The organism is Rhodococcus sp. 27YEA6 (assembly GCF_044908235.1).
GTDB classification, from domain to species: Bacteria; Actinomycetota; Actinomycetes; order Mycobacteriales; family Mycobacteriaceae; genus Rhodococcus_F; species Rhodococcus_F qingshengii.
Genome location: NZ_JBIYCY010000001.1, coordinates 568938 through 626608, shown reverse-complemented (window position 1 = coordinate 626608; position 57671 = coordinate 568938). Strand labels below are relative to the sequence as shown.

Annotated in this window: 50 protein-coding genes (2 of these 50 cut by a window edge); 26 read left to right on the top strand and 24 right to left on the bottom strand. The window is 61.4% G+C overall.

What is annotated here, in order from left to right; all coding sequences use genetic code 11:
- Positions 1 to 138, top strand: partial view of a 5-methyltetrahydropteroyltriglutamate--homocysteine S-methyltransferase gene (metE, locus tag ABH939_RS03100; RefSeq protein ID WP_404649308.1) — the end only. It extends 2127 nt beyond the left edge of the window; 138 of the gene's 2265 nt are visible here — the last part of the coding sequence; the start codon falls outside the window, past its left edge; the stop codon is at positions 136 to 138.
- 58 nt (positions 139 to 196) lie between these two features.
- Here the strand turns inward: metE and ABH939_RS03095 are convergent, their stop codons facing one another.
- Positions 197 to 1795 (bottom strand): ABC transporter substrate-binding protein, encoded by a 1599-nt coding sequence (locus tag ABH939_RS03095; RefSeq protein ID WP_007733602.1) that lies wholly within the window; start codon positions 1793 to 1795, stop codon positions 197 to 199.
- A 174-nt stretch (positions 1796 to 1969) separates the two neighbouring features.
- Positions 1970 to 2584 (bottom strand): TetR/AcrR family transcriptional regulator, encoded by a 615-nt coding sequence (locus ABH939_RS03090; protein ID WP_116057956.1) that lies wholly within the window; start codon positions 2582 to 2584, stop codon positions 1970 to 1972.
- Positions 2585 to 2688: 104 nt separating this feature from the next.
- Here ABH939_RS03090 and ABH939_RS03085 point away from each other — a divergent pair, with 104 nt between their 5' ends.
- The 5 genes from ABH939_RS03085 to ABH939_RS03065 all read left to right on the top strand — a co-directional run bounded on the left by ABH939_RS03085 (position 2689) and on the right by ABH939_RS03065 (position 8671).
- Entirely contained in the window at positions 2689 to 3240 is a 552-nt protein-coding gene (locus tag ABH939_RS03085; protein WP_003939926.1) for a MarR family winged helix-turn-helix transcriptional regulator, read from the top strand.
- A gap of 109 nt (positions 3241 to 3349) precedes the next feature.
- Entirely contained in the window at positions 3350 to 4549 is a 1200-nt protein-coding gene (locus ABH939_RS03080) for a homogentisate 1,2-dioxygenase (protein ID WP_404649307.1), read from the top strand.
- Entirely contained in the window at positions 4546 to 5415 is an 870-nt protein-coding gene (locus ABH939_RS03075) for a hypothetical protein (RefSeq protein WP_404649306.1), read from the top strand. The genes ABH939_RS03080 and ABH939_RS03075 overlap by 4 nt, the downstream gene beginning before the upstream one ends.
- A complete protein-coding gene (gene fahA / locus ABH939_RS03070) occupies positions 5412 to 6602 on the top strand; it encodes a fumarylacetoacetase (protein WP_054188907.1) in 1191 nt (396 codons plus the stop codon). Before ABH939_RS03075 ends, fahA begins: the two co-directional genes overlap by 4 nt.
- A gap of 203 nt (positions 6603 to 6805) precedes the next feature.
- Complete coding sequence (locus tag ABH939_RS03065; RefSeq protein ID WP_404649304.1) at positions 6806 to 8671, top strand: FAD/NAD(P)-binding protein; 1866 nt, start codon at positions 6806 to 6808, stop codon at positions 8669 to 8671.
- Between the two features lie 52 nt (positions 8672 to 8723).
- Here the strand turns inward: ABH939_RS03065 and ABH939_RS03060 are convergent, their stop codons facing one another.
- The 4 genes from ABH939_RS03060 to ABH939_RS03045 form a co-directional block, all read right to left on the bottom strand.
- Complete coding sequence (locus ABH939_RS03060) at positions 8724 to 11147, bottom strand: ATP-dependent Clp protease ATP-binding subunit (protein WP_007733608.1); 2424 nt, start codon at positions 11145 to 11147, stop codon at positions 8724 to 8726.
- Between the two features lie 114 nt (positions 11148 to 11261).
- A complete protein-coding gene (locus ABH939_RS03055; protein ID WP_037128543.1) occupies positions 11262 to 11777 on the bottom strand; it encodes a hypothetical protein in 516 nt (171 codons plus the stop codon).
- Positions 11778 to 11789: 12 nt separating this feature from the next.
- Positions 11790 to 12989 (bottom strand): MFS transporter, encoded by a 1200-nt coding sequence (locus tag ABH939_RS03050; RefSeq protein WP_064687621.1) that lies wholly within the window; start codon positions 12987 to 12989, stop codon positions 11790 to 11792.
- A complete protein-coding gene (locus tag ABH939_RS03045; protein ID WP_047271021.1) occupies positions 12986 to 13888 on the bottom strand; it encodes an NAD(P)-dependent oxidoreductase in 903 nt (300 codons plus the stop codon). Before ABH939_RS03045 ends, ABH939_RS03050 begins: the two co-directional genes overlap by 4 nt.
- 108 nt (positions 13889 to 13996) lie before the next feature.
- Between ABH939_RS03045 and ABH939_RS03040 the strand changes: the two genes are divergently transcribed.
- The gene (locus tag ABH939_RS03040; RefSeq protein ID WP_054825525.1) at positions 13997 to 14575 is read left to right on the top strand and encodes a CGNR zinc finger domain-containing protein; all 579 of its coding nucleotides are present in this window, start codon (positions 13997 to 13999) and stop codon (positions 14573 to 14575) included.
- Here ABH939_RS03040 and ABH939_RS03035 read toward each other — a convergent pair.
- On the bottom strand, positions 14572 to 15201 hold the full coding sequence (locus ABH939_RS03035) for a TMEM175 family protein (protein ID WP_007733613.1): 630 nt from the start codon (positions 15199 to 15201) through the stop codon (positions 14572 to 14574). The two genes, ABH939_RS03040 and ABH939_RS03035, sit on opposite strands and share 4 nt — an antisense overlap.
- Positions 15202 to 15417: 216 nt before the next feature.
- On the opposite strand from ABH939_RS03035, the gene ABH939_RS03030 reads away from it, so the two are divergent.
- The 3 genes from ABH939_RS03030 to ABH939_RS03020 all read left to right on the top strand — a co-directional run bounded on the left by ABH939_RS03030 (position 15418) and on the right by ABH939_RS03020 (position 19105).
- Positions 15418 to 16668, top strand: a complete 1251-nt coding sequence (locus ABH939_RS03030; protein WP_064687623.1) for an MFS transporter — start codon at positions 15418 to 15420, stop codon at positions 16666 to 16668.
- Positions 16669 to 16684: 16 nt separating this feature from the next.
- Positions 16685 to 18352: an amidohydrolase gene (locus tag ABH939_RS03025; RefSeq protein ID WP_404649302.1), complete on the top strand. Its 1668-nt coding sequence runs from the start codon at positions 16685 to 16687 to the stop codon at positions 18350 to 18352.
- A gap of 93 nt (positions 18353 to 18445) precedes the next feature.
- The gene (locus ABH939_RS03020) at positions 18446 to 19105 is read left to right on the top strand and encodes an LppP/LprE family lipoprotein (protein ID WP_003940243.1); all 660 of its coding nucleotides are present in this window, start codon (positions 18446 to 18448) and stop codon (positions 19103 to 19105) included.
- Positions 19106 to 19199: 94 nt separating this feature from the next.
- Here the strand turns inward: ABH939_RS03020 and ABH939_RS03015 are convergent, their stop codons facing one another.
- The gene (locus ABH939_RS03015; RefSeq protein ID WP_042921773.1) at positions 19200 to 22655 is read right to left on the bottom strand and encodes an indolepyruvate ferredoxin oxidoreductase family protein; all 3456 of its coding nucleotides are present in this window, start codon (positions 22653 to 22655) and stop codon (positions 19200 to 19202) included.
- Between the two features lie 321 nt (positions 22656 to 22976).
- On the opposite strand from ABH939_RS03015, the gene ABH939_RS03010 reads away from it, so the two are divergent.
- Positions 22977 to 23732, top strand: a complete 756-nt coding sequence (locus ABH939_RS03010) for a MerR family transcriptional regulator (protein WP_003940632.1) — start codon at positions 22977 to 22979, stop codon at positions 23730 to 23732.
- A gap of 6 nt (positions 23733 to 23738) precedes the next feature.
- Here ABH939_RS03010 and ABH939_RS03005 read toward each other — a convergent pair whose 3' ends face one another.
- Positions 23739 to 26258: a response regulator transcription factor gene (locus tag ABH939_RS03005; protein ID WP_404649301.1), complete on the bottom strand. Its 2520-nt coding sequence runs from the start codon at positions 26256 to 26258 to the stop codon at positions 23739 to 23741.
- Between the two features lie 364 nt (positions 26259 to 26622).
- Between ABH939_RS03005 and ABH939_RS03000 the strand changes: the two genes are divergently transcribed.
- Both ABH939_RS03000 and ABH939_RS02995 read left to right on the top strand, forming a co-directional pair.
- Positions 26623 to 27624 (top strand): helix-turn-helix domain-containing protein, encoded by a 1002-nt coding sequence (locus ABH939_RS03000; RefSeq protein WP_228402298.1) that lies wholly within the window; start codon positions 26623 to 26625, stop codon positions 27622 to 27624.
- Between the two features lie 50 nt (positions 27625 to 27674).
- Complete coding sequence (locus ABH939_RS02995; protein ID WP_064687627.1) at positions 27675 to 27932, top strand: hypothetical protein; 258 nt, start codon at positions 27675 to 27677, stop codon at positions 27930 to 27932.
- A 324-nt stretch (positions 27933 to 28256) separates the two neighbouring features.
- Here the strand turns inward: ABH939_RS02995 and ABH939_RS02990 are convergent, their stop codons facing one another.
- Both ABH939_RS02990 and sthA read right to left on the bottom strand, forming a co-directional pair.
- Positions 28257 to 29159: a hypothetical protein gene (locus tag ABH939_RS02990; RefSeq protein ID WP_003940348.1), complete on the bottom strand. Its 903-nt coding sequence runs from the start codon at positions 29157 to 29159 to the stop codon at positions 28257 to 28259.
- 151 nt (positions 29160 to 29310) lie between these two features.
- Positions 29311 to 30723, bottom strand: coding sequence for a Si-specific NAD(P)(+) transhydrogenase (gene sthA / locus ABH939_RS02985; RefSeq protein WP_277377516.1), 1413 nt, complete (start codon positions 30721 to 30723; stop codon positions 29311 to 29313).
- 470 nt (positions 30724 to 31193) lie between these two features.
- Here sthA and ABH939_RS02980 point away from each other — a divergent pair, with 470 nt between their 5' ends.
- The 6 genes from ABH939_RS02980 (at position 31194) to ABH939_RS02955 (ending at position 37440) form a co-directional block, all read left to right on the top strand.
- Entirely contained in the window at positions 31194 to 32690 is a 1497-nt protein-coding gene (locus ABH939_RS02980; RefSeq protein ID WP_064073509.1) for a condensation domain-containing protein, read from the top strand.
- On the top strand, positions 32623 to 34089 hold the full coding sequence (locus tag ABH939_RS02975) for a condensation domain-containing protein (RefSeq protein ID WP_042922229.1): 1467 nt from the start codon (positions 32623 to 32625) through the stop codon (positions 34087 to 34089). The genes ABH939_RS02980 and ABH939_RS02975 overlap by 68 nt, the downstream gene beginning before the upstream one ends.
- The gene (locus ABH939_RS02970) at positions 34089 to 35471 is read left to right on the top strand and encodes a condensation domain-containing protein (protein WP_003940563.1); all 1383 of its coding nucleotides are present in this window, start codon (positions 34089 to 34091) and stop codon (positions 35469 to 35471) included. Before ABH939_RS02975 ends, ABH939_RS02970 begins: the two co-directional genes overlap by 1 nt.
- Positions 35472 to 35549: 78 nt before the next feature.
- Positions 35550 to 36011, top strand: a complete 462-nt coding sequence (locus ABH939_RS02965; protein ID WP_042451335.1) for a MarR family winged helix-turn-helix transcriptional regulator — start codon at positions 35550 to 35552, stop codon at positions 36009 to 36011.
- Positions 36008 to 36436, top strand: coding sequence for an organic hydroperoxide resistance protein (locus tag ABH939_RS02960; protein WP_003939720.1), 429 nt, complete (start codon positions 36008 to 36010; stop codon positions 36434 to 36436). Before ABH939_RS02965 ends, ABH939_RS02960 begins: the two co-directional genes overlap by 4 nt.
- Entirely contained in the window at positions 36433 to 37440 is a 1008-nt protein-coding gene (locus tag ABH939_RS02955) for an NADP-dependent oxidoreductase (RefSeq protein WP_019745038.1), read from the top strand. The genes ABH939_RS02960 and ABH939_RS02955 overlap by 4 nt, the downstream gene beginning before the upstream one ends.
- A gap of 78 nt (positions 37441 to 37518) precedes the next feature.
- On the opposite strand, the gene ABH939_RS02950 is transcribed toward ABH939_RS02955, so the two are convergent.
- From ABH939_RS02950 to ABH939_RS02940, 3 genes are all read right to left on the bottom strand, one after another.
- Complete coding sequence (locus tag ABH939_RS02950; protein ID WP_042922232.1) at positions 37519 to 38394, bottom strand: oxidoreductase; 876 nt, start codon at positions 38392 to 38394, stop codon at positions 37519 to 37521.
- Positions 38395 to 38444: 50 nt separating this feature from the next.
- A complete protein-coding gene (gene yidC, locus ABH939_RS02945) occupies positions 38445 to 39398 on the bottom strand; it encodes a membrane protein insertase YidC (protein ID WP_003939695.1) in 954 nt (317 codons plus the stop codon).
- 112 nt (positions 39399 to 39510) lie between these two features.
- Positions 39511 to 39816, bottom strand: coding sequence for a DUF6412 domain-containing protein (locus ABH939_RS02940; RefSeq protein WP_029256089.1), 306 nt, complete (start codon positions 39814 to 39816; stop codon positions 39511 to 39513).
- 281 nt (positions 39817 to 40097) lie between these two features.
- Here ABH939_RS02940 and ABH939_RS02935 point away from each other — a divergent pair, with 281 nt between their 5' ends.
- Together ABH939_RS02935 and ABH939_RS02930 are read left to right on the top strand one after the other, a co-directional pair.
- The gene (locus tag ABH939_RS02935; RefSeq protein WP_404649300.1) at positions 40098 to 40745 is read left to right on the top strand and encodes a C40 family peptidase; all 648 of its coding nucleotides are present in this window, start codon (positions 40098 to 40100) and stop codon (positions 40743 to 40745) included.
- 190 nt (positions 40746 to 40935) lie between these two features.
- Positions 40936 to 41172, top strand: coding sequence for a hypothetical protein (locus tag ABH939_RS02930; RefSeq protein ID WP_054780999.1), 237 nt, complete (start codon positions 40936 to 40938; stop codon positions 41170 to 41172).
- Here ABH939_RS02930 and ABH939_RS02925 read toward each other — a convergent pair.
- On the bottom strand, positions 41147 to 43504 hold the full coding sequence (locus ABH939_RS02925; protein ID WP_058226164.1) for a LuxR C-terminal-related transcriptional regulator: 2358 nt from the start codon (positions 43502 to 43504) through the stop codon (positions 41147 to 41149). The two genes, ABH939_RS02930 and ABH939_RS02925, sit on opposite strands and share 26 nt — an antisense overlap.
- 196 nt (positions 43505 to 43700) lie before the next feature.
- On the opposite strand from ABH939_RS02925, the gene ABH939_RS02920 reads away from it, so the two are divergent.
- From ABH939_RS02920 to ABH939_RS02910, 3 genes are all read left to right on the top strand, one after another.
- On the top strand, positions 43701 to 44426 hold the full coding sequence (locus ABH939_RS02920; protein ID WP_042451513.1) for a GntR family transcriptional regulator: 726 nt from the start codon (positions 43701 to 43703) through the stop codon (positions 44424 to 44426).
- A gap of 108 nt (positions 44427 to 44534) precedes the next feature.
- Positions 44535 to 46109 (top strand): NCS1 family nucleobase:cation symporter-1, encoded by a 1575-nt coding sequence (locus tag ABH939_RS02915; RefSeq protein WP_058226165.1) that lies wholly within the window; start codon positions 44535 to 44537, stop codon positions 46107 to 46109.
- Positions 46110 to 46114: 5 nt separating this feature from the next.
- A complete protein-coding gene (locus tag ABH939_RS02910) occupies positions 46115 to 46843 on the top strand; it encodes an aspartate/glutamate racemase family protein (RefSeq protein WP_083056816.1) in 729 nt (242 codons plus the stop codon).
- Here ABH939_RS02910 and ABH939_RS02905 read toward each other — a convergent pair.
- Positions 46810 to 47985 (bottom strand): MFS transporter, encoded by a 1176-nt coding sequence (locus tag ABH939_RS02905; RefSeq protein WP_003939751.1) that lies wholly within the window; start codon positions 47983 to 47985, stop codon positions 46810 to 46812. The two genes, ABH939_RS02910 and ABH939_RS02905, sit on opposite strands and share 34 nt — an antisense overlap.
- A 98-nt stretch (positions 47986 to 48083) precedes the next feature.
- Positions 48084 to 48395: a helix-turn-helix transcriptional regulator gene (locus ABH939_RS02900; protein WP_007733929.1), complete on the bottom strand. Its 312-nt coding sequence runs from the start codon at positions 48393 to 48395 to the stop codon at positions 48084 to 48086.
- A gap of 338 nt (positions 48396 to 48733) precedes the next feature.
- Here ABH939_RS02900 and ABH939_RS02895 point away from each other — a divergent pair, with 338 nt between their 5' ends.
- Positions 48734 to 49984 (top strand): MCE family protein, encoded by a 1251-nt coding sequence (locus ABH939_RS02895; RefSeq protein ID WP_404649299.1) that lies wholly within the window; start codon positions 48734 to 48736, stop codon positions 49982 to 49984.
- Positions 49985 to 50066: 82 nt separating this feature from the next.
- Complete coding sequence (locus ABH939_RS02890) at positions 50067 to 50822, top strand: class I SAM-dependent methyltransferase (RefSeq protein ID WP_030535277.1); 756 nt, start codon at positions 50067 to 50069, stop codon at positions 50820 to 50822.
- A gap of 43 nt (positions 50823 to 50865) precedes the next feature.
- On the opposite strand, the gene ABH939_RS02885 is transcribed toward ABH939_RS02890, so the two are convergent.
- The 7 genes from ABH939_RS02885 to ABH939_RS02855 form a co-directional block, all read right to left on the bottom strand.
- The gene (locus ABH939_RS02885; protein WP_030535276.1) at positions 50866 to 51618 is read right to left on the bottom strand and encodes a MerR family transcriptional regulator; all 753 of its coding nucleotides are present in this window, start codon (positions 51616 to 51618) and stop codon (positions 50866 to 50868) included.
- A 75-nt stretch (positions 51619 to 51693) separates the two neighbouring features.
- Positions 51694 to 53181, bottom strand: coding sequence for an NAD(P)/FAD-dependent oxidoreductase (locus ABH939_RS02880; RefSeq protein ID WP_007733920.1), 1488 nt, complete (start codon positions 53179 to 53181; stop codon positions 51694 to 51696).
- Entirely contained in the window at positions 53178 to 54098 is a 921-nt protein-coding gene (locus ABH939_RS02875; protein WP_003939862.1) for a hypothetical protein, read from the bottom strand. Before ABH939_RS02875 ends, ABH939_RS02880 begins: the two co-directional genes overlap by 4 nt.
- A 1-nt stretch (position 54099) precedes the next feature.
- Positions 54100 to 55011: an SDR family NAD(P)-dependent oxidoreductase gene (locus ABH939_RS02870; RefSeq protein ID WP_230359009.1), complete on the bottom strand. Its 912-nt coding sequence runs from the start codon at positions 55009 to 55011 to the stop codon at positions 54100 to 54102.
- A gap of 169 nt (positions 55012 to 55180) precedes the next feature.
- A complete protein-coding gene (gene puuE, locus ABH939_RS02865) occupies positions 55181 to 56110 on the bottom strand; it encodes an allantoinase PuuE (RefSeq protein WP_003940421.1) in 930 nt (309 codons plus the stop codon).
- A gap of 16 nt (positions 56111 to 56126) precedes the next feature.
- Positions 56127 to 57113, bottom strand: coding sequence for an allantoicase (gene alc, locus ABH939_RS02860; RefSeq protein WP_404649298.1), 987 nt, complete (start codon positions 57111 to 57113; stop codon positions 56127 to 56129).
- Between the two features lie 3 nt (positions 57114 to 57116).
- Positions 57117 to 57671, bottom strand: the final stretch of a protein-coding gene (locus ABH939_RS02855) for a DUF6986 family protein (RefSeq protein WP_030535270.1). Its footprint extends 690 nt past the window's final position; only the last 555 of its 1245 coding nucleotides appear in the window; its start codon lies off the right edge, out of view — the gene reads right to left on this strand; its stop codon occupies positions 57117 to 57119.

The window sequence follows — 57671 nt, the reverse complement described above, 5'->3', positions numbered from 1 at the left end:
GAGGCACTCAAAGCTGTTCCTGTCGAGCGGTTGTGGGTCAACCCGGACTGCGGTTTGAAGACCCGCGGTTCCGTCGAGGTCGAGGCGTCACTGCGTAACCTCGTCGAAGCCGCGAAGTTGGTACGAGCGGAGCTATAGGGGCAAAGCCCCTGTGCGCCTTTTTGGTAGTGGGCACTACCAAAAAGGCGCACGGGGGTCAGCTCAACCACGTATTGCCGAAGAGCAGAATCCCGTCCGCACTCGGGGTCACTCCGTGGACGTTCTCGCGCCACGGGATGAAGACCTTGCCGGAGTTGACCACGGCCATCGGCGCCGTCTCGTTGACCACGGTCTGAATATCGTCGATGACGGCTCGCCGCTCATCCTCGCCCGACGCCGTTTGCAGCTTGCCGAGCAACTCGTCCATCCGAGCGTTCTTGTAACCGAGAATGTTCGACGGCGATTCGCTGAACAGGTTGCCGTACATACGCACGAACGGTGACTCTTCCAGCACGTTGAACGCGAAGTAGGACACGTCGTAGTCATGCTTTGCGTACAGCATGGAAATCAGATCGTTGATGCTGGTTGCGTAGGTGATGTCGACCGTGAAACCCACTGCCTGCAAGAGCGACTGAAACGTCAGTGCGCTCCGCTGCGTCGCCGGATCGTTCATCCCGACGTACGTCAGTTTTCCGTCGTAACCGTCGGCCTTCGCCTCGGCGAGATACTTCTTGGCCGCCTCGGGGTCGAAGCCGTTCCCGGCCACCGATCCGTGCCACTGCGACCACGACGCGAACATGTCGGTGCCGGGTTCGCCGAAGCCGCCCTGAACTCGCTCGTTGAACGTATTCGGGTCCACCGCAGCGACAATCGCCTTACGCACGCGCTCGTCCTTCGCTGCCCGATCGTCGCGCTGATTGATTGCCAGAACTCCGGCCATGCTGGCCGAGTACACAAATCCGGGATCACCGGCTTCGAAAGCCTCGTGAATGAAGTCGGGAGACTTCAGATAGGCAACCTGGATTCCGTCGGTGTGCAATCCTTCCAGTTTGCTCTTCTCGTTGACGATTGCGGGAAAGCGCAACTTCTCGAGGTACGGCGCCCCGTCCCAGTACGTCGGACGGGCAGCGAGCACCAATTCGTCCTGGGAGGCGAACTTCTCGACGGTGAACGGGCCTGCCCCGATCGGGGTGAACGTGCCGGTAGCCATCGACGAGGGCGCGACGATCATGCCGGGACCGGTGGTGAACATGATCGGGAACTCGTCCCACGGCTGCGCCAATGTAAAGACGACCGTACTCGGATCCGGTGAATTCGTCTCGCGCACAGCGGTCTTCCACACCAGCGCGTGAGTTCCCTTCTTCTGCAGATAGTGATCGATGCTCCACAGGACTGCCGCACTGTCCATCGGAGTGCCGTCGCTGAAGGTGACGCCGTCGCGCAATTTCAGTGTCCACACCGTGTTGTCGCCGTTGGCCGACAACGACTGCGCCAAGTGGGGGACGTATTCGCCCGCCGCCGTATCGAAGCGCATGAGAAGGTCGTAGATGGCTGCCATTTCGCTACCACCGGTAGCGCCGCCGTCCTGACGGTCAGCCGGATCGAGGCTACTGATCCCGTTGTAGGTGGCAAACGACACGGTGCCACCCGAGCGCGGCTCTCCCCCGTTGTTCTGGTCACCGACAACTCCGACCGTCACGTCCGATGCATCCGTGGTCGTACCTTGGCTACTACCGGCGCACCCCGTCACCACCAGCGTCGCCGACGCCAGGACAACCATCCAGATTCGAGCGCGGACTCGGTACGAGCGCTTCATTGCGACTCACTTTCACAGTTCACGGATACGTCGATCCCTGGATCGGACACCCCGACATATTTGTAAGTGAATTCTAGGTAAGGTCTCGTCCTGCGTCTTCGTTTTCACAAAGCCGAAGCGATAATTCGCGTTCATGACAGCAGAAACAAGAACTGAATTCTAGGTTGCAACCGTTCAGCGAATTACCAGTCCGATGACGTCTTCGACGTTCCGCTGGGCCTCTGCGAATCCGATCCGGCCACTGGTCCACAGCGCAAGGGCCGTCAGCATCGTGCCGCCTATTGCCACGGCCGCAACCCTCGCCGTCTCGGCCGGGACGCCGTCCATCAACTCGAACAGCATTCTCCGATGTGCCGCTGCGCGCAGATCCAACGACTCGATCACGAACTGATCCGAGGACGAATGGAGTTCGATCTCCAACCGAGCGAAGTAGGGCCTACGCTCGAATGCCTTCATCTCGCGGCGATGAAGTGCCAGAACCCGCTCGTACGCGTTGTTCTCACCACCGTCTGCCCGCAACTTCTCAGGACGACGGACCGATTCGAGACCGCTCCACGCCGTCATCGCCGCAGCCAGAAGTTGCTGTTTGGTCGGAAAGTAGCGATACAGCGTTCCGAGTGCGACGCCTGAACGCTCCGAGACGTCTTTCATCTGGATTCGATCCGACGGCATCTCGGCCAGCATCTCGACCACCGCCGCGGTCAGTCGTCCTCTCCGCTCGAGTTGCCCCACCGACATGAGGTCGACGTCCAAGGGAAACTCGTCGCTGCGCGCAGTCACGCGCGTCACGATAGTTCAGAATCCTGACCGCAGTGCCGGGTTGCGAAGTTTCATCGTAACCCCGATATCTAATACACGGATTAATCAACTGCAGATCGCGCTAGGGTTAGTCCATGACTGACCGGACAACCGATGACCAGCCAACCGTCGGCGTGCTGAACTTCTGGTCGTTCATCGAACTGGCCAACAAGCGACTGGCCACCGAACACGGCTTTCGCGACCAGCTGGCCACCGAGGTACTACTGACACTCAATCGGGCTTCCAACGTGGTCACCTACGATCTCGAGTCGTCGATCCACCGCCCTCGCGGCTGGTCATGGTCCTCCTTCAGGCTGTTGTTCGTCACCTGGCTGGCCGGTCCGATCGAGCCGAAGGCTGCCGCCGAGCTCACCGGCATGAGTAGGGCAGCGGTCTCCAATCTGTCCAAGTCGCTGCTGGCAGACGGATTGATCGATCGGCGGCCCACCGAGAACGACGGCCGTTCCGTCCAGCTGTACCTGACCGACAAGGGCCGAGAAGCCATGGTCGAAGCCTTTCGCGAGCAGAACGAACGCGAACACGCCTGGGTAAGCGTCCTGAGCGAGGCCGAACAGCGAATTCTTGTCATGCTCCTGGACAAACTGATCACCAACCGCAGCCAGTTCGACGTACGCGGACGTAACTGACATAGACCCGAACCCCCTTGGAGGGTTGCGCTCATCACATCATTTTAGTTAATATGTTTACTATCTGGTGGAGGTGAGCCAGGCAGAACAGCACAGAAGGAGCCCCGTCATGGCGTTCTATCGACAACTCGGCAACATCCCACCGAAGCGTCACACCCAACACCGTGACGAGTCCGGCAACCTCTACTACGAAGAACTGATGGGAGAGGAAGGTTTCTCCTCGGATTCTTCGTTGCTGTACCACCGCGAGATCCCGTCGGCCATCGTCGACGCAACGGTCTGGGAACTGCGCGATCAGAGCACAACCCCCAACCATCCCCTCAAACCGCGCCATCTGAAACTCCACACGCTGTTTCCCGAAAGCACCTGGAACGAGACCGACGTGGTAACCGGCCGTCGTCTCATCCTCGGAAATGCCGACGTGCGATTGTCCTACGTCGTTGCGGCAGCGCCATCTCCCCTGTATCGCAACGCAATCGGCGACGAGATGGTCTACATCGAATCTGGCGAGGCGACCGTCGACACCGTCTTCGGTGCACTCGAGGCCAGTGAAGGTGACTACGTCCTGATCCCGATGTCCACAACGCATCGATGGATCCCCAAGGGTGACAAGCCACTTCGTGCCTACGCCATCGAGGCGAACAGTCACATCGTCCCGCCCAAGCGCTATCTTTCCCGCTTCGGCCAGCTGCTCGAGAACGCACCGTTCTGTGAACGAGACCTGCACGGACCGATCGCGCCCATGATCGCCGAAGGAACCGACGTCGAGGTACTGGTCAAGCACCGAACGTCGGCGGGCATCGTCGGCACCCGAATGGTTTATCCCACGCACCCTTTCGATGTCGTCGGCTGGGACGGCTGCCTGTACCCGTACACCTTCAACATCTCCGACTACGAGCCGATCACGGGCCGTGTTCACCAACCGCCGCCGGCACACCAGGCGTTCGAGGGGAACAACTTCGTGATCTGCAACTTCGTTCCGCGCAAGGTCGACTACCACCCCCTGTCGATCCCGGTGCCGTACTACCACTCGAACGTCGACTCGGACGAGATCATGTTCTACTGCGGCGGTGACTACGAGGCGCGCAAGGGTTCCGGCATCGGTCAGGGTTCGATATCTATTCATCCCGGCGGCCACGCCCACGGACCACAACCCGGCGCCTACGAGCGGAGCATCGGCGCCGAGTTCTTCGACGAGCTCGCCGTGATGGTCGATACGTTCCGGCCCCTCGAATTGGGTGAGGGAGCCCTTGCCTGCGAGGACGAAGCGTACGCCTGGAGCTGGGCAGGGCGGGGGCCTAGGCAATGACGATCATCTCCCCACTCCTGCGCGGCCTGTGCGACGACGCAGCACTCTTCCCACCCGGCAATGCTCCTCTTGCCGAGGCAGTTCCGGCCCACGCCGCCTACCTGCAGGCGGATTACGACGCACTGGTCGGGCCTTTCGTTTTTCCCGCGCCGCGACTGAGCGAACTGGCTGCGTACGTTTCAGCGGACAGCCCGGTGACGCTGAGCCTGACCGTGCCGGCCGGCCCATCCGATACGGCGGCTGCACTCTCGAACGCGCTCGCCATCCCTGGTGTTCACGTCGCCGCCGTCGAGGTGGGAATTCCTGACGGGTTGGACGCCGATGCGGCCTTCGAGGAACTCTCTCGTGTCCATGCCGCTCATCCCGACGTCGACATTTTTGTCGAGGTGCCTCGAGGTGATCGGCGCGCGGGCTATCTCACAGCTCTCGAAACTGCCGGGCATTCCGCAAAGTTTCGCACCGGCGGGATTGTCGCCGAGGCGTACCCGAACGAGGAAGAGCTCGCCGATGCGGTGATATCCGTTGTCCGAGCGAATATCCCGTTCAAGGCGACTGCGGGACTGCACCACGGTGTGCGCAACACCGATCCGGAAACAGGCTTCGAGCAACACGGCTTCCTCAACATCATGGTGGCCGTCGACGCGGCGAGGCGGGGCGCCGATCGTTCGGAAATTGTTGCTGCACTGTCTCAGCGCGATGGAAAATCGATCGCGCAAGCCCTGGCCGACCTCACCGAGGACGAGGCCGGCGAGGTGCGTCGCCGATTCCTCGCGTTCGGTACCTGCAGCATCTCGGACCCTCTGACCGAGCTGGAAGGCCTCGGGTTGATCGTCCGCTCCGACAAAACCGAAGGAACTCTCGTATGACTGTCACGACCATCGACATTCCCGCCGACTCACTGTTCGGTCTCGACAATCTGCCGTACGGGGTCTTCTCCCCCGCGGGAGGGTTACCGCGTGTCGGTGTGCGCGTCGCCGAATCGGTGGTCGATCTCGCAGCGACACTAGGTGATTCCGTCTTCTCCGAACCGACTCTGAACGCGTTCATGGCTCAGGGACGAGATCAGTGGGTATCGGTGCGAAACCGGATCACGGAGCTCGTGACTAGCGAAATAGACTCGAATGCAGTGTTTTCCGTTGATTCGGTGACAATGCATTTGCCGATCGCAGTGGCCGATTACGTCGACTTCTACGCCTCGGAGAATCACGCAACCAACCTCGGGCGGTTGTTCCGCCCGGACGCAGCCCCCTTGATGCCGAACTGGAAGCATCTTCCCGTCGGATACCACGGGCGCTCGAGCACCGTCGTCGTCTCCGGCACCGACATCGTTCGTCCCTGCGGACAGCGGAAGGCACCCGATCAGGAAAGCCCGGACTTCGGACCGTCCCGGCGCCTCGACATCGAAGCCGAGATGGGATTCATCGTCGGAACTCCCTCGAAGATGGGCGATTCCATCACCCCGGACGAATTTGCCGAGCACGTCTTCGGCGCCGTCGTCGTGAACGACTGGTCTGCCCGAGACATCCAGGCGTGGGAGTACGTGCCCCTCGGTCCGAACCTGGGGAAGAGTTTCGCGACCTCCATCTCACCGTGGGTCGTACCCTTGCTCGCTCTCGAAGCAGCCCGAATCGACACTCCGGTGCAGGATCCCGAACCGCTTTCCTATCTGCGTGGTGAAGAGAAGTGGGGGCTGGACATCGACCTGGCCGTCGAGTGGAACGGTCACGTCGTCTCCCGGCCGCCCTACGCCCAGATGTACTGGTCGCCTGCGCAGATGCTCGCGCACACCACCATCAACGGCGCAGCAGCGAGCACCGGCGATCTCTTCGCGTCCGGAACCATTTCCGGACCGGACAAAGATCAGCGCGGCGCCTTCATCGAGTTGACGTGGGGCGGCAAGGAACCCGTAGCTGTGGGCTCCGAGACCCGTACCTTTCTCGAAGACGGCGACACCATCGCCATCTCAGCCACCGCTCCCGGCGTCGGCGGATCACGAATCGGCTTCGGGGATGTTCACGCTCGGATCCTGCCTGCAACGCAAACCGAAAGATAGTGATTGACAACTGTTTGATTCACGCTGATCTGATGTCCGGAATTCCTTGCCTCACGATTCTCCGAAGATAAGCTGGACTAACCATCCAGAGCGATCGAGAGTCCTGGCTCCGTGACGTCGCAGCAACCCCCTCTGCTGAGGTGCGGGTGCTTTCTGCCAGGTCCGATGGAGGACTCGTGCCAGGCGATCGACCCCGTACCTCAGTGGCGACAGCAGCTGTCATCGTGATCGTGGGCGGTGGACCCCGCGGGACCGGCGTACTCGAGCGGATCCTCGCTCACGAATCGGTGAACGCCGATCCCACACCGATCGACATTCACGTTGTCGACCCGTATCCGGCAGGCGCCGGCCGTATTTGGCGAGGCAGCCAGGCGCCGCTTCTGTGGATGAATTCGACAACCGCGGACGTCACGATGTTCACCGACGAGACCACCGCCGTGACCGGCCCGGTGCTGCCGGGTCCGACCCTCGCGGAATGGGTCGCCGAGCGCTCGGCCGAGCTTGCCGAATTCCCAGAAATCGCAGCAGAAGTTCCGACGATCACCCCGTCGTCGTTTGCATCGAGGTCACTGCAGAGCCGATACCTGAACTGGGTGTTCGAGACTGCAGTCGACTCCGCGCCAGCGCACGTCGACGTTCGAGTTCATCGACGATCCGTGGTCGACATCGTGAACGTCAGCGAGACACAGACGGTTCATCTGGACGACGGAGCTGTCATCGACGCGACGACCGTCCTTCTCGCACAAGGGCACCCCGATGCGTTGCCTGCCCCACGTGAAACCGCGCTGACCAGCTTCGCGTCCGATCACGGGTTGACGTATGTGGGTCCGGGCTACACTGCCGACCTCGACGCCGATGTCATTCCCGAAGGCGAACCGGTTCTGATCGCCGGACTCGGGCTGGCTTTCATCGACTGGATGGTTCTCCTCGCCGAGAGCCGTGGCGGCATCTTCGAACGCGGTGAAGACGGCATCCTCACTTACGCTCCCTCGGGTCGGGAACCCCTGTTGTATGCCGGATCTCGTCGCGGAGTGCCGTATCACTCCAAGATTTCGTACTCGATCGCTGACGCACGGCCACCGCTACCGCGGTTCTTCACCGCTGATCTCGTTCCCGGCGACGGACCGTTGGATTTCCGAAACGACATCTGGCCCTTGGCGTCGAAAGAACTGGCAGGCGCCCACTATCACGAGCTGTTCGCATCTCACCCGGATCGGACAGTGGGCACCTGGGAGGAGTTCGACGCCGAATTCGCCTCGCTGGCCTGGGGATCGCCTCGATTGCATGAACTGGTCGAGAACGCAGTCCCGAAGCCGGAAGACCGTATCGATCTCGAGCGGCTGAACCGCCCACTCGGCGGTGAGCGCTACGACGGGCTTGCCGAGGTCCAATCCCGGATCACCGAATACATCTCGGCAGATGTCGCGCGGAGGTCGGACCCGTATTTCAGCGCCGACGCGGCTGTCTTCTCAGCGCTGCTGTCGACGTACATGACCGTCGGAGAATTGTTGCGGCGCGGCAGAATCCCGGCCGAATCCGTCGCCAAGGACGTCGAGGGTTGGCTTCATTCGTTCTTCAGCTTCATCGCCAGTGGTCCGCCACCCGAGCGACTGGAACAGTTGATCGCCCTCAACGAGGCGGGCATCGTCCAGTTCCTCGGGCCGGATTCGGTGTTCTCCACCGAGATCGACCCGGCAACGGGGGCTGGGATCTTTGTCGCGCGCAGTGCGTCGCACACCGACATCGTGGCCGCGAACACCCTCGTCGAAGCACGCTTGCCGGTTGCTTCCATCAGCGCGAGCGGTGACTTGCTCCTGCGGACGCTTCACGGTCGGGGCGAGGCAGTCGAACTTCGTGCGACCGTGGACAGTTCGGCGAAGCTCGCCGTCGACGGTACGTCACGAATTCTCGACCGGAACAACACAGCTCATCCTCGCCGCTTCGCGGCCGGGCCGTGGGTTGCAGGCCACAACTGGTCGGCGGCTTTCCCTCGTCCCCGTACCAATGCGGGGTTTTTCCGGCACAACGACGCCCTGGCGGCGGAGATTTTGGGCGCTGCGCGCCTGTGAGCGGTTAGGGAGTCCTGGGACTCCCTAACCGCTCACGGGGGCTGTGCCCCTCCTAGCTGAACACCAACTCACCCTCGTCAACCGCGACGGTGATACTGCCGCCCTCTTCGAGGAGATCGTCGAGCAGCATGTCGGCGATCTTGTCGTCGACCACACGCTGAATCGAACGACGCAACGGGCGAGCCCCGAACTCGGGTTGATGCCCGTGCTCGGCAATCCAGTCCACTGCGTCGGCAGTGAACTCGATCTCGATGCCCTTGGACTGCAGCCGCTTCCGGCTGTCGTCGAGCAGCAGATCAGTAATCCGGTGCAGTTGCTCGGTGTCGAGCTTGCGGAAGATCACGATCTCGTCGATACGGTTGAGGAACTCCGGCCGCATCGATTCGCGCAACCTGGCCATCACGCGGTCGCGCAGTGGCTTCTCCGCCGACTCTGCATCGCCTGTGGTGAAGCCGAGTCCACCGGACTTGCTCGAGATGATGTCCGAGCCGAGGTTGCTGGTCATGATCACGACGGTGTTCTTGAAGTCCACCGTCCGACCCTGACCGTCGGTCAGACGCCCGTCGTCGAGCACCTGGAGCAAGGTGTTGAACACGTCCGGGTGTGCCTTCTCGATCTCGTCGAGCAGGATCACCGAGTACGGGTTACGACGCACCTGTTCCGTGAGCTGTCCGGCCTCGCCGTAGCCGACGTATCCGGGAGGAGCACCGACCAATCGGCTGACCGTGTGCCTCTCACCGAACTCACTCATGTCGAAGCGCAGCATCTTGTTCTCGTCTCCGAAGAGTGTGGCAGCCAGAGCTTTTGCGAGCTCCGTCTTGCCGACGCCAGTGGGTCCGAGGAACAGGAAGCTACCGACGGGACGATCCGGATCGCTCATACCGGTACGGCTACGACGCACGGCACGCGCGATTGCGCGAACGGCGTCATCTTGCCCGATGACACGACCGTGCAGTTCCTCTTCCAGACGGCGCAGGCGATCTTTCTCTGCCTGAGTCATCTGGCTTGCCGGAATACCCGTTGCGCGAGCGACAACTTCGGCGATTTGTTCAGCGGTCACGTCCGGCGTTTCCTCGGAAGGAACCGAGGATCCTGCCTTCTCGAGACGCTTTGCGACGCCGTTGATCTCGTCACGCAGGGTCGACGCCTTCTCATACAACTCGTCGGCGACGGCTTTTTCCTTGTCGCTCTCGAGCTGCTCGAGACGCTGCTGCAGCGCAGCGGTGTCTACCGTGGCCGTCTTCAAGCGAAGCCTGGCGCCGGCCTGGTCGATCAGGTCGATTGCCTTGTCCGGCAAGAACCTGTCGCCGATGTAACGTGCCGACAGCTCCACCGCAGCGGTGATCGCCTCGTCGGTGTAGTGCACCTTGTGGTGATCCTCGTACCGACTGCGCAGTCCGCTCAAGATCGCGATTGCGTCCTCGATCGACGGCTCTCCGACCTGTACGGGCTGGAAGCGCCGCTCGAGCGCGGGATCCTTCTCGATGTTCTTGCGGTATTCGTCGAGCGTGGTGGCGCCGACGATGTGCAGTTCACCGCGAGCGAGCTTGGGCTTGAGGATGTTTCCGGCGTCCATCGCACCGTCTGCGCCGCCCCCGGCACCGGCGATGGTGTGCATCTCGTCGATGAAGACGATCAGCTCGTCCTTGTGTGCGGTGATCTCGTCGATCACCTTGGTCAGCCGTTCCTCGAAGTCACCGCGGTAACGGGTACCCGAGACCATGCTCGAGAGTTCGAGCTGGACGATCTTCTTGCCCACCAACGATTCCGGGACATCCCCGTCGACGATGCGCTGGGCGAGACCTTCGACGATGGCAGTCTTGCCGACGCCGGCCTCACCCACCAGGACCGGGTTGTTCTTGGTGCGGCGGGAGAGGATCTCGATGGTCTGTTCGATCTCGTCGGCGCGGCCGATCACCGGATCGACGCCGCCGTTGCGGGCGCGATCGGTGAGATCGATGCCGTACTTGTCGAGCGTCGGTGTGGTGGACTCGTCTTCGACTGGACCGGCTGCGGGATTCTGAACCGCTGCCTGCAGCTTCTCCGGCGTGATGCCGGCCGAAGCGAGCAGACGACCCGGAACATGATCGGGGTCACCGGCCAGGGCGATGAAGAGATGTTCGGGGTCGATGTACGTCGATCCCAGGGCTCGGGCCAGTTGATGAGCCTCGAGTAGAGCGGTTTTCACGGCACTGCTGAGCGCAGGAGCAGAGTAGGCCCCCTGCTCACGGCCTTGTGGCAGCCGCAGGTCGACGGCGTCGACCACGGATTTCGGGTCGGCTCCGGCGCGCTGCATGAGCGTGCGGACCGGATCCTGCTCCGCCATGACGCGGAGAACGTGCAGTGCATCGAGATCCGAATCACCGCGAGCAGCCGCTACACGTGCAGCGTCAGCCATGAGTTGCTGGGTGGCCCTGCTCATGAGCCGGGAAATATCGATGCGACCGGGACCCTCGGGCCCGAAGAATGCTGGCATTCCGAAGCCTCCTTGCAGAAAGTTGAGCGTTACTGACTCAATTAACGTGCATGGGGCTCGATCAATTCCCGCGGCCTCAGATTTGTTTCAACACCATCCAGTCGCCGATCGTTCTCAACTACCGAAAGATCCGGTAGACCGACCGACCGGGTACGCCTCGACGCGCATGATCACCGATCCCGCGCAGGGACCACTCTTGATGTCGGTACGCCACGAACCTTTCAGACTGCCATCGGGCTGAGGTGTGTAATACGCCTCGGAGTGCGCCGGTGCCCACACCTTGGGCACGCCCTCCCCCTGGTAGCAATCCCACTCCCAGTCATAGGGGTGCACCCAACTGGTTCCGTCCCAGGTGTATCGAGCAGGCTGCGGCAACGTCGGATTGGCGGGAGCCGGACCGCCGACCACTGTGGCGATACAGACTCCGCTCGAGCAATCCGTCTCGAACGTGTATGTATCGGAGAAATCCGGCTCCCACTGGCTGGCGGCCAGACTTGTGCCCGTCTTGGTCGCGGCGAAACGCTTGAGCGAGTAATCACCGGACCAATTCGCATCCGCAGCCCCCGCGGGCATCGCTCCGGCGACAAACCACGTAGCAACGAGAGCAACCACCAACAATGACTTCCGCATGCGTGAAGTGAATCACAAGCTATGTCCGAATTGTCGGATACTGGCCACAAGAACACCGACGACGATCAGCACCAGCGAAACCAACGGCAACGCTCCCACACCCCTGTCCGCCAAGATCAGCCCGCCCACGACGCCGCCCGCTGCGATCGCCGCATTGAAGATCGTCACGAAAACCGATTGCGCCGTGTCCACAGCGTCGCCCGTCGTATCCGCGAGCGCCGTCTGAAGGAGAGTGGGAGCGCCTCCAAATGCCACGCCCCATACCGCAACGCTGAGTGCGATCACTGCGAAGCTGTCACCGCCGACGCCCAACGCCGTCAAAGCTGCGGCAAAGACCACCAAGCTCAGCACGGTGAGACTTCGAAGGGCCCGGTCGACAAACACCCCGACCACACCGATGCCCACGAAGGCGAAAAGTCCGAACACGAACAAGACGATTCCCAACCGATCGCCGAAACCGATGCGATCCAGAAACGCCGCCAGATACGTGTACACGATGTTGTGCGCGAGGATCCACAAGAACGCGACAAACAGAATCGGTCGTACGCCAGGCAGGACCAAGACTTTCCGCACCGGCAGCTGCCGATCCGCTTGTTGCCCGGGAAAGTCCGGCATCACCGTGAGTATCCACGCGACCAGAAGTAGCGCAGCAACCGACATCACGGCGAAGACGACGCGCCAATCGGCCAGGGTCCCGAGCCACGCCCCCATCGGAACGCCGATTGCCAACGCGATCGGCTGTCCGACGGAGGCAACCGCAACGGCCCGCCCCTGCAGGTGAGGGGGCGACATCCTGCGTGCGTACCCGGCAAGCAACCCCCACACCACACCTGCCGCCATACCGGCCAGAAACCGAACACCCAAGGTGAGAACAAGATTCGACGAAAGCGCTGTCACCAGATTGAAGACACCGAACCCCAGAATCGCCGACACCAGGACAGCACGCCGTCGCAATCCTCGGGTCAATGCGATCAGTGGTACCGCCCCGACGACGGAACCCAATGCGTATGCGGTGACCAATTGCCCTGCGCCGGAGACCGATACGGACAACCCTGACCCGATCTGCACCAGTAGTCCGGCCGGCATGGTTTCGGTTGTGATCGCTATGAAGCCTGCCATTGCGAGTGCCGACAACCCGGCCAGCGGTAGTGTCCGGACGGAATCGGTCTCCGCCAGTGCCGAAGTCGCCGTCCCGTCCGAGTTCGAGCTCACCTCGTCGGTGTTTCGGGACTGCCTTCACCCGACTGGCCGGAACGGACCAGTTCTGCAATAGACGCCCAGTCCATCTCGCCCTGACCGTTCGCCAGAGCCTGAGCGAGCACGCCTCGAAGTACGCCACCGAACGGCAAATCCAGATCGACGCTGTCGGCGGCGTCGAGCGCAAGCCTCAAATCCTTGAAGCCCAGAGCTGTGGTGAATCCTGCAGGCTCGTACTGACGCGTCGCGACGAGGTTTCCGTAGCTGGAGTAGACCGGCCCCGGGAAGATCGTCGAGGTCAGCAGTTCTACGAGTTGGCTTCCGTCCACACCTGACCTCTCCCCCAATGCGATTGCCTCGCCCAAGGATTGAATCGCGGCGAGGATGAGGTAATTGCCGATGATCTTGACGATGTTGGCCTGCTCCGGACGCTCACCTTGTGGCCACGTGCGAGCACCGATGACGTCGAGAAAGGGTTGCACTCGCTCGAGGAGGGAACTGTCGCCGGCGGCGATGATGTTCAACTGACCAGCCTGAGCAACAGAAACGCGTCCGAACACCGGCGCCGCGATGTACCCGATACCGTACTCGGCGTGCAGTGCGGCGGCGCGCTTGGCAAGGTCGACGCTGACGGTGGCCATGTTGACGTGCACGGTTCCACTCGGAACGGATGCGAGGACGGCGGGATCCAGAATGGCCGAAGACACGGCCGAATCATCTGCCAACATCGACAGCACAACACCGGACTGGAATGCCTCGGCAACGGTTTTCGCGCCGCTCGCCCCTTCCTCGACCAGTTCGGCTACCGCTTCAGGGCTGCGATTCCACACCGTCACGTCGAAGCCTGCGCCCAGTAGATTTCGAGCGATGGGACGACCCATCGCGCCCAAGCCGACCACGGAAACAGAAGTCATGAATTTCCCTCTCGAAAGTACTGAACCATCTAAGACGGTTCAAGACTCTCACACGGGTACAGTTGCTGTCGAACCGGTTGAGATGGTTCGCCACGAAGGAGGACGAAAGTGAACGAAGCAGGAGCTGATCAATCCGCTCGGGACGTGTTTCGACTCGACAACGACACGCTCGCCTTCCGCTTCACCGCCACCCTCACCAATCGGAACGGCTCGAGGTTCGAACGACTCACGAGCCCGCAGCGACTCGAATTATGGTTACGCGCCAACGATCTGATGGACGCCCCCGCAACCGCGACAGAAGACGACCTCCGCGGCGCGCAGGATTTACGTGAGGCCATTCATCGCATCGGAACCGCCGTGTGCGAGAACCGCCGCGCCTCACGCACCGATGTCGGGATCGTCAACACCGCATCCGAGCTCGGTGATGCCCACCTCGTCCTCGAGAGTGGCCGGGCCCTCTGGAAATCAGCCGGAGACAATCCGATCCGCGACGCTTTGTCGATAGTGGCTGCCGACGCGATCGCGGTGCTCGGTGGAGCCGACCGGGACCGCGTCAAGGCCTGCCAGGGCGACGGGTGCACCGGCCTCTACGTCGACACCAGTCGCGGCAACAACCGACGCTGGTGCTCGATGAACATCTGCGGAAACAAAGCCAAGAAATCCGCGATGACCGCTCGCGCCGACTAGCTCATCTCACGCTCGCCGCCAGTCGATTTCGCCGCCACTCGGTTCCACAGCTTCTCGATCGGCGTCGACAGCAGGAGAAGAAACAGCGGGAAGTACGACGTCACCGGAACGAGCACACTGACGAGCAGCGCCACCACCATGATCAGGAAAGTGACGATTTCAGCGGTGAAATGCGGCTTCGCATTCTCTTCACTCAACGACGGGTTGCGAACCAGACCCCACGCGACCACCGCCAGGCACGCAGCACTGGCTGCCATTGTCCCGATGTAGAGAGCCCTGGTTCCGAGATCCTGCGACGGCGCCGCAACGAGCGCTGTCGGGAAGGGCAGGAACACGATGGTCATCACCCACAACCCCAGTCCGCGAACGACCACCTTGTCCGCGTCGACCACAAAACGAAGCAGCCGATGCTGCGACCACCAGAGCCGGAAGATCACCAGAAAGCTCAGGGCGAACGAGTAGAACTGCGCAGCGTGATCGCGCAGCAGTTCCGACGTGGTGCCGTGGTGGTCACTGGTGAGTTCGACCAGCGGCAGTACGAGCAGCGTGATCGCAATGGCGACAATCGCGTCGATGAAAGTGACGTAGCGCTCGAAGTAGCGGGTGCGTTCCGCAATCTCAGCCATTGCGGAAGCATAAGCCTCACAACAGGAAACAGACCGGCGACGCCACTTTACGGAAGCACGTATCCGGAAACATACAATTAACGAATCAAATTCATTAGATCTCTTGACCGTGGCGGAGCCCATCCCCATACTTAACGAATCACATTCATTAAGTGACTCGCATCACGCCACCAGGGGTCGGTTCAGCCACCCCCTTCAGGACATGGGGTTGCCCTAGTGCCGATCAACGCTTCGACGAATACGCAGTCCGACCGGGTTCCACTCACCGCCAACCGCGGTATTGCCGTCTTCAGTATCGGCGTCATGGGGTTCATCACCGCGAACCTCATCCCCCTGATGATCGTGGCAATGGTCGAGGACCTTGGTGTCACCGAATCCGCTGCCGGTGCCGTTCTGACCGCATCGCTGCTGGTCTGCGCCGTCACCTGCCTCGCCACCACCCGAATCGCCTCGGGCCGGCATCGCCATCTCCTCGGCCGCGTCAGCCTGATCGCGATGGCAGCCGCATTCGGCGTTGCGGCCATCGCACCGTCCACGACGATCGCATGCGCCGCGATCATCGTCGGCGGTATCGGCGCTGGTGGATCCGCATCCGTTGGCGGAGCGGCACTGGCCGCGCTCACGAACCCGGACCGGGCGTCAAGCATCAGCGGCCTCGTGAACCGTGTCGTCGTCACAGCCGTCCTCGCTCTCATACCCATCCTCGGCACACACATGACCAACGCATTCGGCATCGTCGCAGTCCTGGCACTGGCTACCGCAGCAACGGTCACCTGGTTGCCGTCGTCCCCGGTGAAAGAGTCGCCGGAGACGGCGAAGTCCGCCAATACGACCACAGCTCTCCCCGCCGGGGTCAGCGCGAAACGACTCACTTTTGCCGGAACCGCATTTCTCGCGATGCTTGCAGTCTGGGCGATCAGCGAGGACTCGTTGTGGGCAGTACTCGGCATCATGGGTTCCGAGCACGCCGGGCTCTCGGATCAACAAATGAGTCTCGCACTGAGCGCATCAACGGCGGGTGGTGTGCTCGCGGCTGTTACCTTGACCGCGTTGGGTTCTCGGGTCAGTCGGACAGTATCGATCTCCGTGCTACTGATACTCGGGGCAATTCTGAAGCTGTCTGCCGGCCTCACCACCGATCCCACGATCTACTTGGTAGTGGTCATCGCTTGGAACACGATCTACGCGGCCACGTTCATCGTCCTGGTTGCCATCTCGGCCGCGCTCGACGCGGCCGGCCGATGGTCGGCGCCACTACTGGGCACCTACCTCATCGGCTCCGCGTTCGCGCCGCTGTTCGGAACTTCGGTGACGGCCGGCCTCGGGTATCCGACCTTCGGAGTCATCATCTCGGGGATCAGCTTCGTTCTACTGGGCCCGTTCGCCTTGGTTTCCCGACTCTCCGCACGTACCGAAGGTGCGTATCGTCACCACAGCGCCGCCATCACTACTACCGTCATCGCGTAAGGATCACGTAGAAGTCATGAATGACAGCATCACTCACTACCGCAACGGAACGATCTTCACGGCTGCCGACGACGGATGGGCCGAGTCGATAGTCGTCGAGGACCACAAGCTCAGATTCGTGGGCGAAACCGTCTATGCCGATATCCTGGCTCCAGACGCCGAGGTGATCGATCTCGAAGGTGCCGTCGTGCTACCCGGTTTCGTCGACGCCCATACGCATTTGGTGATGATGGGATTCGCGCTGCAGAAGTTGGATCTGCGTGATGCCGCCGATCTCGCCGACATTCAGTCCAGCATCAAGCAATTCGCGGAATCGAACCCGGACGCACCACGACTGCTGGGTCGCAGTTGGTTGTTCTCCGCGCTGGATGGAGGGCACCCGACGCGAGAGATGATCGACGCCGTCGTACCCGATCGCCCGGTGTACCTCGACGCCAACGACGTACATTCGGTCTGGGTGAACACTGCAGCACTGCGAGAACTCGGCATCGACGCGGACACTCCCGATCCGATCGGCGGTCGTATCGGCCGGGATCCGGACACCGGAGAAGCCACCGGAATGCTGTACGAGACCGCCATGATGCTCTACGTCTGGCCGAAACTGGCGGAGCTCGCATCCGACGAAGACCGGGACGCCGCCCTCGCTCTCGCCTTCCGCCACTATCTCGAGGACGGCGTGACCGGTGCGGTCGACATGGCACTCGGCGCGGACGAATTAGCCTCGCTGGAAAGAGCATTGGACGCAGGAGACGGAACACTGCCGCTGCGTGTCGCGGCTCACTGGCTGATGACCCGCGAGGACAACGAGGCCGACAACGTCGGACAAGTTCACGACGTGATCGAACTCCACGAGCGCGTCCAAGGTCCGTGGCTCCGTATCGCCGGAATCAAGATCATCATCGACGGTGTGATCGACAGCTGCACTGCCGCAATGAAAGAGCCGTACTCGGACGGCACCAACGCCGAGCCCATCTGGGATCTCGAGTCCTTGATCCCCGTCGTGACAGCCGCTGACGCCGCAGGCCTGCAGATCGCGATGCACGCGATCGGCGACGAGGCGTCGGAGATCGGATTGACGGCACTCGAGTACGCGATCGCCGCCAACGGAGACATTCCCCGCAGGCACCGAATGGAACACTTGGAGTCCATCACCCGGGACAACGTCGAAAGGCTTGCCCGCCTGGGAATCATCGCCTCGATGCAACCGGTTCACGCTGACCCTGCAATCCAGGAGAACTGGCAGGCGATGCTCGGCGACTACCGGGTCAATCGCGCGTACCCCTGGCCCGAATTCACCGAGGCCGGAGCGGTTCTGGCGTTGGGTTCGGACGCTCCGACCGCTCCCCACCCGCCGCTGCCGAACATGTTCATCGCCACCACCCGTCGATCCGCAATCGATCCGTCACTGGCACCCAACCTGCCGAAGTACGCACTCCCCCTCGCGGACGCGCTGGCTCACGCAACTCGCGACGCTGCCTACTCGTGCCGGTGGGAAGATGTGACCGGCCAGCTGGTTCGGGGTAAAGCAGCCGATTTTGTCGTACTGAAACAAGATCCGTTCACCGAAGGGGTCGATTCTCTCCTGACCACAGAGATTGCGATGACCGTCGTTGCTGGATCCGTGCGATACGACGCGGCCGGGGCCAAGAGCACCGAAGCACGGAACACCGAGTCCGATAGCTGATCGTTACCGGTTGTTCGATAACGCACGCATGCGGCCCGGCGACAGAACGAAGGAGGGACTTGAACACGTGAACCCATACACTCTGGAGGACGCATGCGCAGGAAAGCTCCGATTTCGGCCGCCGTCGCAGCCGCTGCACTGGTGACGGCCACTGCCCTGACGGTCGCCGGTTGTGGGTCGACCGAAGGAACACCTGAAGCGGCGGCGAGTTCCACGGCAGCCAGTTCAACGGCGTCGGCGACATCGACGGCAAACGAAACCGAGACGACGGTAGCGAGCTCTCCCCCGCCACAATCGAACACCCGCACAAATGCATCCACGACGGCGACTACGACAGCAATCCCCGCTTCGGGTCCCTGTCTCGACGTCGGCTCCTCGCTCGTCACCGACGCCATCGGCACGCTGGGCACCGACATCAACGGGGGCAATTGGATACCGAGATCCGCGAGCGAAGAACAGATCGGGAATTGTCCTGACCTGCTCTGGGTTTCGGTGGACGGCGACGGCGTCGGCGATGCGACTTACCAGTCACACGTCCTGTTCTTCCACGACGGAACATACCTGGGCACGGCTACCAGTGAGCCGTACTCGTACACACACGTCATCGACAGCAACAAGGATTCGGTATCCGTCCAATACCGTTGGCTGCTGGACGACGATGCATTCTGCTGTCCCCAAGGCGGACCGAACATAGTGAACTTCACGTGGAACGGCAGCGCCGTGGTTGCCGACGGCCAGTTCCCGCCCTCCTGAACCTGCCTGGGTCCGAGAAGGCCCTGAATGCAACTGTGCCCCAGCGACGACGGTCACTGGGGCACAGTCTTGTTCGATCTACTCGCCGGCGCTCCTACTCACCGACACCGAGTTCGCGCAGGCGAGTCTTGTACAGCTCGATGTTGCCGAGCTTGATGTCTTCGTAACCGCGAACCACGTCCGGCAGTGCCGCGATCTCGACGGCGCGATCGTATCCGTCGGTTGCGAGCGTACGAGAGAGGTCAGCGATCATGGCCTCGTACTCGGCGAGCAGTTCACGCTCGACCTTGCGGACGTGCATGTAGCCGAAGGGGTCGAGCTTGGTACCGCGAAGCTTCTTACCCTTGGCCAGAACCTTCAGTGCAACATGCGACTTGGGTCCGAGACCGATCTTCTTCTTGCGGCCCATCACTCGAAGGATCGGCGGGTGGAGCTTGTAGGTCAGGTTCTCCCCGGCCGGCACCTGAGACTTGACGTCCTCGATGAATGCGGGGTCGACCAGCATACGGGCAACTTCGTACTCGTCCTTGTACGCGGTGAACTTGAACAGGCCGCGGGCAACAGCCTCGCTGAAATCGGTCCGCTCGGTTGCGGCACGTTCGGCGGTCCAGACTGCCTGAACCTGATCGATGTAACGCTGGGCGATCTTGACGGACTGGAACTCGATGAGCTGCGCTGCACGCAGTTCCACCAGTCGCAGGGTTTCACCGGTGAAGGTGGTTCCGGCGAACATGTGAGCCGGTGCGACAACGGGTTCGCGGACGGACTTGGCCGGCGTGGTGACGGCCGAGAACGCTGCGGTGTCGGCAATTGCTGCACGACCCCAACGGAATGCCGCGATGTTCGCGTCCACGGCAACGCCGTTGATGCCGATCGCTTCTTCGATGGCCTCGGCCGGCAGACGAAGTCCACCGCTCTGGTAGGCAGCACCGATCAGCAGGAAGTTGGCCGCTGCGGTGTTACCGAACAACTCCTGCGCCGCGGCGAGTGCGTCGAACGAACGCAGGGTGCGCGACACCTTGTCGAGACGGGCGAGGAGTGACGTCTCCTCGGGGTAGCGAACAGCCTTGTCGTAGACCATGTCTCCGGTCGGCGTCTGCGACGTCGAGGCGATGGAGACCGTCTTCTCGGCGTTGCCGTAGTCGAGGTTCTTGTTGTCCGTCGCGGTCAGCAGGTCGAAGGCGACGATGCAATCCGCGCTGCCCGGAGTGAGGCGGTTGGACGGCTCGAGCGCGCTGGAGCTGAAACGCAGGTGCGAGACAACCGGTCCGGCCTTCTGGCTCAGTCCGATCTGGTCAAGGCTCTCCACCTCGAGGCCGGCGCGCAGTGCAGCCGTTGCGAGCACCTGGTTGACGGTCACGATGCCGGTGCCGCCGATGCCCGCGAGGAAAACGTTCTGCGTGCTGGTGAGCGGTCCGAAATCGGGGTCTGCGACGACGGGCGGGACGGGACGTGCGGCCTTGGGAGCCTTCTTGCCCGGTACCAATTCGACGGTCACGAACGACGGGCAATCGCCGTCCATGCAGGTGTAATCGGTGTTGCAGGACGTCTGGTCGATCTTCGTCTTGCGGCCGTACTCGGTGTCCACGGGCTGGACCGAGAGGCAGTTCGACTTCACGCCGCAGTCACCGCAGCCTTCGCACACTGCCTCGTTGATGACGACGCGAGTGTTGCGAGTGGGCAGCGTGCCACGCTTGCGCTGGCGACGAGCGTCGGCCGCACAGTGCTGGTCGTAGATCAACACTGTGACGCCCTTGATCTCGCGAAGCTCCTTCTGGGCCTCGTCGAGGCGATCGCGGTGCCAGAGCTTGGTGCCCTTGGCCAGAGCGCGCTTGTTGTGACGCGAAGGCTCGTCGGCGCAGATGATGATCTGCTTGACGCCCTCGGTGGTCAGCTTGTGGCTGAGCTGAGCAACGGAGAGGGCACCTTCCGCGTCCTGTGCACCGGTCATCGCCACTACTTCGTTGTAGAGCAACTTGTAGGTGATGTTCACGCCTGCGGCGATGCATGCCTGGACAGCCAACTGACCGGAGTGGAAGAAGGTGCCGTCGCCGATGTTCTGGAACAGGTGAGGCACGTCGGTGAACGGTGCCTGCCCGATCCACTGGCTGCCCTCGCCGCCCATTTGCGTCAGGCCGGTGACAGCGCTGTCCTCACGGCCGGACATGGTGACGAGTGTGTGGCAACCGATTCCGCCGCCGCCGATGGAACCCTCGGGAATAGCGGTGGAACGGTTGTGGGGGCACCCGCTGCAGAAGTACGCGGTTCGCTTGGCGGAGAGCACGTTGAGCGACAGCGGGGCCGGGAGGGTGCGCTTGAGTTCGACGTGCGGCTTCAGTACGCGGCGCAACGGGGCGAGCAGCCGGCCTGCGGTCAGTTCACCACTGGCAGGCATGAGCAGACGGCCCTGGCCGTCACGCTTGCCGATGATGCGAGGGGCATCGTCGGTGCCGTACAGGACTTCCCGGATCTGAGCTTCGATGAACGCGGTCTTGTCCTCGACCACGACGATCTGCTCGAGACCTTCGGCGAACTCCTTTATCTTCTCGCCCACGACGGGGTAGCACATTCCGATGCGAAGGAGACGGATCCCGGCGCGGTGCAGCGCGGCATCATCGACGCCGAGGTCTGCCAGAGCTTGTCGGACGGAGTCGAAAGTTGTACCGGTGGCGGCGATACCGATCTTCGCACCGGAGGGGTTGACCTCGATCACATCGAGGTTGTTGGCAGTTCCGTACGCGTGCACAAGATCCCATCGCGGGCCGTACAGATCGGCCTCGGCGATGACACTGTCCGGCGGCGCGGCCATCTGACGCTGCTTGTAGACGAAGGGCTTGCCCTCGAACTGCACTTCCGGAACCACGATGTCGAAGTCCGCGATGCTGCCGTCGATCGTCCAGGCACCGTCTGCGACGTCGGCGACGATCTTCAGCGCTACGACGCAACCGGATACACGCGAGAGTGCAACGGCGTGCATACCCATCGTGATGATCTCTTCGGCATTGCGTGGGAAGAGAACCGGCACGCCCATCGCGGCAAGCGAGCGCTCGCTGACGGCCGGAACCGTGGAGGACTTCGACGCGGGGTCGTCGCCCACCAGGAGGACGACGCCGCCCTTGGGGTTCACGCCGTACATGTTGGCGTGGCGAATGGTGTCGGTAGCGCGGTCGACGCCGGGGCCCTTGCCGTACCAGACGCCGGTCACGCCGTCGTGGGTCGCGGTTCCGGCGGGGAGATCCGTCTGGCTTCCCCATACCGCCGTGGCGGCGAGCTCCTCGTTGAAGCCAGGGATGAAGGTGATGTCGTGCTCGGCGAGAACCTTGGGCATGCCGTGAAGCATCTTGTCGACGCCACCGAGGGGGCTGCCCTGGTAACCGGAGACGAAGGTGGCAATACGCTTACCTGCCCGAATGTCGCGAACGTGCTGCTCGACGAAGCCGCGTGCAATTGCCTGAACACCGGTCAGCAACACCGGTCCCGATCCCGACCGGTACCGATCATCGAGGTCATAGGGCTTGGCCTGGGCTACGCCCGACACCAGTTCAGTCATCGTGGACCACCGTTCCGTCTGCAGTGCATTTCAACTACCGTGCATTTTCAACAACCGCGTAACTCGATCTGTTCAGATGATCGTGGTCGAGGTATGTGAAAGCGTCAACAGAGGCTTGTTCAACTATTCAAATTGACAATTTGTGAGCCAAATCACGTGACCTAGGTCATCGAATCAATCAGTTGGAGACCCGTTCGTGGCGATACGGCGAAACGGACATAAAACGTTCCCGACAATGCACACCGAGAACTTTCTTGACATTGACGCAACGTCAACTTGCATGCTGAATGAGCACAACCGATCCGAGAGTAGGAACTCCACGTGAGCGAATGGTCCATCCAAGAACTCGCCAAATCCGCAGGTACCACCAGCAGAACGCTGCGTCACTACGGCGATTTGGGACTCCTGGAACCGAGTCGCATCGGCGCCAACGGCTACCGCTTCTACGACGAAGACGCCCTGGTGCGACTGCAACGCATCCTTCTACTTCGGGAACTCGGACTCGGATTGCCGGCCATCGCCGAAGTCCTCACCGGCGAACGCGATACGGCCGCCGCACTGCGTACGCACCTCGAACTCCTCGAGCAAGAGCGCACGCGGATCTCGAGACAGATCGAATCGGTCAACAGGACCTTGAACAAGACGAAGAATGGTGAATCACTCATGCCGGAAGATGTTTTCGACGGGTTCGACCACACCCGATACAAGGACGAGGTCATCGAGCGTTGGGGCAAGGACGCCTACACCAGCGGCGACAACTGGTGGCGGTCGATGTCGGAGCAGGACCGTAAAGCTCATCTGCAATCTCAAGCCGACATCGCAGCGGCATTCGGAAAAGCACTGACAGCGGGGCTGTCCGCGGAAAGCGACGACGTCCAGACGATTACCCGAAGACAGTTCGAGTGGATAAAGATCGGTTGGCAGGGAAGGACTCCCAGCGCCGACGCCTTCACCGGGCTCGGCCAGATGTACGTCGACGATCCCCGCTTCACTGCAAACTACGACAAGTACGGAGAAGGCACTGCTTCGCTGGTCCGTGACGCGATGAAGGTCTACGCCGAGCGCAATCTGCACTGACGTCGATCAGTCCTGCCCACTGCCGAGGAGGTTGTGTCGGTGCGCTGCCGCGACAGCCTCTTCCCGGGAATGCGCACCGAGTTTGCGATACAAGGCTCGGAGGTGACTCTTCAGCGTGTTGTTGGATACGAACAACCGCCGCGCGATCTCACCGATCGGAATGCCGAGACCCAGTTCCACGAGAACGTCCATCTCCCGTTTCGTCAATTGGACCCGAACGATGGCCGCCGGATACATCTGCGCCGCTTCGGATTCGAGAAAGGTCGCGACGGCACTGCTCGAGCCCTCGGCCCGATCTTCGAGTTGCCTGATCAGATCACGCGGTATCGTCGCCAGGGCCGACAGGACACCGGAGGTTTCGAGCAGTCCGCGAGCTTCCTCCCATGTACTCGCGGCAGCGGGGATCCTGCCCAGTTCACACAGAGCAGCGCATTCGATCAGCAGGGATTCGAGCCGAAACCTCGTGAGATACTGCCCGCTCCAGTCGATTTCGCGGCACAATTCCAATGCCTGGGACGGCGACCCGGTCAGGAGATGCGCCCGCGCCACGGAGACCGTGACAACTGCAAACGTATGTGGCGCAGCGACTGATTCTTCCAGCGCCTTGGTACCCTCCCCGGACGCCAACAGAAGATCGATACGTGCCGCGGTGAGAAGCGCGTCACCGAGCGATCGTTCACACGGATTCACGTGCCCGTGCGTTGCCACTGCGCGCTGGAGGGAAATCAGCCCCCAGAACGGGTCCGATTGCAGCAGTGCAAATCTGGTGTAAGTGTAGGCCGCGAACGCCCACAGGTCGCCCGGCGGTGTGACCTCGGCGAGTGCGTCCATCGCGGCAGCTCCGGCGTGCAGGTCCACGCTGTCGCACGCCACCAGTGCCCGCGCGATCGCTCCCCCCATGTGCGAGGGCGGTCCCAACCATCCCGAAACGTCCGGGTGTGTGCTTTCCAGGTGCAGCCAGTCCGTCGCGTGCGCGACGTCCCCGATCAGCGCGGAGTTGAGCGCGGCATTGCCTGCGGCGTGACGCAGGACGAACTCCGGACCATGTTGCACCGCACCTTGATAGGCGAGTCGCAATTCCACCGCGGCATCACCGAGGTCACCGGTCAATTGATGCGAGACCCCCCAGATCAGCCGCAGGGCGGGCAGTTGAGACCCCAACGCGCCCAACGACTCGTCGCCGAGTCCGTACACGACGTGCGCCAATTTGCGCGTGATCTCGGTAGAGCGTTGGTACTTACCGGATGTTCTCAGCACCACCGATTGGACAGTTCCGACGTTCAACAAGCTGTGCGCATGCGGACTACCACCTATCGCACGCAATTCCGCCGGTTCCGCCGGTAATGAATCGCCGTTGATCAACTGCGGCCGCAGACGTGATTCGAGCAGGTCACGACCCACCAGAATCGAAGGGTTCGAACTGAGTACGTCACCGGGTATGGATTGCAACGCAGTCCGGACCAATCCGGTGTGATCGACCAGAAGATCAGCCCAGTGGCGCTCGAGTATGTCGAGCACCCTGGTCCACTTGCGTCCGTCCAAGGCGTAGTGAACGGCACCGGCTATATCCGAAGTCCCGAGAGCGTGATCGACGAGTACCTGGAAGGGATCTTCGAATCCATCCCCTTGTTCGGCCCGTATCTGTATGAATGCCAGTCGAACTGACGGCGCGAAGTACCAGGACGGTTCTCCCTCGAAACCATTCCGGAAGATCAGACCGAAAGACTCGAGCAAGTCCAGTTTGCCCTCCACGTCAAGATCGTCGGACAAGACACGAGCGATCTCTGGTGTCACCGTGCGGGCAGCGGCGATCGTAGTCGCGAAGTCGAACAACTCGAGCGACTTGCCCGACCGAGGAGCGGTCCGACTGACGTACGCGTGGATCGCCTGGTCCACTCGCTGCTGAACGCGTTCGCGTCCACGGCTCGGTTCACTCAGCCCCGCAACCGCACTCAGAGCAACCTTCATCAGCACGGGAACGCCGGCAACGCGTTCACAGATCGAATGGACGATGCCCGAGGGAAGGTGGATCCCTGCCTCCGCGAACAGAACGGTGGACTCGTCGAGTGTGTATCTGAGGTCGTTCGCGCACAGGTACTCGTCCACGCGGACGTCTTCGAGCAAGTCCGTCGCAGACCGATCCTGCAGCGTGACGATTACTTTCAATCCGGGAAGCCGCACGATCAGATCCACGATTCGGCGTCCCACCTCGTCACCCTCAACCAGGTCGATGCGGTTGAACACCAACACGAATGGTGCGGGCGACGAGTCGAGGAGTGATTCGATCGCGCCCACTGGATCCTCGCGCATTCGTGGCGGGGCCTCGAGTGATTCCAGCGAATCCTGAATTACTGCGAGCGCGGTGTTCCAGTACTCGAGGGGGGTCATCCGATGCGATGGCGCCGGCACCCAGACAACCGGTCTGCTCGGCACCTGCCCGAGAGTCGTGAGCCACAACGCGGCGAGTTCCGTCTTGCCGAACCCAAGCGGCGAATCGATGACAGTCAATCCCGCCGAGCGTTCCATCAATCCGAGGAGGCGGGGACGAATCGCCGTGGCTCCACGCCCGGCAAGCCGCCTTTGCAGCGTGCCCCTTCCTCGAGGATTTCGCTTTGCTCGAGATAGCTGCGATCGATTCGAAGTGGACCTCATGATGGCCGACAAACGAGCAGTCGATCCCCGCCGAACTCGAGATTTCGTTCGAGCATCGAACTCCCAACCTGTCCACCCATAACGAACAACATAGACAGCTTCGCCGCGACACGCGAGCACTGGCCGTCTCACAAATACGCCCGATTTGTCTCATCATGTGGGCTCGGTCACTATTGACGTTTATTTGCGGGAGAGTGACTGCGACCTGCGGGATCTGACATATCATGCCCGCGTGTCGATGAATTCCGCCCGCATCCGCGTGTCGACCCGATCGGTCGATCCTGCGGACGCCGACGACTTCTGGCGCAGTGTCACACGTCCGTTCTTCGTCACCGACCGAATTGACCCTGACACATCTCTCGAAGGCTCGATCACAGCGCTTTCCATCGGAACCTCGTTGATCGGTCAAACTACCTTCAACGCACAGAAGTACACCCGAAACAATCGGTTGATCGCCGAGAGCGGACTCGACGATGAATACATGGTCCAGGTCGTCCTCGACGGGCAGTTGAGCGGCAACGCCGACGGAGTCGATTTCGTCGCACGTCCAGGCGATGTCACATTCTTCGACCTCGGGCGTACCTGGACCGCCGACGCGGAAGCGGAATCGACAGGGCGCACCATCACGCTCCTCGCACCGCGTTCCCTCGTCGAGGCCGAGTCGAAGGGTCGTTCTCTACACGGGACGGTACTGCGCGGAGTTCCTGCCGTCGTGCTCGCTCAGTGCATGCAATCGGTCGTACTCGCGCTACCGCATCTCGATCCCGATGCTGCGGCCGGCTACGAGGACGTCGTCGCTTCCCTCCTTCGTGTCAGTTTGGGTATCGCCGAACCTGATCTGTCGCCGCGGCCCGATCACTCTCTCCGCGATCGTGCGTACGCCTACATCGCCGAGCATCTCTCGGAGACCTGGCTCGGCCCGACGAGCATGTGCGCAGCATTGTCCGTCTCCCGGGCACAGCTCTATCGCGCATTCGCATCCGACGGCGGAATAGCTCTTGTCATTCGGCGGAAGCGTCTCGAACTCGTCTACCGCGAATTGACCAGAACCGAGATGCCGAACGAAACGATCGAAGCGTTGGCCCTGCGATGCGGCTTCACCTCGAAATCCCAGTTGGCGCGAGCGTTCAAGGACTTCTACGGGATGACCCCGAGCCAAGCCCGAACCGACGGCAGACGCACGATCGGGGACCCGTCGATCGCACGCCTGCACCGCCGACTCGAGTTCTTCAGCCCCTGAATCCGAGATACTCCACAGCCTCGGGAGCGTGCCTGTGTTCTAGTTGATCCATGAGCTGGGTCGACAAGGAACTGAGTCTGGCTGCGCTCACAGGTGCGGTCACAGGTGTCGCCGTGATGATCCCGATAGTCGGCGATGGAGCCTGGTCCTGGGTAGGACTGTTCATGTCGGCTGTCGTCGCTACCGGTGACCCGGTGCGAGATGCCGGAGGATTCCCGACCTCCTTGATCGTACTGGCGGTCATCGCCGCAGTTACGTACGTGTTCTCCTACCTGCTCGCCCCCGCCCAGGCCTCCGAAACCCCGTAAGAACCTCTGCTTCATCACGATTCGTCCTCCGAACCGCGGTGGAGATCAATAATTCCATGACAGGCAGCGAGCTCAGATCACTTCAGCTGGAAATGAACCGGAGAACAAACTGCTCGATGCCTTCCGATATGACCTTGGTCAGCGCGGTGAAGTCGTTCGACCAGCGTTGAATATCCAAGCTGCTCATCACTTTCCTCCGTTCTTCGTCCCGCTGCCCGTGACGCACAACGTAAGGGGGACATTGGGGCGCACTGGAACTATCTGCGAGAACGCGGTTTCCGTTACCAATTGACCGGTCGAACAGCACAGCTTTTCGCTACCGCATCAGACGGTCACTTCTTCGACCGGTTTCTCCTCGTGGCTCGCCGCGCCGAAGACGGCCACGGCGACGGCGCCCGCGATTGCCCCGACGAAGCCGACCACGGCAAGCCATTCCAGGCCCGGTCTCGACGCGTCGCCGAGCACCACGACGCCGACGATTCCCGGAACCACCGTCTCGCCGACAACCAGAGCCGCTGTCGCTCCGTTGACGGATCCCAGTTGCAGCGCCACCGTATGCAGATAGAAGCCGCCCAGGCCCGAGACGAGGATCGCCCAGCCTGCCGGATCGCGGAGCATGGTGCCGATTTCGAACGGATCGATTCCGTAGACCACGCGTACGGCAATGGCCAGACAGCCGAACAGCACACCCGAGATCAACCCGGCGACAACTGCTGCGCGTGAGCCCAACCATCGGATCAAACCGATGCCGATCAGCAAGATCAACGCCGAGCCCACGAGGACACCCCAATGGACGACGTCGTTGGAACTCCCACCGCCCGCGTGACCTGACGACAATCCGAGCAGCAGGAGCGATCCGATCACCGCAGCGATCGCGAACCAGTCGCGACGATGCAGCTGGATGCCGAGGACCACGGTCCCCAGCACTGCCGTGATGACGAGATTGGCACTGACCACTGTCTGCGACAAGAACAGTGGAATGAGCCGCGCGGAGATGGCACTTCCGGCGAATCCGACCGCATCGAGCACGGTGCCCAGGATGAACGACGCCGTCAGCGCGGCCGCGAACGTCGAACGCAAGGTCGGGCCACCCGACGCCGTCACGTGTCCGGCCTCGCCACGCTGCTCGGCGGCAGCTGCCGACTTGCGCGCGCCGTAGGCTTGCAGCACGGATGCAACGCCGTACCCGACGCATGCCACGATCGCGGCAATCAGTCCGATCAGCATCGAAATTCCACACGAAGTTCCTGGGCAATGGTCATGGAGATAGACCCTGCCTTATTTCCCCAGGCCTGACATCACCCTCAGGTATTCGAACAAGTGCTACCCGAGAAGTACACCGACCGCCCCTGACCGGTACCTGGGGACACCCCGACCCCTAGTGGAATTGCTTGAGAGCCCTGATCTTGTTCATGACGTCGAGCGCCGCCACCTTGTACGCCTCGGACAGTGTCGGATAGTTGAAGACGGCGTCGACAAGGTATTCGACGGTCCCGCCGCACCCCATCACCGCTTGGCCGATATGCACGAGATCCGTTGCACCCGAGCCGAAGATATGAACACCGAGCAGTTTCAGGTCATCCGTCGACACCAGGATCTTGAGCATCCCGTAGGTGTCGCCTGCGATCTGCCCGCGTGCGAGTTCGCGGTATCGGGAAACCCCGACCTCGTACGGCACCGATTCCTTGGTCAAATCGACCTCGGTGGCGCCCACGTACGACACCTCGGGAATCGAGTAGATGCCGATCGGCTGCAGATCCATCGGCTTCGCGCCTGGTTCGTCGAAGGCATGATAGGCCGCGAGTCGACCTTGATCCATCGACGTCGCCGCCAACGCCGGGAATCCGATGACGTCACCGACGGCGTAGATGTGTTCGACCTTGGTGCGGAAATTGTCGTCGACGTAGATACGGCCACGTTCGTCGGCTTCGAGCCCGGCGTTCTCCAGCGCGAGTGGCGCCGTGAGGCCTTGCCGTCCAGCCGAGTACATCACGGTCTCGGCTGGAATCTGCTTGCCGCTGCGCAGCGTCGTAAGCGTTCCGTTCGCTCCGACGTCGACGGCCGTCACTTCTTCACCGAATCGGAAAGTGACCGCCAGATCGCGTAGATGGAATCGAAGCGATTCGATGACCTCGGGGTCGCAGAAGTCCAGCATCGACGTCCTCTTCTCGACGACGGTGACCTTGGTGCCGAGTGCCGCGAACATCGATGCGTACTCGATACCGATCACTCCCGCGCCCACGACGACCATGGTGGTCGGGATGGAGGTCAGATCGAGGATCCCGTCGGAGTCGAGCACCCGGTGACTGTCGAAGGACACCCCCGCCGGGCGAGCAGGCAACGTTCCGGTCGCGATCACGACGAACTTCGCCGTGATCGTCATCTTGTCTCCGCGCGAGGCGTCCTCGACGAGGATGGTGTGCTCGTCGACGAACGAGCCGACCCCTACCAACAATTCGACGCGGTTGCGCAGGAGCTGAGATCGAACGACTTCGATTTCTTTGGTGATGACATGCTGGGTTCGCGCCAGCAGGTCGGCCGGAGTGATGTTCTCCTTGACGCGGTAACTCGCGCCGTACAGTTCGCGTTGGTTCATCCCGGTGAGGTAGAGAACCGCCTCACGCAACGTCTTCGACGGAATGGTGCCGGTGTTGACGCACACTCCCCCGAGCATGTTGCCTTTCTCGACCATCGCTACCCGTTTACCCAGCTTGGCCGCCGCGATGGCAGCCTTCTGCCCACCCGGGCCGGAGCCGATCACAACCAGGTCGTATTCCATCGGATCAGTCATCGCTTAGAAATACCGTCTGCATACGACCGGCAGATGCCGAGCATGTCAATACTCGGTGAACAATCCGCGCGCCGAAACGACACGACGGCAGTACACGAACCCTGTTGCAATTAAAAGAGATACAGCCGAATTAATACGAAACTTGCTACACATAAACATATTCCGACGTTCGCATGCGCACATGCTTCGTCGCCGACGGAATTCACAACGGTCTGTTGAAATTTGTTTCACCACAGAGTGATTGATCGATCAACTGACAGGTGACCAGGGCCGTAAACCGGATGTCCAGTATTCGAATTGTCCGAAATAACGAGCGGAATGTTCCTCGTCACATCCCGCACCGAAGCAGTTGCGCGGAGCCTCGGGCCGCGTTCTACTTGCCTTGACTAATCATCTGTCACTCTCGGTTACAAACATCCGCCCCGTTCACGATCCCCACCTTTCGCCATCTCGAGAGATCAGGTTTCCCAATGGAATTCACGGAACTTGCCGACTATCCCCTACCTCCAGGGACCGTCACCGAGTGGACTCCCGCCGCGGTGAATCCGCCCGAGCTGTGGCCTGTCGACCAGCGTCCCGCCAGCTACATACACGAGGCACACTTGAAACATGCCCAGCAGGCGAAACGGCAGGTGCACCATCAGACCGACGTGTGCACTCCGTCGTGGCTGGGTACCTCGTTTCGCATCCACGACCGACTCGACCGAAGGATCTGGGCGGCCGCTCTCGATCACTGGATCGATCGCCACGAAGTGCTCCGAACACACGTCGCCGTGGAGGGCGAAACGATAGTCCGACGCACCGCGGCGTCTGGAGACGTCCGGATTCTGGGCACCGAGGTCGGACACCTTGCGTCCTCGATGTCTGTCTTCACGCATCTGCAGCAACTGCTCGACCGATCGACCGATCCACTTGTCTGGCCTGCGTATCAGTTCGCGACGATCGAAGGCCCCAACCACTTCACCGTGGTTTTTGCCGCTGATCATGCTCTGCTGGACGGATATTCGGTGGCGTTGACCGCGCACGAACTGCAGACGATCTACCGATCGTTGAGCGAGGGAAGCCCTCCCTCGCCGCCGGAGACCGGAAGCTACATCGACTTCGGCACCAAGGAACGAGATCTCGTGGGACACGCGGACCGCTCTCACCCGGCAGTGCAGACGTGGCGCGAGTTCTACGCGCAGGGCGAGGCTCCGTACTTTCCAGCGCTACCCGAACCGGTCACCGGACGCCGAGTCCCTCAGCAGAGCCTGTCTGCCTGGCTTCTGAGCGCCCGGGGAGCCGAACGCCTGGCAGAAGCGAGCAAGCGCAGCAACCAAGGATTCCTGGCCGCGATACTCGCGTGCGCGGCCAAGGTGACCGGCGATCTCACCGGTGCAGACGAATTCCGCGTCGTCGTGCCGCAACACACCCGTTCGGAGCTTCGATGGGCCGCGTCGCTGGGATGGTTCATCGGTGTTGTGCCGGTGAGGATTCCGATTGCCCCCGCCGCAACCGTGAGCGATCTGGCCAAGGTTGCCGGCACGGAGATACGGCGCGTCCGCCCCGCCGCGGCACTGCCGTATTCGAAAGTGTGCGAGCTGATCGACTCCCCGCAGCACCTGCCGTTCGTGCTCTCGTACATGGACGTTCGTCACGTTCCTGGTGCCGAGCAATGGACGAGCTGGCAGACCAGGGGCCTTCGTAGTCGAGATCATTCGGGAACCGACGTCTACATCTGGCTCACGCGGACTCCCGAAGGGCTCAATCTGGCCATACGCCACCCGGGCAACGCGCGCACGAGCCGCCACATCCATCAGTTCGCGGGACTCCTACGCCGCGAAATGGAGGACTTTGCCTTCTCGACCGACACTTTCGCACCTCCGACCAAAACCGCTGCACCGATCGAGGAGAACTCTCATGGAAATGACACCCATCGATCTCTGGGCACCGAAAGCCGGGACGCTCACCGAGTTCAGGCCTACTGAACAATCCCTGGCGGCGGCATCCGGGGCACCGCGGAGCGACCAACCGCTCTCGTTCCTACAGGAAGGACACATTCGTACCGCCGATCACAAGCGCGCACAAGGCGTCGACTGGTCACCGTGGATCGGATTCACGTTCACTCTGCCCGGTGATCTCGATCGGGAGGCACTGCGTCGGGCGGTCCAGGCGTTTGTCCTGCGGCACAACACACTGCACAGTTGGTTCGAGGTGAGATCATCCGAAGATCCCGACGGTAGCGGGGTCATCGACCGTCACGTGGTGGATGCGTCGACGATCGAACTCACGCCGCACAGCATCGGTTCTCTGAACACGACAGATGCGGTTCGCGAGCATGTGAGCCGAAGTTTCGCCGGCGATACCAGCCCATTGCAATGGCCCTCGTTCATCAGTGGCGTCGTCGAGCACGGCGCCGGCTTCACCGTCTACTACGGCGTCGATCACTCGCACACCGACGGCCTGTCGTTGATGCTGGGCGTCGAAGAACTTCGTGCGCTGTACATCGCCGAAAGCGCCGGCATCGAGGCTCAACTTCCCTCTCCCGGCAGCTACGTCGAGTACAGCGGCGAGGAACGGACATCCGCGGGGAACCTCGACCTGGCCGCAGCGCCTGTGCAGCAGTGGATTTCGATTCTCGCCGCCAACGCCGGCCAACTCCCGACGTTCCCCCTCGACCTCGGTGTCGCGCGGGGCGAACAGGCCCGGTCGACCCGCACACACATCGACGTTCTCGACAGCGACGAGTCAGCCGCGTTCGCAGCGCTGTGCAAGTCCAATGGCGTCGGCTTCTCCACGGGGATCTTCGCAGCCCTCGCCCTCACCGAGATCGAAGTTGCGGATCGAGCGAACTACTTCGCGCTCAACGCAGTCGGCACTCGCTCCGATCCGAGATACCTCTATTCCCAAGGCTGGTTCATCAATCTCGTCCCGGTCTCGTTCACGCTGAGCGGTGTCACGAACTTTACCGATGCACTCCCCCTTGCCCACGCTGCTCGCGCTGCGGTGAAGGGACTCGCGGACGTGTCCATTCACTCGGTGATCGCCCAGGTGTCGAAGTTGACCGGATCCGACATCGGTGGAACCTCGGTCCCGCCGATGGTGTCGTACATCGACATGCGCCTGATTCCAGGTGCCGAGCACCATGACGAACTCGAGGCGCGGGCACTGGGTGGGCCAGGAACGACGGGTGATCTGTCGATGTGGATCAACCGGAAGGAAGACCGTACGTACGTGATGGTCAGTTTTCCGGACACCGAGCAGGCGCACACATCGGTGAATCGGTACCTACGACACCTTCGCAACGTCCTGAGAACGGTCGCTGATACCGGCGACTACCGTGTCGTGCGTCAGGCGGATGCACGTCAGGAAGTGGAGACCGCCTGATGCACATCACGTTTCTCGACAGGTTCGAGGCACGGCCGGGCCGCATTCTGCAGTGGACGCCGAGCGAAATCTCCACCGGAACGACGTATCCGGTTCCCCCGACCTCCAATCAGCAGCTGCATCTTGCCGGCAGCCGCGGCGATACGACTTGGCTCGCTGCCACTTTCGACGTTCCCGGCCCCATCGACACGGACGCACTCAAGGCCAGCTTCGAGGAATGGACGTCCCGTCACGACGCCCTGTCGTGCTCGTTCTCCCAGGCCGAAGAATCGGGTGAATCCTCGGCACTGTTCGTCGACGTCGCCGACGTCGGCGATCTGCGCCTGCGTGAGGAAACAGTGGCTGACGCGCGAACACCGGAGCAGGTGCGAGAACTCTTGGGCGAGCGCTTGGATCGATGGTGCAATCCTTTCGCGTTTCCCGCGTACTTTCTCGGTGCCATCACCCGCGAGGACCAGTCGACAGTGGTCTGCGGGTTCGACCATGCCATCTGCGACGGCTGGTCCATGAGCATCGCAATTACCGAGATCAGCACTCTGTATCGCGAATACACGCGAGCGGACCGTGATCCGATCGCGTCTGATCTCCTTCCGGAGCCCGGGAGTTTCCTCAACTACTGCTTCCGGGAATCGGCAACCGCGGATCCAGAGCCCGGCGACCACCGGATTGCGGGTTGGCGGTCCTTCCTCCGAGCATGCGGGGGTGACACTCCCCATTTTCCCGTAGATCTGGGACTGCCCGCCGGGGCGATGTCGCCCCAGGGCACAGACACCCGAATGCTCCTCGACGCCGACGAAGCAGAGTTGTTCGACCAGAACTGCGCCGATCATCGACACTCGTCGTTCGGTGCAATTCTTGCGTCGATCGGTTTGGCCACAACACAATTGACCGGCAAGAGGGACACGCACCTACTGTTCCCTGTTCACACGCGTCGGGAACCGCGACACAACCACACCTTCGGATGGCTGGTAGCCAATGCGCCCATCACCGTGACGAGCATGGACAATCTTCACAGCACTGCCCGGGCAGTCAATCTCGCTTTCCACGAGTCACTTTCACTGTCGTCCGTGTCGTCGAGGCAGGTTTTGCGGAGCTTGGGGCCCGAGGTTTCGCCCACTCGCAGAGACATCTTCTCGGTGTCCTACGCCGACTACCGAACCATGCCCGGTGGATCTCGCCCCCGTAAATCAAAGTCCAGCGAATCACAGCCTGCGCCGATCAATCCGCAGCAACTCAGTCGCGTCTCGAACGCCGACGACGTTCAGTTCTGGTTCTCACGAACTCACGACGGATTGGCAGTGCGGACCAGGTTTCCTGCGCCCGCTGCCCGGACAGTGCACACCTTCCTCTCGCATGTCTCCGAGATCCTGTCGACGCCGTAGACGAACGGCCGCCTATCCGTAGATCTATTTGACACTTCTTTGTTGTGCACAACTTAACTGTGCGCTACAGTTGTTCTCGTGACCAACCCACTCGCCCTCGAACGCCAGGTCTGCTTCGCCCTCTATTCGGCGTCGCGGGCCACGACGGCCGCGTACCGGGCGATGCTCGACGACCTGGGAATCACGTATCCCCAGTACCTCGTCTTGTTGACACTCTGGGAACGAGACGGCCGCGGGGTGCGTGAGATCTGTGAGGCACTCGATCTCGATACCGGAACTCTCTCGCCGCTGCTCAAGAGGCTCGAGGGTCTGGGATTCATCGAGCGCCGACGCCTCACCACCGACGAGCGTCGCGTCGAGATTCACCTGACCGAGGCGGGTTCCACCCTGCGCAGCAAGGCCGAGGACATCCCAGCCAAACTCGCAGGTGCCACTGGTCTGAGCACCGACGAACTCACCGAACTTCGAGACGTTCTCACTCGTCTCGGCGAGTCGCTCCAAGCATCCAATGCCCACTCCGACGGAAAGAAGAAGTCATGAACATCGTCTACACCGCAGAAGCACTTGCCACCGGCGAAGGCCGCAACGGTCACGCTCGCACCTCGGACGGACGCCTCGATCTCGGCCTCGCCATTCCCAAGGAAATGGGTGGCAGCGGCGAAGGCACCAACCCCGAGCAGCTCTTTGCCGCCGGATACGCAGCATGCTTCCACTCCGCTCTGCAGATGGTCGCCCGTGCCGAGAAGGCCAACGTGGCTGATTCCGCAGTCGGCGCGCGGGTCGGCATCGGCCCCAACGGTGCAGGAGGCTTCGGACTCGCTGTGACGCTGGAGGTTTCACTCCCCCATCTACCCCATGATCAGGCCGTCGAGCTGACGGAGAAGGCACACCAGGTGTGCCCGTACTCCAATGCAACTCGCGGCAACATCGAGGTCACCCTCGAAGTAAGTAAGGACGACGAATGAGCACTACCACTGTCAGCCGGGAAATCCGTCTCGCTTCACGCCCGAACGGTTGGCCCACGTCGGAGAACTTCGCCACCGCCGAAGTAGAACTCCCCGAACTCGAAGACGGCCAGATCCTGGTCCGCAACATCGCCATCTCCGTCGACCCGTACATGCGCGGCCGAATGAACGACGTGAAGTCCTACCTTCCGCCGTTCCAGGTCGGTGCGCCGCTCGACGGTGGTGCCGTCGGCGAGGTCGTCGAATCCAAGTCGGCTGATCGCGCCGTGGGCGACGTTGTCGTCCACGGCCTCGGATGGCGTGAATACGCCATCCTCGACGGATCCGCAGTGACTCCGGCCGACACGTCCATCGCGCCGGCGACGGCCTACCTGGGTGCCCTTGGCATGACTGGCCTCACCGCGTATGCCGGCCTCACCGCGGTTGCGGAGTTCAAGGAAGGCGATACCGTATTCGTCTCCGGCGCAGCAGGTGCCGTCGGATCGCTCGTCGGTCAGATCGCCAAGTTGCTCGGAGCGAAGCGAGTAATCGGTAGCGCCGGTTCACCGGCGAAGGTTGCCCGACTTCTCGAACTCGGATTCGATGCGGCATTCGACTATCACGACGGCCCGATCACCGAACTACTCGCCGCTGCCGCCCCTGACGGCATCGACGTGTACTTCGACAACGTCGGTGGCGAGCATCTCGAAGCCGCCATCGATGCCATGAACCAGGGTGGCCGGATTGCCCTGTGCGGAGCCATCGCTCAGTACAACACCACCGAGAAGCCCACAGCTCCCCACAACCTGGCACTGGTGATCGGCAAGCAGCTCACACTGCGCGGATTCCTCGTGGGCGGCTACCGTCACCTCGGTGGCGAGTTCCGCACCCACATGGCAGGGTGGCTCGCCGACAACAAGATTCAGTGGGACGAGACCATCGTCGAAGGCCTGGAGAATGCACCGCAAGCGTTCATCGACCTGATGCGCGGCGCGAACACCGGCAAGATGGTTGTCACGCTGTAACCCGAACAACATCTTGCTCGAACGGATATGAAAGTGGCCGCGAACTTCTCGAAGTTCGCGGCCACCTTCATATCTGAATCAAATCCCGAACGAGACTCCGGTCAACGTCTCCGACAGTGTCCACAAACCCGAGGCTGTCTTCGTATCGTGTGACTTCTTGTTCGACCCCACGACCTTCGGATACCCTCGCTGCTCGAACGGACCGTCCGGTCCGATGTAACTGCCGCCGAAGGCATCCGGCGCGGTTGCCGCCCACAGTTCGGGAAGGGCGCCCATCTCCGCGGACTGCGCGAAGATCGAATTGCCGATTCCCATCAGCTTGTCCTGGATCGACTCGGTGTGCCCCTGCAGGTTCGTCGACGCGTATCCCGGATGCGAAGCGAGCGCTTTGAGCGAAGATCCCGACGCCGCGAACCTGCGTTGAAGTTCGTACGTGAACAACAGATTGGCAAGCTTGGACTGCCCGTAGGCCAACCATCGGTTGTACTTCCGACGCTCGAAATTGAGATCGTCCAGATCGACAGTTCCGAGCTGATGCAGGGCACTGGACATCGTCACGACACGATCGGTGAGCTTGTCCTTCAGCAATCCGGTCAATGCGAAGTGTCCGAGATGGTTTGTGCCGATCTGCATTTCGAATCCGTCGACCGTCCGGCGGAACGGAACCGCCATCACGCCGGCGTTGTTCACCAGGACGTCGACCTTCTCCGTTGCGTCGGCGAAGGCTCGTACCGACGACAGATCCGAGAGGTCCAATTTGCGGACAACCGCGTTGGGCCCGATCTCGGCGGCTACGGCGTCGGCCTTCGTGGTGTCACGACAGGCGAGGACGACGTCGGCCCCGGCTTTGCCCAGCGCTCGTGCGACTACCTCACCCAGTCCGCTGTTCGCCCCCGTGACGACAAATGTGCGGCCGGTCTGATCGACTACGTCTTCTGCGGTCCATTTGGTCATGCTTTCCAGCGTACGTGCCTTACTCGCCGGTAGGGAGGGGTCGCTTTCCGTCATCGCCTGCGCTTGGCGCGGATGGGCTTGGCGCCCGGCAGCGGCGGTGCAGCCACTCTGGGCGACGGGGGCGCGGTCATTCCGGGAGTCGGCGACGATTCGGCTTCCTTCTGCTCCGCAGCGATGCGTCCGTACACAAAATGCTGTTGTCCCAGCGTCCAGCAGTTGTTACTCACGAAATACAGCAGGATCGCCACAGGCGCGAACGCACCGAAAGCGATCACCCCCACCGGAAACACCCACAATGCGAGCTTGTTCATGATCGCTGTTTGAGGGTTGACGGTTCCGGTGTCCACTTGGCGCGCGATGGATGCCCGCGATGTGAAATGTGTAGCGACGGCGGCAAATATCATCAGCGGTACAGCTACCAGAATGATGGAGATACGGCTGACGTCGCCGAATGCTTCCAGTTGTGCTGCCGGGCTCGAAATCATGGCGGACAACGGTGCGCCGAACAGTTTGGCGTCGAGAAAAGACTGCACATCCGAGGCACTGAAGAAGTAGTTGGCCGTGTTCGCGTTGTCCGCCACCGACATCGGTTCGGTCGGGCTCAGAAACGGGACGTGCGATGCCGCTCCGGTCCGATTGAACGATCGCAGGACGTGATAGAGACCAATGAACACCGGTGCCTGAACCAGCATCGGCAGACAGCCGAGCAACGGACTGTAATTATGTTCTTTCTGCAGCTTGGCCATCTCTACAGTGAGTTTCTGCCGGTCACCCGAATACTTCTTCTGCAACGCCTTGATCTGAGGTTGCAGCTTCTGCATCACCAGTTGAGTGCGGACCTGCTTGACGAAGGGTTTGAACAGCAGGGCTTTGAGCGTGAAGACGAGAAATACGACCGACAACGCCCACACGACGCCGTTGTCGGGTGATCCGGAGACCAGTGAGAAGACCTTGTGCCAGAACCAGAGGATTCCGGACACGGGGTAGTAGACAAAATCGAGCATGACGAATGAACCTCACCGAAAGGCACGCTCAGAGAGATGAGAGCGCGGGAATGGTCGTGGACGCAAGACGTCTGACCGACCTACGACGAGTTCACACCCGTCGACTGCCGATCTACAGACCGATTCCCGGAGCTCGAGGTTGCGGACGACCGGGCGCGTCCGGGCTGCTCTGCCTGCGGAAAGCACCACGCAGGCAGCGTTCGTCATCAGACGGGCCAGTGGCCGAAACCGCGCATAGTTGCAGAAGTTCGTACTTCGAGGAAGTTGCGAGCGCAGCGACCACGAAGACGGCAATCGCAGTTCCCAGCACCGCGGCGCTACCCGAGGAACCAAGCGGAGGCACTGCGAGAAGAGCGATGAACGGCAGCAGAAGCAGCAACAGTGACCGTGTCACCGTTCCTGTGCTCCGCTGTTGCATGACTGCGAGAGTACAGAACGTCTGCCGAATCCAGCCAGACGCTTGCCTCACGTACTTGTTCGCGCAGCCATTTGTGCGCAGGATCGTGGTCCATCCGACCGTGCCACTGTTGAGCGTTCGGCGCTCCCGCTGCGAATCGCCTGACCGGAGCCGGGGGACGCCGGCCGCCGTGCCCTCCTTGATTCGGATCACGAAAGTCCGTCGAAGTTCTCGCGATCGATCAACAGGCCTTGCACCCACAATGCCGCTCGAAACAGGTATGCACCCCGTCCAACTGACCGGTGCGAACACGTCGAGGCGCAACCAGGCTGAGTGTCGCAAGCCGAAGCCCGATCACACCCATCTGGACACCTGCTTCGGGACGCATCGACGCAAAGGCAACACGCGAAATGTCGCACCACCGATTCACCGACCCCCGCACGAAGAAGCATGCACTCGGAAGGGCGCTTGTCGTCGGCGTTCTTTCCCTGACAACCCTTGCCGTGAGTATCGACACCGCGAACGCTCAGGCCCCCGTGCTTCGGGACTGGAACATCGCCGCAGTTTCCGTCGACACGAATCCGGCGAAGGTGTCAGCTTTCGCTTCCTCGGATACAGGCCGCGTATTGGCAGCCGCAGAGTCCAAGATCGGCGCTCCGTACGTCTGGGGCGCGACCGGGCCGGACTCGTTCGACTGCTCCGGTCTCGTTCAATGGGCCTATGCACAAGCGGGCGTTTCGATTCCGCGAACCAGCTACGACCAGGCGGTTGGCGGCACTCCAGTTTCCCGGGACGATCTACAGCCGGGTGACGTGGTCCTGTACTACGGCGGGGAGCATGTGGGGATCTACGCCGGAGGCGGTGAGGTCGTTCACGCCCCGACGCCCGGGGAGTCGGTCGAACGCGCACCCGTGGACTCGATGCCGTACTACCTCGCCCGACGTTACTGACATGAATCCCGCAAGCTCGATGAAACAGCGTGTATCGCGGCGATATTCGAATCGCTCGTCGCGAGCCGAACGATTGACACTCCCCCATTGCGCGGAATGTGATGTCATCCTCTCGCCCGCGAGCGCGGTCTGCGCCAGGTGTCGTGGGGCGCGGTTGGACGTGACGCGGTGTTGCGGAGACGGCACTGTCGTGTCCTGGCGAACGGTTCACGGCGACCCCTCGACCGTTCTCGCCATCGTGGAATTGGACGAGGGGCCCTGGCTGTACACTTTCCTCACCGAATCCCCTCGCGCGGATGCGCCTGGACCGCTTCGAGTGTTCTTTCAGGGGCGTGAAGAAGGTAAGCGCTACCCGGTGTTCTGCTTGTGCGGCGACGACCGTGGTGAACTGCTATCGGACGTCAACTCCGGCCTGCTGAACCATTGACCTCACGCGAGTCACGCTCCTGCGCGGTCGAGACGTACCACGCTGCGATCTGCGCTCTGGAACTGAATCCCAGTTTTGTCAGTACGTGTTCCACGTGTCCCTGAGCGGTGCGCAGCGAGATTACCAAGTGCTCCGCAATCGCGCGATTGGTCAACCCTTGGGCAACCAGTTCCGCAACTTGCTGCTCACGCGGGGTGAGGTGAGGCCCTTCAGCCGACGACGCAGTCGTGACACTGGAGCGCTTGTCGAGCGCATATGCGACAGCTTCACCTTCGGACATCGCAAACCCGCTGCGAAACGACTTGTCGAAAGCATCGTCACCCATGGCTTTGCGAGCAGTCTCTGCAGCAGTGTCGTGATGAGCTGACAAACCCGGCAGGCCCGCCAGCCGCCCCCCGACCTTCTGCCAATACATGGCTGCCGCGCCGAGCAGAACCGCTGCATGCTTCCAATCACGTTGCGCTGCAGCAATCCACGCCAACGGCTCGATACACCACGCCGAGTTCATCGGGGCATCGAGAATTCTCAGACTTCGAGTCAAATAGTCACTTGCGGCATCCAATTCACCTCGGAGCCAGCTCACGAGCCCGAGAGTTCCCAGCGCAAATGCCTGGAACATCATCTCGTCGGCGGGCACGGTGATCGCGAGAATCTCTTCGTTGCACTCCACAGAGCGATCAAGAGCGCCGGACAGGAAGTACGCGACTCCCAAGGTGTCCAGGCCGATCACAACATGCAGCAGATTCTTGTCGAGTCGAAACAGCGTCAACGCGGATTCCAGCTTGGCTGTAGCGGTATCGAAGTTACCTCTGAAGGTATCGACGTATCCGTCTCCCCACGTCGCCAAGCCGCGCGAGCGCACATCCGCCAAGTCGTTTGCCAGGCGCCAACTCTCGTCGACCAACTCTTCTGCCCGTTCGAGTTCCCCCTGCATCGCGTGATTCACGGCGTCGATGGCCAAGACATCCACTCGGAACGGATCCAGCTCTCGATCCTCTGCATTCAAGGCTCGATCCGTCCAGTAACGCGCCTGCACAAGTAATCCACCTGCAAGCCAGAATCTGTACAACGCACCGACCATTCGCGTTGCAGATCGCGCCTCTCCGGCAGTGGAAATCGAGTACTCCAACGCATCGTTGACGTTGCGCTGTTCACGACCGAGCCTTGCGATCCAGGCAGCTTGCCGGCCACTGATCCACTCGGCTTCCGCATGAACGACCAGTGCCTCGAACCAATCACGATGGCTTCGACGCAGAGCGGAATACTCACCGGCGGACTCCAACTTTTCATGTCCGTACTCCCGGAGTAGGTCGAGGAGGTGGTACCGAACATCCCCGTCGGTTTCCTCACGAATCAGGATGGACTTCTCGACCAACGCGGTGACGAGATCGAGCACTTCGGTCGAATTCATGTCCTGCCCACACACGCCCTCAGCGGCGTCGAGGTCGAACCCACCCGAGAACACCGACAACCTCCCCCACAACTGCTGTTCGGTTGGCGAGCAGAGGTCGTAACTCCAATCGATCGACAATCGCAGCGTCTGTTGACGACTCGGAACGTCGCGTCCACCCGTTGTAAGAAGTCGGTATCGATCCGAGAGCCTGTTCATGATCTGCTCAGCAGACATACCACGCAGGCGAGCTGCCGCCAGTTCGATCGGAAGTGGGAGTCCATCCAAGTCATGACAGATATGCGCAACGGCGCGCTTGTTCTCCTCGGTGAGGGTGAAACCAGGTACGACGGAAGCCGCACGCTCGGTGAACAACGACACCGATTCGTACTGGGCAATTCCCTCGAATTCGGGCGGCTGTTGCTGCGGTGTGGTGAGTGAGGGAACGCGCATCGTCACCTCACCGCCCAGGCCCAGCGATTCGCGGCTCGTCGCCAGGATCTTGACGCCGGCACATCGCCGTAGGATCGCGCCTACGAACACAGCGACGGCATCGACCAGATGTTCACAGTTGTCGAGCACCAACAGCAGACTCCGATCGGCGCAGTAGTCGATCAATGCCTGCAGCGGGTCCGCCGACGAGACCGACCGGACACCAAGGGTCACGGCGACATGATCTTCGAGGAGATCCGAATCTGTCTGCTCCCCCAGTTCCACCAACCAGGCACCGTCTCGAAACACCCGTTGCAACGCGCCCGCCAGTCGGATCGCGAGCCGTGTCTTGCCCACGCCACCGATCCCGGTGAGTGTCAACAAACGGGACGTCTCGAACAATCTCCTGGCGTCGGCCAACTCACGCCGACGACCGACGAAACTCGTCAGCTCCAAGGGCAGGTTGCCGACAACTCGCTGGTCGGCTTCTGAGCGCACAGCGGATGCCATCGACCGACTCGCTTTCTGCCATACCACTACACAACAACGCTACCCCCACGATCGGCCTCCCGAGCAGCACTCACGCGAGCATGTGATCGGAGCCCACTTGTTCTCCCCCGAGTGCGAGATGCACGACGGCCACACCGGCGTCACGCAGACGAAACAACGTATTCCTACTCTGGCAGACAGACGAAGGGAGACCGACATGCCGCCGCGCCGTAGATCGGTACTGCTGACGCAACTGGTAATCGATGCTCCCGGAAGTCCACAACAAACGATCCTCGACGAACTGCGGCGAGTGATTCTGTCGGGTTCGGCGCCTCCGGGTACCCCGATTCCTCTCGGCGACGTGGCTGATGTGTTCGGGGTCAGTCGAATACCTGTGCGGGAATCACTGAAAACACTGGTCGGAGAGTCCTTGGTCGACCATCGACATCAATTCGGCTACACCGTTGCTCAGCTGACGCCGGCAGAACTGCGAGAGATGTACATCGTCCGCGAAACTCTCGAATCAGCTGCATTGGCCGTCGCCGTCGAGCAGGCAACCGAAGAGGATCACGAACACGCCGTCGAGGTGAACTCCCGTTTGGAGATCGCATTGCGCTACGACGACTCTCAGTCCTATCACTGCGAGAGCCGAAACTTTCATCTCGCACTGACCCGACCGTCTCAGATGCTTCGACTTCTGCACATGTTCGAAGCTGCCTGGAACATCACCGAACCAGTACAGCCGATGGTCCATGTTGCCGGCGTCGATCGCCGGGTTCTGCACTCCGATCACACCGCGATGCTGGACGCATTCCTGCGTCGGGACGCATCCGCACTTCTGAGCGCTTCCGAAATCCATCATCGCCGACTCGATACCGTGATCGCGACTCTACCGACAGACACCGGTCTATTGGCCGAAAAAGATATACCGATCACGCAATAGTCGTGCAACACAGCATCGATACCTTTCTCTCAACACAGTTTTCATCACTGACGCTGAGAGCTCGTGGCACCGTCCGCTGATTTCCTGCACTGATGCACAGGAGCTGTCATGACCGACATTCTTCCGTCCCGAACGACCACTACCCCCACTCCGCCAAAGGAAACCGGATCGGGTGACCTTGTCGAAGCCGCGGGTCACCCTGTCGGAAGCGGCCTGATCAAGCCGGGCTACGACCCTCGTTTGACCAACGAGGACTTGGCGCCGCTTCGCAAGCAGACCTGGTCGTCGTACAACATCTTCGCCTTCTGGATGTCCGACGTACACAGCGTCGGCGGATATGTCACTGCCGGTAGTCTTTTCGCACTGGGATTGGCCAGCTGGCAAGTACTCGTCGCCCTGCTGGTCGGTATCACGATCGTCTACTTCTTCTGCAATCTCGTCGCCAAGCCCAGCCAAGTTACCGGCGTGCCGTATCCGGTGATCTGCCGCAGCGTGTTCGGCGTCCTCGGCGCGAACATCCCGGCAATCATTCGTGGCCTGATTGCCGTGGCTTGGTATGGAATTCAAACCTTCCTCGCTTCAGCAGCCCTCGATGTCGTACTGATCAAACTCTTTCCGTCACTCGCGCCCTATGCCGTCGTCGAAGACTACGGGTTCGCCGGACTCTCCGCACTGGGCTGGGGAAGTTTCATGCTCCTGTGGGTACTTCAGGCCTGTGTCTTCTGGCGAGGCATGGAATCGATCCGCCGCTTCATCGACTTCTGCGGGCCGGCTGTGTATGTCGTGATGTTCATGCTGTGCGGCTACCTGATCTACAAGGCAGGCTGGAGCGCCATCGATCTCACGCTCGGCGACGTCAAGTACTCGGGTTTCGACGCCGTGCCGGTCATGCTCGGTGCGATCGCTCTGGTTGTCTCGTACTTCTCCGGACCGATGCTCAACTTCGGCGACTTCTCCCGCTACGGAAAGTCGTTCGCTGCCGTCAAGAAGGGCAACTTCCTCGGTTTGCCGTTGAACTTCCTCGTATTCTCGGTGTTGGTCGTCGTCACTGCATCGTTGACGCTGCCGGTGTACGGCGAACTGATCACCGATCCCGTTGCGACCGTTGCACGAATCGACAGCACCTTCGCCATCGTTCTCGGCGCACTCACCTTCACCATCGCCACGATCGGCATCAACATCGTGGCCAACTTCATTTCCCCGGCCTTCGACTTCTCCAACGTGAGTCCGCAGAAGATCAGCTGGCGCGCCGGCGGAATGATCGCAGCGATCGGCTCGATCCTCATCACGCCGTGGAACTTGTACAACAATCCGGACGTCATTCACTACACACTCGAAACCCTCGGAGCCTTCATCGGTCCGCTGTTCGGAATTCTGATTGCCGACTACTACCTCGTGCGCAAGCAGAAGGTCATCGTCGACGAACTGTTCAGCATGTCGCCGACCGGAACCTACTGGTACAGCAAGGGATACAACCCTGCTGCAGTGATCGCCACCGTGGTGGGAGCCGTCGTCGCGATGGTCCCGGTCCTGGGCAAGGACCTCACCGGGATGTACACCGCAGCGCAGTACAGCTGGTTCATCGGTTGTGGGCTCGGATTCACCGTCTATTACCTACTCGCCGCGCGCTCTTCCTCAGCTGTCCGGAATGCTTCCTCTCCCGACACTGTGACGGTCGACTGATCGTCATGAGAATCAAGGTGATCAACCCCAACACCACGTGGGCGATGACCGCCAAGATCGAGGAATGTGCCCGGACCGTCGCAGGCTCGGGCACATTCGTCGAGGCTGTCAGCCCTGCCATGGGTCCCGCGTCGATCGAAAGCCACTACGACGAAGCTCTCAGCGTCCCCGGAATCCTGACCGAGATCGCCGCCGGAGAAAAGAACGAAGTCGACGGCTACGTCATCGCTTGCTTCGGTGACCCAGGTCTTGATGCAGCCCGAGAGTTGGCCAAGGGCCCCGTCGTAGCTGTTGCCGAAGCGGCAATGAACTACGCAAGTTTCCTGGGTCGCGGATTCAGCATCGTGACCACTCTCGGTCGAACCCGCGGCCGCGCAACCGATCTGGTGGACCGGTACGGCATGCAGGCTCGGTGCCGGGGTATCCACTCCTGCGAGATTCCGGTTCTGGAACTCGATCGTGATCCCGACGCGCGAAAGGTGATCTTGGAAGCCTGTTTCGACGCATTGGAGCAAGACGACTCGGACGTCCTCGTGCTGGGTTGCGCCGGCATGGCGGACCTGTGCCAGGACTTGTCCGACGAACTGGGTGTCCCGGTAGTCGACGGCGTTGCCGCTGGGGTCACGATGGTTCAGTCGTTGGTCACCCTCGGGCTGTCGACCAGTTCGCGCGGCGAATTCGCACGCCCACTTCCCAAGAACTACACCGGTACACTGACACCGTTCTCGCTGTGAGCGTGCCTGAGCGAGAGTCGAACACCTGTCACCAGCAGCGCCAGGATCGCGAACAATACTCCAGCCCAGACTAATTGGCGAGTTTCGAAATGCGCGAGAAACAGTCCACCGACCGCAGTGCCGAGCGTGATCCCCAGGTTGGAGAACGAGATGAAAAGGCTGTTGCCGAATTCAGGCGCGTCGACTGCGTCTCGCCCCATCCAGCTCTGCGAAACCACCAGTCCACCGGAATGCACTACACCCCAAACCAACACGGCTACAACCATCGCGCCGAAGTACGGGCCCGCCAGATAGAGCATCACGTAGACGACGATGTACAGCAAGGGAAAAGCCACAACCGTGCGCACCACCCCCTTGGCGAGCAGAGCCCCGAAGACGAAGTTGCCGAAGATCATCACGACACCGAAAGCCAATAGCATCGCGCTGATCCACGATCCGCTCATGCCGGTCACTTCGCCGAGGTATTCGGCAAAGTATCCGTACACCGAGAACATGGCTGCGAAGACGAAGGTGACGGAAAGAATGGTCAACCACACGCGCGGCCGGCGAAGTATCCCGACCTGTGCACCGTACGACAGGCGTTGTGTCACAGGAGCCGAGGGCAGAAGTACGACAATTCCGAGAAACGCGAGAACGTTGACCACGGCGCCGAACACGAATGCTGTCGACACCGAAAAGTTCTCGGCCAAATAGGACGTCAAGGGCACGCCGAACGCGAATCCGACTGTGACGCCTGCAAATACCTTGGTCACCGCGGCGGTCGCCTGTTCCGGCGATACCAGACGAACCGCACTTGCAAGCGCGACAGCGAAGAAGACCGGATGAACCACGGCGGGGATGATCCGAAATGCAAACATCACCTCGAAACTCGATGTGGTCGCATACACCACATTGGAGACCGCAAAGACTGCAATCGCTACCAACAGAACGGTTCTCCTGTTGATTCCCGAGGTGATCAGCGTTGTGAACGGACCGGTCACCGCCACGACGAGTGCAAACACACCGACCAACCATCCGGCAGTCGACGCGGTGATACCGAACTTTTCGCTGATCTGAGGCAGAACCCCGATAATGCCCATCTCCGTAGTGATGATTCCGAATACACCCAACGCCAGAACCGGTATCAACAATTTCGACTTCACGACACACTCCTCACTACTACGTCACCCAAGACAGTTACATATCTAGATATGTAGATATATTTGGTTGAACAAACCGGCCGACGAGGGCAATTCGGCCGCTACAGCTTTTCGCGAACGAATTCCCTGAACTCGCCGATCACGGATTCGTTTCGTCGGTAATACGTCCACTTCCCGATGCGCTCGGACTCGAGCAGACCCACATCTTTCATGCCCTGCAGGTACCCCGAGATCACCGACTGGGCAAGTCCCGATCGCCCCTGGATGTCACCGACACAGACTCCGATGTGAAACCCGAGATCCTGCTGCGTATACGAGTCCTCGTCGAAATACTTCGCCGGGTGCGCGAGCCACTCCATGATCTGCAGGCGAGTCGGGTTGGACAGCGCCTTGAAGATCGCCAAAGCATCCATGGACCACACCCCTCTGCACGACAACCGGAACGCATCTACTTTTGTGGATATGTTTGGCGAAGTCAAGCCCGATCCGGACCGAAAGCCGTCTGCATCACATCGAAGCATTCGAAGTGAGCTGCGACACTTACGTTTCGACGACCTGCGGAAATCTCAGCGTCGACTTTCTATCTGTGACGACTTGTTTATAGTTATCGCCAACAACGAATTGCCGGAAGTTTCCGGTTCACCTCAGAACGTCCGTGGGTGAACACAATTCGCTCAACACCAGCCGTACCCGGCTTGTCATTCGGGAGTCGAACCATGAACACACCGCATCAGTTCAGGGTCCTCACCTCATGGTGATGTCGAAGCTCGCCAAATGGCAGCTGGTCGCCCTCGTCGTGGTTGCACTCCTGGGCTTGATCTATGTCGGAGCGAAATACGTACGGCTGGACAATCTTCTGGGATTCGGCCAATACACGGTCAAAACCGAACTGGCGACGTCCGGTGGCATCTTCACCAACGCCGAAGTGACCTATCGCGGTGTACCCGTCGGACGCGTCGGTGACATGTCGCTCACGTCCGACGGAATCGAAGTCGACCTGTTGATCGACAGCAGTGCTCCGCAGATTCCCGCATCCGCGCGGGCCGTGGTGGCCAATCGCTCAGCCATCGGCGAGCAGTACGTCGACCTTCAGCCCGATACCGACCAGGGCCCGTTCCTCGAAGACGGCTCGGTGATCGCCGTGGGCGACACAACCACGCCGATCCCGATCGAGAATGTCTTGACCAGCGCCAACGGTCTGGTGCACTCCGTTCCGGTCGACGCACTCCACACCGTCGCGAAAGAACTCGGCGCGGCATTCAACGGCAAGGGCGAAGATCTGCAGGTACTTGCCGACTCGCTGTCGGGGATCGCCCAGTCGGGCCTCGACACCCTTCCCCAGACCCTCGGACTGATCCGCGACAGCCAGACGGTGCTCACGACCCAGTCCGATCAATCGTCGGCGATCAAGCAGTTCAGCACCGACCTCGACGCACTGACGGCGCAATTGCGCACCAGCGACCCCGACATCCGACGCGTGATCGACAACGGCATACCGGCCAGCGAACAAGTCGGCTCTCTCGTCACCGAAGCCGGCCCCGCGCTCACGACCAACCTCTCCAACCTCTCCGCCGTTGCAGCGGCAGCCGCACCGACACTGCCCTCGCTGCAGCCCTTCCTGCTCTTCCTGCCTGCGCTCGCCGGGGCGGCGCCCACCGTTGCACCGGGAGACGGCACAGTACATCTGGGCTTGGTACTCGAGACCAACAACCCGCTCTCGTGCACCGTCGGTTACGAAGGGACCATGGCGATCCTCGACGAGATGAAGCGCAAGGACCCGAACTTCGACGACACGACGCAGAACTTCCCGTTGAACACTGCCGCCAACTGCCAGGCACCTCAGGGCAGCGAAACGGGAGTTCGTAGCGCCAACCGCATCGCGTTCGCCGACCCGAACACCTCGCAACCGTGGGACGGCAAGCCCAAGGTGGACCCGGACAAGCTCAACCTGAACCCGATTGCCACTCAACTCGCACCGATGCTCGGCGCCACCCCGAAGTAGCCGTAAACAACTGGCACCGTCGACCCTCCGCGACGATGATGATGTGATGTCGGAAGGAACGCCTGAAGGCGAGTCACAGAGCATGTCACGAGGTTTCGACGAACTTGTCGCCGAAGCGGAATCCGCCTCCGTCGACGGGTGGGATTTCTCGTGGCTCGACGGACGCGCCACGGAGCAGCGTCCGTCGTGGGGGTACCAGAGGCTGATGGGTGAACGTCTCGGCCGCGCCGGCGCCGCATTGGACATCCAGACCGGCGGCGGCGAAGTCCTCGCCGCTGCACCGTCACTCCCGCCGGTGATGGCAGCAACCGAATCCTGGCCACCGAACATCGCCAAGGCCACCGCCCTTCTGCGTCCCCGAGGTGTGGTGGTGGTCGCCGATCCGGACGAGCCGCCGCTACCGTTCGCCGATTCGGCTTTCGACCTGGTGACCAGCCGACACCCAGCGACGGTGTGGTGGACCGAAATCGCGCGGGTACTCGAACCGGGAGGAACGTACTTCGCTCAACATGTGGGTCACGCCAGCGTGTTCGAACTGGTCGAGTACTTTCTCGGTCCTCAGCCGCAGGCTCGTCGCGGACGGCACCACGAGGACGAAACTGCCGACGCGATTGAGGCCGGGCTCACCGTCGTCGACCTTCGTTTCGAGCGTCTGCGCATGGAATTCTTCGACATCGGCGCCGTTGTCTACTTCTTACGCAAGGTGATCTGGATGGTTCCGGGATTCACCGTCGCGCAGTACCGGGATCGGCTCCGCGAACTCGATCAGCAGATCCGTCGCGACGGATCTTTTGTCGCGCACTCGAGTCGATTCCTGATCGAGGCACGCAAGAGCTGAGCGCACCGCGACGGGCCGCACATCCCGAACGTGATCGATGCTGCTAGTCGGACTCGTCGGCGTCGCTCCGCGAGCCGATCGCAGCGGCAAGATAGTCGCCGAGTTCACGCTGAAGGTTCGCGTCGAGTGCCCGGGCCAGTGCCGAATGTACCGACGCCACACCGAGTTCACGCATCGTCTGGAGCATCTCGGCTGTTCCGGCAACCTCGTCGCCCTCCGGGAGCCAACCGACCCCGTGCTGATCGACGATGCGATCCTTCGCCGCCTGAATCAGGTCTTTGGCGATCCCGTCCACAGCGTTGTGAAGCTTTTCGTGCACATCGACCAGTTGATCGAGAGTGAAACCGTAGTCGAGGAGACTCGAAAATCCGCTGAGCAAAGCAGGATCGGTGAAAACGCAGTTCTCTCCTTCGATCTGTACCAGTCCGAGATCTACGAGACGATCCAGTTGACCATCTGCATCTCCCCCGAGAAACTCGCGTACGACGGCCATCTCGATACTCACGGTGTCGCTGCGGGACCATGGTTCGGTGACCGCGTGCTGCAGACCCAGCACCTCTGTCAGGTCTTTCCCGCTTTCCCACCCGGTGATGAAGTCGTCGATATGCGCAGTGGTGAAACCTCGTTGAAGAAGCGTGTCGATCAGCTTGAGGCGTTCGAGGTGCGCGTCGCCGTAGATGCCTACCCGCCCACGCTTCTCCGGCGGAGGAAGCAATCCCCGTTCCTGATATGCCCGTACATTCCGCGAGGTGGTGCCCGCAGCGCGCGCTAGATCGTCGATGCGGTACTCGGTCACCGCCTCGTCTCCTCTGCCGCGTCGGTCGTCACGATTCCAACTTAGTGGCAACACCAGGCCGATCAGAACCCGGGATCAGGTCTGCGCAGTGTCTTTCTCGCGCACCGTGCTCGTGTAGTCCCGAAGATCCACCGATTTCAATTGGTTCACGTACTGGGTCGCGAAACCGGGAAACATAGTGGCATTGAATCCTTCGTCGGTGAGATACCAACTCGAACATCCCGAGTTCCACGTGGTCTTCGACAGCCGACGCTGCAACTCGACGTTGTACGCATCTTCGACATCTTGACGAACATCGAGTGCCTTGAGGTCGCGCTCGAGAACGATCTTGATCGCTTGGGCGAGATAGTCGAGTTGCGCTTCCATGTACACAAGGGCGGAGCTGTGCCCCGGACCCGAGTTGGGTCCGAAGGTGAAATACAGGTTGGGATAACCGGATACCGCAATGCTCTTGTACGCACGCGCCCCGGATTTCCACTCCTGAGCGAGCACACGTCCGTCCCGGCCGATGATCGGGACCGGTGTTCCGGTCTTGCAAACGTCGAAGCCGGTGGCGAAGACGATGCAGTCGAATTGATGCTCGATCCCTTCGACCGTGCGAATGCCATGTGGCGCCAATCTCGCGATCGGCCAGGTCACGAGTGTGCAATTGTCTTGCTGGAGAGCCGGGTAATACTCGCTGGTCATCAGCAACCGCTTGCACCCTGCCCGAAAGTCGGGAGTGAGTTGTCGCCGCAACCACGGGTCCTTCACCTGCATGCGCAGATGAAGACGCCCGACTGTTTCCACCACCCTCGTCAACGGGGATTCCCACACCACCCCGAGAGCTACCGATTCGTGTCCCCAGTACCAAGCCCGACGCGCCAGAGTCTGGACGACCGGATGACGACGGTACAGATCCTTCGTGCGAGATCGGGTGCGTAGGTTTGCTCGCGGCAATGCCCATCCCGGTGTTCGTTGGAAAACCTTCACTGATCGTGCAGTTTTCACGAGTTCAGGGACGATCTGGACGCCACTTGCCCCGGTTCCGATCACTGCGACCCGCTTGTCGGTGAAGTCGTAGTCATGGTCCCAGCGAGCACTGTGAATCTTGTGTCCTTCGTAGCTCTCCAAACCCGGAACAGCGGGAAAGCTGACGTTCGCCAGCGGACCGGACGCCATGACGACGGTCCGGGCAATGACCGCTTCACGGCCCTCGAGCGCGATCGCCCAGACACCTGTCTGCTCGTCCCATTCGACGCCCGTGACGTTGCACCGAAACCGAATCTTCGGCTCGAGGCCGAACTCTTTCACCATCGTTCGGATGTAGCCGAGGATCTCCGCGCTGGCCGAGTAGGTGTGCGACCAGTCCGGGTTCGGGGCGAAACTGTACGAGTACAGACGGGACGGAATGTCGCACGCAGCTCCCGGATACGTGTTGTCGCGCCACGTCCCGCCGACCTCCGTGCCGCGTTCGAGAACGACGAAGTCCTCGATACCGTTCTGCTTCAACCGAATCGCCGCTCCGATTCCTGCGAAACCTCCACCGATGATCGCCACTGACAGTGGCTCGGCAGTACTCATGCGAGTGGCTCGTACGTAAGTTCTTTGGCCCAGGTCGGCTCGGAATTGAGCCTGCTGCCGGAAAGTCGGCCAGTGACCTTGACCATCCGATCGGCAAGCAGATGGTAGGGATGGTTGCGATTGATGACCATGTTGCCGTGCCACTTCACCACCCGATACATCGGGACGCGGAGCGCGGCCGGACTCCGTTCGCCTACGTTCCTGAATCGCTTCATCGCGGTGTAGAGCCGTTCCTCGTTCACTCCCATGTCGACGATGTTGTCGCGCATCTTGTTCAGCAGCGGGATGTAGCGAAGTGTCCCGATGATCAACGCCGGATTCATCCAGGCGCCGACGGTTTCGACAACGAGCTTGCGCGTCGTCGAGTGCCCGAGCATCTCGATCACCGCAAAATCGACCGCCAGATGCCTGGACTCGTCTGCATTGATCTTCTTGAACACAGCCTGACAGACCGGATCCTCGATCTCGTCCATGATGAACTTGACCAGGGCTCCGTCGAGCGCCACCTCGAGCATCGGTATGACGGTCCCGAGAATCGAGAGCGACAAACCGTCGGAATGCTTGTCCAGCCAGTCGATGACGAGCTTGACGTTGATGTTGGGCTCGGGCATCTCGTCGCCGTCCAGCATTCCCCAACGACGCATCAGCGCGAGTTCGGCGTTGGCGTGCTTCTGTTCCTCGGCGTGGAAATGCCGATAGATGTCTCGGAGAGTTTCAGTCGGCGCCTTGAGAGCCATCGCAGCGAAGCCACGGGCACCGACGTTCTCGATCCACATCAGGTCCGACATGAACGGTTTCAGCTTCGCATGAAGCTCTGGACTGATCGTCTCGGCGCCCGGAGCATCCCAGTCGATGTCCACCAGAGCCCATTGGCGGTCCTTGATCTTGTGCAGCATGCCGTCGAAATCGAAGGACATGTCACGCTCCTTTCGTGCTCGGCGAGTTCGTCTCCGGCGCCGCCGAAGTTCCAGATGATCCCGACTTCTGTTTCGGTGCAAAGCGATTGAGAACTCCACAGCCCCACGTGTATGCAACGGGTAGATACCGTTTGAGTCGCCAGATCACCTTCGCATCGAACTGCGGCACCACGTAGAGTCGACCCTTGTCGTAGGCGTCGAGAGTGGTGACGGCGATGCGCTCCGGCGAAAAGCCGGTTCGCCGCATCAACGCTTGCGCCAATTGTGTTGCTTCCGCGGTGATTCGGCCGTCGAGAGCAACATTTGTCTTGACGAAGGTCGGACACAGCACCGTCACCCGCACTCCCGTACCGGCAAGTTCAGCGGACAAGGTCTCCGAGAGCGACATCACGGCGGCTTTACCGACGTTGTAGGGCGCCATCAGCGGCGCAGCCGCAAACCCAGCAGCCGAGGCCACGTTGATGAATCCCCCGGCGCCGCTCGCACGCAGTTGTGGAGCAAATATCTCACAGCCGTGCACGACACCCCACAGATTGATCCCGAGTGCCCACTCCCAATCGTCGAAACCGATCTGGCCCACAGGTTTTCCACCGATACCGACCCCGGCGTTGTTGATCACCAGCGAAAGCGGACCCGCAAGTTCGAGTTCCGCGAACAACGCCAGGTCCTGAACCTGCTCACGAATTGACACATCGCATTTGACGGCGTGCGCGGTACCACCGATCTCATCGATGAGTGCCACTGTTTCCTTGGCCCGTTCCAGCGAGATATCCGCGCAGATCACCTCACCGCCTCTGCGCGCCAACTCCAACGAAAAGGCACGGCCGATTCCGCTGCCGGCGCCGGTCACCACTGCGCGGGCATTGTGGGACAACTTCGATCCGCGGTTCTTGGTCGGTTTCTTGGTCGGCACCGGTCGGCTCACCTCGAAGACGCTTCGACTGCTGTGTGTTTCTCCATCTCCAAAGAGTCATCCACAACCGTGCCAGTTGTCAATGGCCTAGAATTCGATGGCGGAATACGCGGCAGTCGAACCAGTACCCGGACTGCTCGAATGAAGTCTTTTGTCGACCGACCGTGATCTAAACGGGGTGCGCGGTCTTCCAGTGCTCGGCGATGTCGATGCGCCGCGCGATCCAGACCTTCTCGTGTGACTGCACGTGGTCCAGAAATCGCTCGAGAGCGGCCGCACGGGCAGGGCGGCCGACTATGCGGCAGTGCAACCCGATCGAGAGCATCTTGGGCGATCCGGCCGTCCCCTCCGCATACAGCACGTCGAAGGCATCGCGTAGGTGCGCAAAGAACTGATCACCGCTGGGAAATCCTGCGGGAGAGGCGAAACGCATGTCGTTGGTGTCAAGGGTGTACGGAACGACCAGGTGCTTCACCGATTCTGCGCCACGCGGAACGTCGACCCAGTACGGCAGATCGTCGGCGTACGAATCGGAGTCGTAGACGAAGCCGCCGTGCTCGACGACCAATTCGCGGGTGTTCGGTGAATCGCGCCCGGTGTACCAACCGAGAGGCGCCGAACCCGTCAGATCTCGCAGAATCTGCACCGCCTCGGCCATGTCAGCGCGTTCGCGCTCGATGTCCACGGATTGGTAAGACTTCCAACGTAATCCGTGGCACGCGATCTCGTGGCCCAACTCCTGAAAAGCACTGACTGCTTCGGGGTTACGCTGCATCGCCCGCGCCACCGCAAAGACCGTGAGAGGCAGGTTTCGCCGCTCGAAGGTTCGCAGTACACGCCACAACCCGGCCCGTGAGCCGTACTCGTACAGCGATTCCATGCTCATGTGTCGATTCGGAAATGCCTCTGCCGGAGTCATTTCCGACAGAAATGTTTCCGAAGCCGCGTCCCCGTCCAGGACGTTGTTCTCGGCTCCCTCTTCGTAGTTGAGCACGAACTGAACCGCTATCCGCGCGTCGCCGGGCCAGTGCGGATGCGGCGGATGAGGGCCGTACCCCACCATGTCCCGGGGATAGTCGTCGCGCGGATAGTCGCTCATGCCAACAACTTTACCGTCAGCGCCCGGAGATCACAGCGCGAGCAGCGTCGGTGAGTACGCCGAAGACTCTCAGCCGCGCCAGGCCACCGTCCGGGAAGATGTCCAGACGAACATCGGTGACCTGGACTTCGGAATCGATCGGAAAGCGATGGCGCGTATCCGGACGCAGCGTCGTGCGCGGCAACAGTTCGATCCACTCCCCCTCCGACGTCCGCCCGGTCAGAGCGCCCTCACCTGGACTGTTTCCGAGGAAGTACGAGGTGTCGATCTCGACGAAACTCAGCACGCCTTCACCCGCGAGTTGTACTTGCACCCAGTCGTTTCCGTTGTCGCGGCGCCTGGCGGTCTCCCACCCGTCACCCATCGAAGCAGCGCGTCCGGGAAACAGGATGTTCTGCGGTGAGCTGTAGAACATGTTGGAGCAATCGGTCACGCGGCCACCGTTTTCGAGTGCTGCGAGGTCCAACGGCCCGGCATCGAGGAAACGCGGGTCCGGCCGCGCTTCGCCGTGAACACGGAATCTTGCCACGCCGCCGTCCGGGTAAATGGTCAGCTTGACGTGCGTCCACCGCTGCTCCGACGCCACCGAGAACGGATTCTCCGAGTCACCATGCACGGTCGAGCGCTCGACGATGGTTGTCCACTCACCGGATACGGCCAGGTCGGCGGGATCCGGATACCCGTCGACCGAGATTGCTTCCACCGAGATCTCGGGCGGGTAATTGCCCTTGAACCACGCTGTGTCGACCACGACGCCTCGCACCACTCCGGGAACACCGAGTCGAACGATCGCCTCGTCATGGCCTGCCACCCGGCGGCGACGCGTCTCCCAACCGTCGTACACCTGCCCCTTGTGACCGAACGTCGCCGGCTGGTACCCGGCCTTGCCTGGGCGGATCAGGGCCTCACGCTCGGCAAACGCCTCGTCGTTCGCCCAGATGACGGCTCCGCCGAGGGTGCGCAGTGCGAGATCGGGCAGCAAGGTGAATTCGGTGGTGCTCATCGGTCAGTGTTCTCCTGTGATCGGTGTGGTGCGTCCTACGAGGTGACGGAGTGCGTTGGTGTCGGCGCTCGGGGCGAGCCGGAGAACTTCGGATTCCGGATAAGCCCCCGCGTCGAGCCCGCGCAGTACCACCGCTGCGAGCGCCTGGGCGGTTGCAGGTTCGTCCATCACGTCGCCACCTTGGCGCCCCAAGTACGACTGGATGCGCGGGGCAGCGGCGCCGAGCGCGTTGCGATAGAAGCCGAACGTGGCGAGCCAGCGGGTGACCAGATGCCCAGGGTGCATGTCCCACCCCTGGTAGTAACCGCGTTCCAGGGACCGCGTGACGAGGCGATGGTGCCGAGTGATCGCGTCGCGGATCGCCGTGGCGCTCCCGATAGGCGCGACCTGAGTCGACCCGTCGCACACCCAGACGCCGGTCTGCGCGGCAGCAGCCAACATGACAGCCTTTGCGTGGTCTGCCACCGGATGTTCGAGCGACTGATGACGCGATGCAATTCCGCAAGCTGCACTGTAATCGTAAGTGCCGTAATGCAAACCGGTCAGACGACCGGCACC

Coding starts and splice junctions, on each gene's coding strand:
- ABH939_RS03095 (WP_007733602.1), bottom strand. CDS start 1,795: ATGAAGCGCTCGTACCGAGTCCGCGCTCGAATCTGGATGGTTGTCCTG.
- ABH939_RS03085 (WP_003939926.1), top strand. CDS start 2,689: ATGACTGACCGGACAACCGATGACCAGCCAACCGTCGGCGTGCTGAAC.
- ABH939_RS03080 (WP_404649307.1), top strand. CDS start 3,350: ATGGCGTTCTATCGACAACTCGGCAACATCCCACCGAAGCGTCACACC.
- ABH939_RS03075 (WP_404649306.1), top strand. CDS start 4,546: ATGACGATCATCTCCCCACTCCTGCGCGGCCTGTGCGACGACGCAGCA.
- fahA (WP_054188907.1), top strand. CDS start 5,412: ATGACTGTCACGACCATCGACATTCCCGCCGACTCACTGTTCGGTCTC.
- ABH939_RS03060 (WP_007733608.1), bottom strand. CDS start 11,147: ATGCCAGCATTCTTCGGGCCCGAGGGTCCCGGTCGCATCGATATTTCC.
- ABH939_RS03055 (WP_037128543.1), bottom strand. CDS start 11,777: ATGCGGAAGTCATTGTTGGTGGTTGCTCTCGTTGCTACGTGGTTTGTC.
- ABH939_RS03045 (WP_047271021.1), bottom strand. CDS start 13,888: ATGACTTCTGTTTCCGTGGTCGGCTTGGGCGCGATGGGTCGTCCCATC.
- ABH939_RS03035 (WP_007733613.1), bottom strand. CDS start 15,201: ATGGCTGAGATTGCGGAACGCACCCGCTACTTCGAGCGCTACGTCACT.
- ABH939_RS03025 (WP_404649302.1), top strand. CDS start 16,685: ATGAATGACAGCATCACTCACTACCGCAACGGAACGATCTTCACGGCT.
- ABH939_RS03020 (WP_003940243.1), top strand. CDS start 18,446: ATGCGCAGGAAAGCTCCGATTTCGGCCGCCGTCGCAGCCGCTGCACTG.
- ABH939_RS03015 (WP_042921773.1), bottom strand. CDS start 22,655: ATGACTGAACTGGTGTCGGGCGTAGCCCAGGCCAAGCCCTATGACCTC.
- ABH939_RS03005 (WP_404649301.1), bottom strand. CDS start 26,258: ATGGAACGCTCGGCGGGATTGACTGTCATCGATTCGCCGCTTGGGTTC.
- ABH939_RS03000 (WP_228402298.1), top strand. CDS start 26,623: ATGAATTCCGCCCGCATCCGCGTGTCGACCCGATCGGTCGATCCTGCG.
- ABH939_RS02995 (WP_064687627.1), top strand. CDS start 27,675: ATGAGCTGGGTCGACAAGGAACTGAGTCTGGCTGCGCTCACAGGTGCG.
- ABH939_RS02990 (WP_003940348.1), bottom strand. CDS start 29,159: ATGCTGATCGGACTGATTGCCGCGATCGTGGCATGCGTCGGGTACGGC.
- sthA (WP_277377516.1), bottom strand. CDS start 30,723: ATGACTGATCCGATGGAATACGACCTGGTTGTGATCGGCTCCGGCCCG.
- ABH939_RS02980 (WP_064073509.1), top strand. CDS start 31,194: ATGGAATTCACGGAACTTGCCGACTATCCCCTACCTCCAGGGACCGTC.
- ABH939_RS02975 (WP_042922229.1), top strand. CDS start 32,623: ATGGAAATGACACCCATCGATCTCTGGGCACCGAAAGCCGGGACGCTC.
- ABH939_RS02970 (WP_003940563.1), top strand. CDS start 34,089: ATGCACATCACGTTTCTCGACAGGTTCGAGGCACGGCCGGGCCGCATT.
- ABH939_RS02960 (WP_003939720.1), top strand. CDS start 36,008: ATGAACATCGTCTACACCGCAGAAGCACTTGCCACCGGCGAAGGCCGC.
- ABH939_RS02955 (WP_019745038.1), top strand. CDS start 36,433: ATGAGCACTACCACTGTCAGCCGGGAAATCCGTCTCGCTTCACGCCCG.
- ABH939_RS02950 (WP_042922232.1), bottom strand. CDS start 38,394: ATGACCAAATGGACCGCAGAAGACGTAGTCGATCAGACCGGCCGCACA.
- yidC (WP_003939695.1), bottom strand. CDS start 39,398: ATGCTCGATTTTGTCTACTACCCCGTGTCCGGAATCCTCTGGTTCTGG.
- ABH939_RS02940 (WP_029256089.1), bottom strand. CDS start 39,816: ATGCAACAGCGGAGCACAGGAACGGTGACACGGTCACTGTTGCTGCTT.
- ABH939_RS02925 (WP_058226164.1), bottom strand. CDS start 43,504: ATGGCATCCGCTGTGCGCTCAGAAGCCGACCAGCGAGTTGTCGGCAAC.
- ABH939_RS02920 (WP_042451513.1), top strand. CDS start 43,701: ATGCCGCCGCGCCGTAGATCGGTACTGCTGACGCAACTGGTAATCGAT.
- ABH939_RS02915 (WP_058226165.1), top strand. CDS start 44,535: ATGACCGACATTCTTCCGTCCCGAACGACCACTACCCCCACTCCGCCA.
- ABH939_RS02910 (WP_083056816.1), top strand. CDS start 46,115: ATGAGAATCAAGGTGATCAACCCCAACACCACGTGGGCGATGACCGCC.
- ABH939_RS02900 (WP_007733929.1), bottom strand. CDS start 48,395: ATGGATGCTTTGGCGATCTTCAAGGCGCTGTCCAACCCGACTCGCCTG.
- ABH939_RS02895 (WP_404649299.1), top strand. CDS start 48,734: ATGGTGATGTCGAAGCTCGCCAAATGGCAGCTGGTCGCCCTCGTCGTG.
- ABH939_RS02890 (WP_030535277.1), top strand. CDS start 50,067: ATGTCACGAGGTTTCGACGAACTTGTCGCCGAAGCGGAATCCGCCTCC.
- ABH939_RS02880 (WP_007733920.1), bottom strand. CDS start 53,181: ATGAGTACTGCCGAGCCACTGTCAGTGGCGATCATCGGTGGAGGTTTC.
- ABH939_RS02875 (WP_003939862.1), bottom strand. CDS start 54,098: ATGTCCTTCGATTTCGACGGCATGCTGCACAAGATCAAGGACCGCCAA.
- puuE (WP_003940421.1), bottom strand. CDS start 56,110: ATGAGCGACTATCCGCGCGACGACTATCCCCGGGACATGGTGGGGTAC.
- alc (WP_404649298.1), bottom strand. CDS start 57,113: ATGAGCACCACCGAATTCACCTTGCTGCCCGATCTCGCACTGCGCACC.